Origin of the sequence: Microterricola pindariensis (assembly GCF_002936985.1) — a bacterium.
GTDB classification, from domain to species: domain Bacteria; phylum Actinomycetota; class Actinomycetes; order Actinomycetales; family Microbacteriaceae; genus Microterricola; species Microterricola pindariensis.
Window position 1 is genome coordinate 55680 of record NZ_MPZN01000004.1, and the last position, 56502, is coordinate 112181.

Genomic DNA, 56502 nt, shown 5'->3' on the forward strand with positions numbered 1-56502 from the left:
GACATCGTCGGCGACACCTCCGGCGCTGAGGGCAGCCTGAGCCGGATCGTGCGGATCCAGCCGCGCGTCACCCTGCTCCGCCGCAGCGCCGACGACACCGACGCCGTCGAGCGCGTCATCGTCGCCAACGCCGACCAGATGCTGATCGTGGTCGCCGCCGCGAACCCGGAGCCGCGCATCCGCCTGGTCGACCGCTACCTGGTCGCCGCCTACGACGCGGGCATCACGCCGATCCTCTGCGTCACCAAGACCGACCTCGCCGACCCGTCCGAGTTCCTCGCCAACTTCGCCGGCCTCGACTTCCAGGTGTTCACCAGCCGCACCGACGAGATGCCGCTGGAATCCATCTCTGCCTCCCTCGTCGGCCACGACACCGTCTTCGTCGGGCACTCCGGCGTGGGCAAGTCGACCCTCGTCAACGCCCTCGTGCCGGACGCGCAGCGCGCCGTCGGCGTGGTCAACACCGTCACCGGCCGCGGCCGGCACACCTCCTCCTCGACGGTGTCCCTGCGCCTGCAGACGGATGCCGGCCGCGGCTGGGTGATCGACACGCCGGGCGTGCGCTCCTTCGGCCTCGGCCACATCAACACCGAGAACATCCTCAAGGCCTTCACCGACCTGGCCACGATTGCCGAGGAGTGCCCGCGCGGCTGCACCCACCTGCCGGACGCGCCGGACTGCGCCATCATCGAGGCCGTCGAGGCGGGCAGGCTCGGCGACACCGGGGCGGCCCGGCTGGACTCGCTGCAACGCCTGCTCGGCACCTTCGCGCCCTCCAACCGCGCGGTCAGCACCGAGCGCTAGCCGCCGGCGTGCCCCGGCCAGGGGCGCGGGCACGCACGAGGCGCGCAGCCACAGCGGCTACGGTGGAAGCATGACCGAATCTGTGCGTCTCGAGCCCGGCCAGACCGCCCCCGACTTCACCCTGCAGGACCAGAGCGGCACCGCCGTCTCGCTCTCCTCCTACCGCGGCCAGAAGGTCGTGCTCTACTTCTACCCGGCGGCGATGACACCGGGGTGCACCACCCAGAGCTGCGACTTCCGCGACAACCTCGGCACGCTGGCATCCGCAGGCTATGCGGTGCTCGGCGTCTCCAAGGACGACGTCGCCAAGCTCGCCGCCTTCGCCGAGCGGGACGCGCTGACCTTCCCGCTGCTCAGCGACGCGGACCTGGCCGTGCACAAGGCCTACGGTGCCTGGGGCGAGAAGAACAGCTACGGCCGCATCATCACGGGCACGCTGCGCTCCACCTTCGTCATCGACGAGGAGGGCCGCATCACGCACACCTTCTACAACACCAAGGCCACCGGCCACGTGGCGATGCTACGCAAGCGCCTCGGCATCGCCGCCTGAGGCGCCCAGCTGGTTCCGGATGCCGGGAGCCAGCAGCAGCACGATCACCACGAGGGAGGGCGCCAGCAGCGCCCACCCGGCGGCGGGGTTCGCGTAGGTGCCCTGGAAGCAGCCGGCGGCGACGGCGATCTGCATGAGCTGCCAGCCGATGCCCGCGCCGCGGATCCAGGACTGACGACGCAGCGCACCGACCGCGATGGCGACCACGAAGGCGAATGCGACGACCGTGAGCGCCAGGATGACGAGCGCGCTGACCAGCGACGCCGGCTGCTCTGTGAGCAGTTCGAAGACCAGCCAGAGCACGGCGGCGGCGAGGAGTGCTGCCTCGGCGAACAGCAGGGTGCGCAGTAGCACCATTCCGCGGGAGGGGCGACGCCGGAACGGGGGGTATTCGCCCCCACCATCGGGGGTATACAGCTCGTTACTCACAGAGGAATCCCATACAAAACTATTGATTTGACCCGCTCACTATGGGAGCATATTTGAGGTCAAGTTGACGCTCACAGGGACGTGAGCTGATCATTTCAGATTCTACTTCCTGCAACCTGACTGTTACTCGCACGTGAGCCGGATGGCTCCGCAGAACATCCCCCGCAATAAAGGAGCACCCCCATGGATTGGCGCGATAAAGCTGCCTGCCTGACCGCCGACCCCGAGCTCTTCTTCCCCGTCGGGAACACGGGACCGGCCGTCGACCAGATCGAGAAGGCGAAGGCCGTCTGCGGTCGCTGCAACGTCACCGAGATCTGCCTGCAGTACGCACTGGAGACCGGGCAGGACTCCGGCGTCTGGGGTGGCCTCAGCGAAGACGAGCGCCGCGCGCTCAAGCGCCGCGCCGCCCGCGCGCGCCGCGCCTCCTAGCCCGAGACACTGAACCAGCAGAAGCGCCGCACGGATCCCGTGCGGCGCTTCTCTGTGTGTGTGTCCAGGCTGTGTGCCCGCGCTACTGGCGCTTGTCCAGCCAGCGCAGCGGGATCTCGATCGTCACCTCGGTGCCGCTGCCGAGCACGGTGTGCCAGTCGATTGTGCCGCCGAGCTCGCCCTGGATCAGGGTGCGCACGATCTGGGTGCCGAGGCCCGAGCCGACCTTGCCCTCCGGCAGGCCGGAGCCGGTGTCGCGCACGCGCACGGTGAGCGTCTCGTCATCCCGTTCGGCGATGATCTCCACCTCGCCCTCGCGGCCGGCCAGGCCGTGCTCGACCGCGTTGGTGACGAGCTCGGTCAGCGCCAGCGCCAGCGGGGTGGCGTACTCGCTCGGCAGCACGCCGAAGGTGCCGCTGGACTTGGGGTGCACGGTCGTGTTGTGCGCGGAGGCCACCTCGGCCACGAGCAGCAGCACCCGGTCGAACACGGCGTCGAAGTCGACGTTCTGGCTGAGTCCCTCTGACAGGGTGTCGTGCACGACGGCGATGGCCGCGACGCGGCGCATGGCCTGCGTCAGCGCCTCCCTGGCCTCCTCCGAGCGGCCGCGGCGGGCCTGGATGCGCAGCAGCGAGGCCACGGTCTGCAGGTTGTTCTTCACCCGGTGGTGGATCTCGCGGATCGTCGCGTCCTTCGTGATCAGCTCGCGCTCCTGGTGGCGCAGCTCAGTCACGTCGCGGCAGAGCACGATGGCCCCGACCCGCTCGCCGCGGTTGCGGATGGGGATCGCCCGGAGGCCGACCGTGACGCCGCGCGCCTCGATGTCGGTGCGCCACGGCGCCCGCCCGGTGACGACGAGCGGCAACGACTCGTCCACGACGAGCTTGCCCGGCAGCAGCTTGGTGGTGACCTCGGCCAGCGACTCCCCCTCGAGCTCGTCGGCGAAGCCCATCCGGTTGAACGCGGAGAGCGCGTTCGGGCTGGCGAAGGTGGTCACACCGTCCACGTCGAGGCGGATCAGGCCGTCGGAGGCGCGCGGGGCGCCGCGGCGCGGCCCGGTCGGGGCGCCGAGGTCGGGGAAGTCGCCGGAGGCGATCATCGCGAACAGCTCGCTGGCGCAGTCGTTGAAGGTGAGCTCCTGGCGGCCCGGCGTGCGCGCCTCGCTCAGGTTGGTGTGCCGGGTCAGCACGGCGACGGGCGCCTCTGCGACGGCCGAGCCGGATGCCGAGAGTCGGCGCATCACGGGGACGGCCTTGACGCGGGTGGGCGTCTCCTCGTACCAGTCCGGCGCGGTGTTGTCGACGATCCGGGCGGTCTCGAAGGCCTCCGTCACCTGTTTGCGCCACTCGGCCTTGATCTCCTGGCCGACGAAGTCGCGGTAGAACAGCGTCGCGGCGCTCGAGGGCCGGGCGTGCGCGACGGCGACGAAGCTGCCCGCCTCCGTTGGCACCCAGAGGACGATGTCGGCGAAGGCGAGGTCGGCGATGAGCTGACCGTCGGCGACGAGCATGTGCAGCCAGTCAACATCCAGCTGACTGCTGCGGCCCTGGGCAAGTACGAGATCACTAAGCGTCGACACGGATCCAGCGTACCTTTACCGGGCGGTGCCACAGCGCGGCCGGCGCATCCGGCGGCGCGGTAGCTGGCCGGATCCCGGCACCAACTCCTCCGTGACGAGGCGGCGGATGCCGGCCAGCACCGCCGAGCGCGGTGCGGCATCGCGCAGTGTCCGGCCCTCCAACACCGCCGTGTCCAGGGCGTTCAACTCGTGCGGCAGCAGCGTCGCCTGTTCGATGCCGCCGAAGCGCCGCAGCGTCTGGCGCACCTGGCCGTGCGGGTCCAGGCCGATGGCGCTGGCCCGCACCCGGTTGATGACGACACTGAGACTGGCCGTCGGCGCGTACTCCGGCAGTGCGGCGAAGCCGCGGAGGAACCGGGACATGCCGACCGGGTCGGCCAGCCCGACGGCCACGACGTGGTCGGCCGCCGCCAGCGCGGCGACGGCGGCCGCGTTCCGCCGCGGCGCGAACAGGTCGCTGGCGATCTCCTCGTCGCGTTCCAGGCAGAAGCCGATGTCGACCACCGTGTACTCCACCCAGTCCCGGCAAGCCTCGATCGTCGCCGCGACCTTCTCGGCGCCGAGCTCCGGCCAGCGCTCCGCCCGGCCGATGCCCGTCAGCACCCAGAGGGCGCCGGGCGGCGCGGGGTAGCGCTCCGCGACCCGCTCCAGCTCGGCCCGGTTCAAACCACCGCCACCGCCGAGCCGGCAGGCGGCGGCGAAGCCGGGCGACTCGTCCAGCAGGCCGAGCACGGGCGCCACGCTGCCGCCATAGCTGTCGGCATCCGCCAGCACGACGGAGCGGCCGAGGGCGGCGATCTCGGCCGCGATGTTGACGGCCACGGTGGTGCGCCCCGGCGCCCCGGCCGGGCCCCAGACGACGATGACGGTGCCGCCCCGTCCCGCGACGGGCTGTGCCGGCCGCGGCTCAGGCGGGCCGGGGTCGCCCGCGCCGAGCTGCGCCTCGATCTCTGTCCAGGGGGCGGCCGCCCCGAGCACCTCGTGCAGGCCGATCCGCGCGGCGTGGGCGCGCTCGGCGGCGTCGGAGGCGAGCGCGATCAGCCGGATTCCGCGGCGGTCACAGGCGGCGAGCAGCTCGGCCCCGAGGGTCTGCGCGGTGGCCGAGACGAGCACGACGTCGATGCCGCCGGTCGCGGAGGCGTCCAGGGCGGCGACCACCTCGCGTGCGGTGCCGAGCCGGGCCGCAATCCGGTGCCCGTGCTCGAGGATGTCGGCCAGCAGCCTGTCCTCCGTGCGGGCGTCGAGAGCCAGCGCGAGGGTGGCCACCGCTACTCCCCCGCCTGCGCCATGCTGGCCGGGACCAGCGAGAGCGCGTCCCCGTTGGCGACCGCCTGCAGCACGGCGGCGACCTTGGCGGTCGGCAATCGCAGCTCGACCGAGCGCCCCTGCCCGCCCAGGATTCCCCCGCCGTCGATCACGCGCACCACCTCGGCGGCGGAGAGGATGACGGCCGGCGGCCCGAAGCGGCCGTGCTCGAGCTGTTCCGCCGCCCAGAGGTCGACCGGCGCCCCGGGCGCGACCGCGGCGGCGATGTCGCCGGAGAGGGCGACCACGACCCCGGTCTGACCGGCCTCCGACTGCGGGCTGAGGGCGGAGGCGGGGATCAGCTCCCCTGCGGCCACGGCACGGGTGAGCACGAGGCCCTCCTCCGGCAGCTCGCCGACCGCGAGATAGCGCTCCCCGACCGCGCCCAGACGTACAGGGGCCGCCTCCAGCTGCGCGGCGGTGATCGTCGTGCCGGCCGGGAGCATGCCGCGGGCCGCGTAGACCTCGGCGGTGTCGTCGACGCCGGCCACGATGGCAGAGACGCCGACGATCGACCCGGCGACGAGCACGATGCCGACCGCGAAGCGCGGGTCGAACCAGAACGGCCGCTTGGACCCCCGCACGCTCTCACCCTCGACCTGCCCCATGAGCGCGCCCTCCGTCCGTGACGCCCGCGAGCGCTGCCGACCGCGATGCGGCTCCCATGATCGCAAATATCCGGGTCGCCCGAAAAAGTTATCCACAGCTTGGATCTGGCCGTTCCGCGCACCGCGCGCGCGGCGATAATCGAAGCATGCCCGCTGCCGCCCCCGACGACGCCCTCGGTCGCTTCGTGACCCTGGGCGACACCGCCGAGATCCTGAAGATCAGCGTCGACGAGGCGCTGGCGCTCGTCCGCTCCGGCGAGCTGCCGGCGATCCGGGTCGGCCGGGCGGCCGACACGAGCGGCGGGGCGAGCAGGTGGCGGGTGGAGCGCACGGTGTTGGAAGCGTACATCGAGGGCAAGTACGAGGAGACCCGGCGGATGGGGCTCTGGAACCAGGCCGAGTTCGCGAACATCCCCGAGCTCTCCGGCGGCACCATCGTGCGCGCCCCGCGCACGCCGCCAGCCGCCGATGCCACCGACGAGGACTGAGCCGACCGCCCAGCCGGCCGCCCGGCCGACCGCCCGGCCGACCGCTCAGCCGGCCACCCGCAACATCATGATCTGCTCGAAGGGGACGAGCCGGTAGCCGGTGACGAGTGACTCCCGCCGCGGAGTGCCCGGCTCGTGCAGCGCCAGGTCGCAGTGGTCCCTGCCGACCCTGTCGATGGTGCCGTGCAGCAGCCAGGGCGCGCCGGACGGCCGCGGCCCGCAGTCGAGCTCGACGTGGGCGCGCCGCCGGCAGAGGTCGCGCAGCACGAAGGCCAGGCCGATCCGCTCGGCCAGGCGGGCCGGCGCGGCGGGCTGCTCGGCCAGGCTCCGGTGGATGCCGTCGGGGTCGAGCAGCACGCCGCTGACGGCCGCGAGCGGGATCACGCACTGCGTGCCCTGCCCGCCGGCCCGGCCCAGCTCACCGGCGAGCCAATCCCGCCCGAACGTGAGCGCGCGCACCGTGACGAGGGCGCCGGAGCGCAGTTCGAGCCGGAGCAGCCCGCCGCCGGCATCCGGACCATCACCGCTCAGCGCCGCCAGGCGGGAGCGCATCGTCAGCCGGCCGAGCCGCAGCCGCTCCTCCTCGGCGCGCAGCTGCTCGTCCTCTGCCGTCAGCTCCTGCTCGAGCTGGCTCTCCATGTCGTCGAACAGGCTCTCCCAGCGCATGCGCACACGCTAGCTTGTTCCGGCCCGGCCGGTCGAAAGTTATCCACAGCGCGATCTGACTCTGGACAGGAGGGAAGCGCGGGTGCTTTCATGTCAGGAGCACACCCCCTGAACGGGGGTCACCCGCGGAGGCATAATGCCCAGTGAACTGCACCGACCGGCCCACGCCGCTGCTCCAGCCGATGACGCCTTCGCCAGACAGCGGACGGGGCGCGCGGCACTGCCGGACCCGGAGCCGCTCCTGGTCAACCTGACGAGGAGCGTGCTGGAGATCCTCGCCGGCGAGCGCGACCTGGAGCAGATCGCCCGCTGGGTCACCGACGAGGTGTACGCCTCGCTGACGACCCGGGTGACCATCGCGGCCAGGGCGCGCGCCGTGAAGAAGATCCCGGTGCAACGGCAGAGCCATCACATCGCCCGGGTGATCGTCAGCGAGCCGCGCGACGGGGCGGTGGAGGCCGTCGTCATCGTGCACAGCCGGGCCCGCAGCCGGGCCGTGGCGATCCGGCTCGAGGGCCTGGATCAACGCTGGCGGGCCAGCGCGATCAGCGTCCTGTGACGACAGCTGCTGTCGCGGCAGGCTCCGTCGCGGCGGCGGCCGGGCGCGCGGCCAGCACCTTCGGGCGCAGCGCGACGAAGTAGAGCACCAGGCCGACCAGCAGCGCGATGTGGCCGAGGCCCGCGATGCCGGCGACGGCCGCGCTGTGCTCCAGGCCGAGGACGGCGAGGATGCCCTGGGCGGTCATCGCGCCGGTCGTGACGAGGATGCCGGCGGAGTAGACCCAGAAGAACCAGCCGAACAGCGGGCTCTCCGCGACGGCGAAGAGCTTCTCCAACGCCAGCAGGATCAGGAAGACGGTCATGCCGAGCGCGAGCAGGTGGGTGTGCACGAGGGCGAGCTGGGTGTCGCCGGTGAAGTCGTTGCCCTTCGTGAACTCGCGGTAGAACAACCCGGACGCGACGCCGAGCAGCATCGAGGCGAACGCGGCGTAGAACAGTCTTCTCATCAGGCAACAGCTTTCTGGGTGGTGGGGATCCGCTCAGTCTCCCAGCGGCCAGCCGGCAGCACATCCATCCAAAGACGGAATGCCCCCGCACTCGATGAGTGCGGGGGCATTCCGGGTGTCTCGTGTGTTACTTCTTGCCCTGGGCGCGACGCTCGGCACGGTTGGCCGGGGCGGCACCGCCGGTGCTCTGACCGAAGGCGCCGCGGCCGGCCGGCGCCTCGGCTGCGGCCTCTGCGGCATCCGGCTCGGTCTGGCTCGCGGCCACCTGACGGCGGGCGCGGTCGGTCGCCGCCTGCTGGATCTGGCCGCGCTGGTTGCGCACCTCGACTCCGCCGGAGTCGCTCGGTGCCGTGTAGCTGAGCTTCTCGACCGGCGCCTCGGAGCGGGAGAGCCCCTTGGCGGCGACGCGCGGCCCCGCGATCTCGCCCTGACCCTGGGTCACCTCGACCTCGAGGTTGAACAGGAAGCCGACGGTCTCCTCGCGGATCTGGCCCATCATCTGCTGGAACATGGCGTAGCCCTCGCGCTGGTACTCGACCAGCGGGTCGCGCTGCGCCATGGCGCGCAGTCCGATGCCGTCCTTGAGGTAGTCCATCTCGTAGAGGTGCTCGCGCCAGCGGCGGTCGATCACCGAGAGCACGACGCGGCGCTCGAGCTCGCGCATCGCGGGGGCGCCGAGCGACTCCTCACGCTTCTTGTAGGCCAGCTTGGCGTCGGAGAGGATCTCGCGGCGCATGAACTCGGGGTTGATTCGCCCCTTGTTGCCCGCCTCCGCGACGACCTCGTCGATGGTGAGCCCCACCGGGTAGAGGGTCTTCAGCTCGGTCCACAGGGCGTCGAAGTCCCAGTCGTCGCCGGAGCCCTCGCTGGTGTGCTGCTCGAGCACGTCGTCGATCACGCTCTCCAGGAACGCCTGCGTGCGCTCGTGCAGGTCGTCGCCCTCGAGGATGTGGCGGCGGTCGCTGTAGATGGCCTCGCGCTGGCGGTTCAGCACGTCGTCGTACTTGAGCACGTTCTTGCGGATCTCGGCGTTGCGCGCTTCCACCTGCGACTGCGCGCTGCGGATGGCGCGGCTGACGACCTTCGACTCGATGGCCATGTCGTCCGGCACGCCGGTGCGCCCCATCAGGGCCTCGGCGGCGCCGGCGTTGAACAGGCGCATCAGGTCATCGGTCAGCGAGAGGTAGAAGCGGCTCTCGCCCGGGTCGCCCTGACGGCCGGAACGACCGCGCAGCTGGTTGTCGATGCGGCGCGACTCGTGCCGCTCCGTGCCGAGCACGTAGAGGCCGCCGGCCGCGACGACCTTGCTGGCCTCCTCCTCGACGGTGGACTTGACCTTCTCGAACACCTCGTCCCAGGCCAGCTCGTATTCCTCTGGCGTCTCGACGGGGCTGAGGCCCTGCGCGTTCAGCTCGGCGACGGCGAGGAACTCGGCGTTGCCGCCGAGCATCACGTCGGTTCCACGGCCGGCCATGTTGGTGGCGACGGTGACGGAGCCGAGGCGCCCGGCCTGGGCGACGATGGCTGCCTCGCGGGCGTGGTTCTTGGCGTTCAGCACCTCGTGGCGGACGCCCTTCTTGGCGAGCAGGCGCGAGAGGTACTCGCTCTTCTCGACGGATGTCGTGCCCACCAGCACCGGCTGGCCGGCCTTGTGGCGCACCACGATGTCCTCGACCACCTGGCCGAACTTGGCCTCCTCGTTCTTGTAGACGAGGTCGGGCTGGTCGATGCGCTGCATCGGCTTGTTGGTCGGGATCGAGACGACGCCGAGCTTGTAGGTCGACATGAACTCGGCGGCCTCGGTCTCGGCGGTACCGGTCATGCCGGAGAGCTTGGAGTAGAGGCGGAAGTAGTTCTGCAGCGTGACGGTGGCCAGGGTCTGGTTCTCGGCCTTGACCGCGACGCCCTCCTTGGCCTCGATGGCCTGGTGGATGCCCTCGTTGTAGCGGCGGCCCATCAGGATGCGGCCGGTGTGCTCGTCGACGATGAGCACCTCGCCGTTCATCACGACGTAGTCCTTGTCGCGCTTGAACAGGGCGTTGGCCTTGATCGCGTTGTTCAGGAAGGAGATCAGCGGGGTGTTGGCCGACTCGTACAGGTTGTCGATGCCGAGGTAGTCCTCGACCTTCTCGATGCCGGGCTCCAGCACGCCGACGGTGCGCTTCTTCTCGTCCACCTCGAAGTCGGTGCCGGGGACGAGGCGCTTGGCCAGCTGGGCGAACTCGGTGAACCAGCGGTTCGCCTCGCCGGATGCCGGGCCGGAGATGATCAGCGGGGTGCGGGCCTCGTCGATGAGGATCGAGTCGACCTCGTCGACAATGGCGAAGTAGTGGCCGCGCTGCACCATGTCGCTGGCCTGCCAGGCCATGTTGTCGCGCAGGTAGTCGAAGCCGAACTCGTTGTTCGTGCCGTAGGTGATGTCGGAGGCGTACTGCTCACGGCGCACCTCGGGCGTCTGGCCCGCGACGATGCAGCCGGTCGTCATGCCGAGGGCGCGGAACACGCGGCCCATCAGCTCGGACTGGTAGCTGGCCAGAAAGTCGTTGACGGTGATGATGTGCACGCCGCGGCTGGTGATGGCGTTGAGGTAGGCGGCGGTCGTCGCGACCAGGGTCTTTCCCTCACCGGTCTTCATCTCGGCGATGTTGCCGAGGTGCAGGGCAGCGCCGCCCATGAGCTGCACGTCGAAGTGGCGCAGGCCGAGGGTGCGGCGGCTGGCCTCGCGCACGGCGGCGAACGCCTCCGGCAGCAGGTCGTCCAGGGACTCGCCGTTCGAGTAGCGCTCGCGCAGCTCGACGGTCTCGTGCTTGAGCTCCTCGTCGCTCAAGTGCGTGAAGTCGTCTTCAAGCGCGTTGATCGCCTTGGCGTAGTTCTCGAGGCGCTTGAGAGTGCGCCCCTCACCGACGCGAAGGACTTTTTCCAGAATTGAGGCCACGGATTGTCTCCAGTTGTCTGAGGGCTCGGGTCGTGCCGCCACGTTGTCGGACAGCGGGCGCGTCAGCGCGCGGCCGACTCCACTCGGCAACGATAGCAATCGTATCGGGCAGAACGGTGTGAATGCGCCGCCCGGACGGCACCGGGCCCCGCACCAGCGACTGGTGTGGGGCCCGGGCGACCTGCGACGGCACTCAGGCGGAGACGGCCTCCAACTCGGCGTCTCCGAGCCCGATCACGCCGTAGTCCCAGCCCTTGCGTCGGTAGACGACGCTCGGGCGGTCGGTCTCGATGTCATGGAACAGGTAGAAGTCGTGCCCGACCAGTTCCATGTTGTAGAGGGCGTCGTCGATCGACATGGGGATGGAGGCGAACAGCTTGCGCCGGATGACGACGGGCGTGTAGTCCTGCTCGTCCCCCTCGCCGCCTGCCTCGCCCACAACGGGCACGGAGCCCGTTCGCACCTGCTCCAGAACCTCGGCGTCGGCCGGCTCGATGTGCACGGCCTCGAAACCTCCCGTGCTGGCCTCGCGCAGCGAGGTCGGCCGGTGGTTGCCACGATGCACCTTGCGCCGATCCTTGGCACGGCGGACCCGCTCCAACAATCGGCCGAGTGCGACATCGAACGCGGCGTACTTGTCTGAGCCCTCGGCCTCGGCGCGGACCAGTGGTCCCTTGCCGATCAGCGTGAGCTCCACCCGGTCACTGCGCACGGAGCCGTTGGTCTGGCTCTGGCGGCTTACCTTGATCTCGAGCACCTGTGCCTTTTCGGCCAGATTTGCGACCTTCTCGGCCTTCTCTGTTGCATAGTCCCGAAAACGATCGGTGATTCCCAGGTTGCGTCCGACGATGTTAATTTCCATGACGACCTCCCAGACAGGCGTGCCGCCCGGCGTCTACTGGGCGGACCTTTCTCGCCTTTAGGCCCACCGTAGTCGCTGCCCCAGTGAAAGTCATCGCCATTTCATCCGAAGGTGCCACGAGTCTCTGCCGGAGGGTTGCGCAGGCGGGTTTCGGCCAGCACCGCGACGCCGCAGACGGTGCCGCCCGCGGCCCGCAGGGCGCGCACGGCCTCGGCCGCGGTGGCCCCCGTGGTGAGGATGTCGTCCACCAGGAGCAGGCGGCGCCCGGCCAGGGAGTCCGTGCCCCGGCGCAGCCGCAGCGCCCCGTCCAGGTTGTCGCGGCGGGCGCCGCGGCCGAGGCCGACCTGGTCGCGGTGCGAGGCGGCGTGGGCGAGCAGCGGGGCACCGCGCAGCCCGGCCGCGGCGAGCAGGCTGCCGACCGGGTGGTAGCCGCGTCGGCGCAGCGCCGCGGCATCCGATGGCACGCAGACCAGCTCGATCGGGGCGCCCGCCGGTGCCTCGGCCACGGCGGCCGCGATGGCCGCGGCGAGCGGGACGGCCAGCGGCCGGGCGGCCTCGGTGCGCCCGGCGTCCTTGAAGGCGAGCAGGGCCCGCCGCGCGGGGCCGGCGTAGTCGAGGCCGCACCACACCCGCTGGCCGAGCCGCTCCGCGGGGTGCGCGACGGATGCCGCGAGGGAGGCGGCGCAGTCGGGGCAGAGCCCCCGCTCCGGGCGGCCGCAGCCGACGCACTCGCTCGGGGCGAAGACGGCGACGGCCTCGGCGAGCGCGGTGCGCAGCGCCGCGTTCAGTGCCGAGTTCAGTGCCGAGTGCGGAGTGGGCGGCAGGGGCGGCGGCAGCGAGGCCATGGCGCCATGCTGGCCCACCGCGGCGGCGCCCGCGCGGAGCCGGCCCGGCCTGTGCACGGACCCGCCGCGCGCGGGCGCTGTGCACAACAGGCCGCGCAGAACGGGCCTAGCGCCCGAGCGAGACCCCCAGCACCCCCACGCCGTCCAGGCGCGGCTGCCAGGTCAGCCCGCGGCGCTGCAACAGCACCCCGTCGGCGGTGAGCAGCCGCAACTCCCGCGTCGCGTTGCCGCCGCTCAGGGTGGTGGCGCCGGGTGAGCCCTCGATCTCGGAGCTCGGCCCGCCCAGCTGCTGGGTCGTGATCAGCGTCTCCTCGCCCTCGCCGCGGGTCAGCGTCGCCACCGTCAGCTCGTTCACCCAGGCCGTGCCGAGCGGGGTCTCGGCCGGGACGGCGAGCTCGAGCGGAATGCCCAGTTTGAGCGGGGCGTTGCGCCCCTCGCCGTCGCGGCGCTGCACGGCGGCCGCCACCAGCCGGGTCGCGTCGCCCGCCCGGTAGAGGGCGAGCAGGCGGGTGCCGTCGCGGGAGAGGGCGATGGAGGTGATCTGGGTGGCGTCGGGCCAGCTCGTGCCGACGGCGTGCTCCGAGCCGTCCGGCGCGAACGCCAGCAGCTCCCCCGGCGCATCGGCCGGCACCGACCAGACGTAGCCGAACACGTCGACGGCGGGGGCGATCAGCCCCGCCCGCTCGTCCAACAGTCGCGCATCGCTGCCTGCGCGCGCGACGTGCACGCCGTCTGCGCTCAGCACGGCCGCCGTGTCGCCGGACTGCTGCCGGACGCCGAGGTTCACGGCCGTGGGGTTCAGCGCCGTGATCTGGGCCGACTGCTCCAGCGGCGTGATGGTGTCCCCGGTGGTGGCCAGGTAGCCGATCTGGCCGTCGCGCAGGATGAGCGCCCGCGGGTCGACATGCGGGTCGGTGATCACGGCGCCGGGCACGTCGGGGATCTGCTGCTCGATCTGATCGACGGTGATGGCGACCCCGGAGACCGCCGAGACGTTGCGCAGGCTCTCGCGCAGCTGCACCCGCATCCGACTCAGCTGCACCGCCTCGGTCTGCAGCACGCCGGGCGAGAGGTCGACGATGGCATCGCGCGCGACGATGCGCACGGAGTCCGACGCCAGCGCAGTGCCCTCCGGGAACGCGGACTGCACGGCGTCGACCAGCCAGTCGCTCGGGCCGCTGAGCAGCGCCTTGACGATGACCGTCGGCGTCGACGTGCGGCGGGGGAACCAGCGCAGGTCGGGCACCAGGTAGCTGAACGTCGGGTCAAAGAAGTAGAGCGGGTAGCTGCCGAAGACGAGCGCGAAGGTGGGCTGGTCGACGAGGATCCCCTGCGGCGCGCTGCTGATGCGCCACTGCTCGCCGACCCGGCTGAACTCGTAGCCGAGCACCTGCGTGGTGGGCTCCTCGCGCTGCACGAAGTCCCCGGTCGCGCTCACGTCGGCGAGCGCCGACACGGTGAGGGCCATGGAATCCGTGCCCTGCTGCTGCGTGCTGCGCAGGGTGCCGCTGTCGATGAGGGCGCTGGAGTCCGGGTCCCACTCGGCGGAGAACTCGGGGGTGAGGTATTCCTTGGCCACCGCGTAGCGGTCGTGCGGGCTGGCCGCGGCCTCCACGAAGCCGAGCAGGATCTCCTCCTGGGTGGCGCCGGGCTGCGGGCTGCGGGCGAGGAAGTCGAACTCGGGGCTGACCTCGTTCTCCACTCCCCGCCCGGCGTGCACGCCGCCGGAGCTCGGGATGCCGGCGCAGCCGGCCAGGGTGAGGGCGAGCAGTGCGGCGACGGCGGCGAGCCTGGATCTGTTCCTCACGAGGATCCTCCCTGTTCCGGGCGGTTGCGGCCCGCGTCGTCCGGCGGCAGCGGCAGCGGGGACTCCCCCATCGGGCGCCCGTGCACGCGCGGCAGCGTCAGCCGGAACGCCGAGCCGGCGCCCGGGGCCGACCAGACGTCGATCGTTCCGCCGTGCAGCATCGCGTCCTCGAGCGAGATCGGCAGGCCGAGGCCGGTGCCGCCGATGGTGCGTTTGCGCGAGGGGTCCGCACGCCAGAAGCGGTCGAAGACGCGGGCGGCCTCACCCTCCTTCATGCCGACGCCGTAGTCGCGCACGGTGAGGGCGACCGCGCTGGCCGTGCTGTCCACGAACAGCACGATCGGCTTGCCCTCGCTGTGCTCGATGGCATTGCCGAGCAGGTTGCTCACGATGCGGCGAATGCGGCGCGGGTCGAGCTGGGCCGGCAGGTGCCCGCCGGGAGCGACCAGGCGCAGCTCGGTGCCGTTCTGCGCGGCCAGCTCGGCCATCGACTCCATCGTCTCCTCGACGATGTGCACGAGGCTGGTCGGCTCCAAGTCGAGGGCGACGGAGCCGGCGTCGTAGCGGCTGATCTCGAGCAGGTCGGCCAGCAGCAGCTCGAAGCGCTGCACCTGGGTGTGCAGCAGCTCCGCGGTGCGCTCCGTGGCCGGCGGGAAGCTCTCGCGCTGGTCGTAGAGCACGTCCCCGGCCAGTCGGATGGTGGTCAGCGGCGTGCGCAGCTCGTGCGAGACGTCGGAGACGAATCGCTGCTGCACCTCGCTGAGGTCGGCGAGCTTCTTGATCTGCGCCTGCAGGCTGTCGGCCATGCCGTTGAACGAGCGGGCCAGCGTCGCGATGACATCCTCGCCCTTCTCCGGGATGCGCACCTCGAGCTCGCCGGCTGCCAGGCGCTCACTGGTCTCCGCCGCGACCCGGATCGGTGTCACCACGAGGCGCACGACGACCCAGGTGACCGCGCCGATCAGGAGCAGCAGGGCGATCGCGGCGACGGCGGCCGTCTGCTGCACGAAGCCGAGCGTCTGCTCGGCGTCGGCCAGGCTGTATGCGATGTAGATCTCGTAGCGGCCGGCGGTGGGCAGCACCAGCTGCGAGCCGACGACGATGCCGGGCACCGTCGCCCCCTCCGGCGTCTGCAGGCTGACCGACTGCCAGAACTGCTCGTCGGCGTTGTCGCGGACGCGCTGCTGCAGTTCCGGGGTGATCACGCCGGTGCGCAGCGTCGACGGCACGAAGTCCAGCGGGGCGATCGGGCTCGGCTCCTGGCCGGGCACCCGGAAGCCGGCGACCAGCCGGCTGGACGAGCTCGCGCTCATGGCGTTGCGGGCGCTGTTCATCACGCCGAGCATGGCGGCGCGGTCGGTGGCGTCGGAGGCGTCGACGAGCTGCTGGGCGGTGGCGACGGCGCGCGAGGAGTCGCCGAGCACCTGGTCGAGCCGCGCCTGGAACAGGTTGTTGCTGACGCTCACGGAGAGGTAGAGCCCGGTGAGCAGGATCGCCACGCTGGAGAGCCCGAGCGAGATGAGCACGGTGCGGAACTGCAGCGACTCCCGCCAGGCCCTGACCGCCCGCTGCGGCCAGCTGCGCCAGGAGCGCCAGTCAACCATGGGTCAGTTGGCGGCGCCGGCCCGGTAGCCGACCCCGCGCACCGTCATGACGATGCGGGGGTTGTCCGGGTCGTGCTCGACCTTGGCGCGCAGTCGCTGCACGTGCACGTTCACCAGCCGGGTGTCTGCCTTGTAGTGGTAGCCCCAGACCTGCTCGAGCAGCATCTCGCGGGTGAACACCTGCTGCGGCTTGGAGGCGAGCGCGAGCAGGAGGTCGAACTCGAGCGGGGTGAGGTTGATGCGCTCCTCGCCGCGGCGCACCTCGTGCCCGGCGGCATCCACCACCAGGTCGCCGACCTGCAGCGTCTCGGATGCCGCGGCGCTCGGGCGCAGGCGCGTGCGGATGCGGGCCACCAGCTCCTTGGGGTTGAACGGCTTGACCATGTAGTCGTCGGCACCGGACTCCAGGCCCTTGACCACGTCGGTGGTGTCGGACTTGGCGGTGAGCATGATCACGGGGGTGCCGGACTCGGCGCGGATCAGCGTGCACACCTCGATGCCGTCGCGGCCGGGCAGCATCAGGTCGAGCAGCACCAGGTCGGGCTTGTTCTGCCGGAAGGCGTCCAGCGCGAGCGCGCCATCGGCGCAGAAGCTGGGCTCGAAGCCCTCGCTGCGCAAGACGATGCCAATCATCTCCGCCAGTGCGGTGTCGTCATCGACGACCAAAATCCGTGCGCTCATGCATCCATTCCCGCTGGGGCCGCGCACATATTCATGCAGCGGCATGCTTTGGGACAACAGTAGTGCAGTCCGGGCCTCCAAGGGCCGGGATGTGGCAGCATGGGCGGTATGACCGACGAGCAGAGCTGGCAGTCGCCCTCGGAGCAGGGCCAGCCCGGCCGCGCAGTGCCGGGGCAGCCGCCGTACGGGCAGGCGCCCCCAGGCCAGCCGCCGTACGGCCAGGCGCCCTACGGGCAGGCCCCGTACGGGCAGGCACCCTACGGGCAGGCCCCGTACGGCCAGGCACCCTACGGCCAGGCGCCCTACGGCCAGGCGCCAGGCTGGACCCCGCCGCCCAAGCCCGGGCTCATCCCGCTGCGCCCGCTCGGCTTCGGCACGCTGCTCGGCGCCCCGTTCCAGGTGCTCCGCCGCAACCCGAAGGCCACCTTCGGCAGCGCGCTGCTCGTGCAGGCCCTCTCGGTGCTCGTCTCCCTGCTCGTGCTCGGCCCCGTGACCTTCATCGCCATTGACCGGATGGAGCGGGCGAGCGCCGCGGAGTCGGATGCCGTCGCCGCCGGCGCCGTGACGGCGATCATCCTCGCCGCGCTCATCCCCGTGCTGCTGACCGTGCTGGCATCCGCGGTGCTGCAGGGCGTCATCGTGCTGGAGGTGGCCCGCGCGACGCTCGGCGAGAAGCTCACCCTGTTCGCCCTGTGGAAGACCGCGCTGCGCCGGATCTGGCCGCTGCTCGGCTGGGTGCTGCTGCTCGCCGCCGGGTACGTCGTCATCATCGCCGCCGCCGTCGGCATCGTGGTGCTGCTGGCCGTGCAGGGAGCGCCGCTGCTCGGCCTGACGATCGCCGTCGGCGTGCTGCTCGGGCTCGGCGTCGTGGTGCTGCTGGCCTGGCTGACCGTGAAGACCTCCCTCACCCCCTGCCTGATCATGCTCGAGCGGCTCGGCGTCGGCACCGCCGTCGCCCGCTCCTGGTCGCTGACCCGCGGCTACTTCTGGAAGACGCTCGGCGTGCAGTTCCTGGTCGGCTTCATCGTCAACTTGGCTTCCCAGATCGTGACGACCCCGGTCTCGCTGCTCTACGGCTTCGCGGCCACCGTCATCGACCCCAACAACGTGCTCGGCACGATCGGCCCGGCCGCCGCCTCCTACCTGCTGCTCATGCTCGTCACCCTCATCATCACCTCGATCGCCGTTGTCGCGCAGTCGGCGGCGGTGGCGCTGATCTACATCGACCTCCGCATGCGCAAGGAGGGGCTCGACCTCGAGCTGTTGCGCTTCGTCGAGGCCCGCGAGCTCGGCGAGCAGGGCGTCGCCGACCCGTACCTGGTTCCGCACGCCGCGCAGACCGCCGCATGATCGGAACCCACGCGCTGTCGGCGATCGCCGCGTCCATCCCCGTCGACCCGGACGCCCCCGAGGCACACCGGCTGCTGCTGGAGGAGCTGGCCAAGCCGGAGTACCGGGCCGCGGAGCCCAACTGGTTCGACCGGGCCTCGCAGGCGTTCTTTGACTGGTTGGGCAGCCTGTTCGCCGGCGCGGACGGCGCGGGCAGCGGCTGGCTGCCGCTGGTGGCGGTCATCCTCGTCGTGGCCGCCGTCGTCGTCGCCCTGCTGGTCTGGGGCGTCCCGCGGCTGAACCGGCGCTCCGCGCCGAGCGAGCTGTTCGGGCAGCGCGAGACCCGCAGCGCGGAGCAGATGCGCGCCGCCGCCCGCGCCGCCGCGGCCGGGCAGGACTGGCCGCTCGCCATCGCCGAGCAGTTCCGCGCACTGGCCGCCGACCTGGCCGAGCGCACCATCGTCACACTGAGCCCGGGCACCACCGCCACCGACTTCGCCGCGGCAGCCGGCCGCGCGCTGCCGGAAGAGGGCCGCGCGCTGGCCGATGCAGCCCGCGCCTTCGACGAGGTCCGTTATCTGGGCCACCCGGGCAGCGAGGCCGACTACCGCGCCGTGCAGGCCCTGGACGAGCGCGTCCGGGCGTCCAGGCCCGCCCTGCCGGAGCCGGCGGTGCTCGCGTGATCGACACCGCAGCCCGGCCCGCAGCGGCCCCGGCGCTCGACCCTGCACGAGACCCCGCACTCGACCCCGCCCTCGCCCCGGCCGTCACTCCGACGTTGCGCGCCAGCGGCCGGAAGGCGGCGTTCTGGCTGGCCGCCGCGGCCGGAGCCCTCGTCGTCGCCGTGATCGCACTCCTGCTGAACGGCGCAGCCATCGCCGGCGGTCCGGCCCTCGGCCGCGCCAACCCCGCACCCGTCGGCGCGAAGGCGGTGGCCGAGGTGCTCGCAGCACAGGGCGTCGACGTCGTCACCGCCGACAGCCTGGACGCCGCCCTCGCGGCGACGGCCGCCGCGGCGGGACGCGCCACGCTGCTCGTCTACGACGAGAACGCCCTCCTCGACTCTGAGCAGATCGCCCGCCTGCAGGATGCCGCCGCCCACACCGTCGTCGTCGACCCCGGCTTCGCCCTGCTGCAGGGCCTCGCCCCCGAAATCGGCTTCGGCGGCGTCAGCGCCGCCGACCAGGCCATCGAGGCCGGCGCCTCCTGCTCGAGCGCGGCGGGCGAGCGGGCGGGCAGCGTGGCCGCCCTGCCCGGGGCCGGCCTGAAGACGCTGCGGATTCCCGCCGACGCCGCCGGCTACGCCGGCTGCTTCACCGACGGTGCCGGGGCCTCCGTGCTGGTGCAGGGCGGCGGTCAGGACGCTCGGTTGAGCTTCCTCGCCGACCCAGCGATCCTCGCCAACGAGTCGATCACGGCCGCCGGAAATGCGGCGCTCGCGCTCGGCCTGCTCGGTGAGGCGCCGACCCTGGTCTGGTATCTCCCGACCCTCGCCGACGTCGCCGCCGGAGCCCCGCCGAGCATGGCCGAGCTCAGCCCCGGCTGGGTGACCCCGGTGATGGTCTTGCTCGTGCTCACCGGCGTCGCAGCCGCCGTCGCCTACGGCCGGCGCTTCGGCCCGCTCGTGCTGGAGCGCCTGCCCGTCACCGTCCGCGCCAGCGAGACGATGGAGGGCCGGTCCCGGCTCTACGCCCGCAGCTCCGCCCGGCTCCGCGCCGTCGACGCGCTGCGCCTGGCCGCGATCGGGCGCATCGCCGGCCGGCTCGGCCTGGCCCGCACCGCCTCCCTCGACGAGGTGGTGGCGGCCGCCTCCGCCGCGACGGGCCTCCCACTCCACGCCGTGCGCTCCGTGCTCGTGGACGAGCAGCCCCAGAACGACTCGGCGATGCTGGCGCTCTCTGACCGGCTCGCCGGGCTCGAGGGTGCCGTCATCCGCGGCACGACACCGCCGACTTCGACCCCTCCGACAGAGAGAATGGACCCATGACAGACATCGCTGCCGACACCCTGAACGCGCCGACGCGCGCCGCAGAGCTCCGCCAGTCACTCGCCCAGGTGCGCGCGGAGGTGGGCAAGGCCGTCGTCGGCCAGGATGCCGCCGTCACCGGTCTCATCATCGCCCTGCTCGCCCGCGGCCACGTGCTGCTGGAGGGCGTCCCCGGCGTGGCCAAGACGCTGCTCGTGCGCAGCCTGAGCGCGGCGCTGGACCTGCAGACCCGGCGCGTGCAGTTCACCCCCGACCTGATGCCCGGCGACGTCACCGGCTCGATCGTCTACGACGTCAAGGCCGGCGACTTCGAGTTCCGCGCCGGGCCCGTGTTCACCAACATCCTGCTCGCCGACGAGATCAACCGCACCCCGCCGAAGACGCAGTCGGCGCTGCTGGAGGCCATGGAGGAGCGCCAGGTCTCGGTCGACGGGATCTCCCGGCCGCTGCCGGAGCCGTTCATCGTGGCGGCCACGCAGAACCCCGTCGAGTACGAGGGCACCTACTCGCTGCCGGAGGCGCAGCTGGACCGCTTCCTGCTCAAGCTCGTGCTGGACCTGCCGGAACGCGACACCGAGATCGAGGTGTTGCGCCGGCACGCGGCCGGCTTCGACCCGCGCGATCTGGCCGGCGCCGGGGTGCGCCCGGTGCTGGACGCGGGGCGGCTGGCCGAGGCCCAGGCGTCCGCGGCATCCGTCGGCGTCAGCGCCGACGTGCTCGCCTACGTCGTGGACCTCGCCCGCGCCACCCGCACCAGCCCCTCGGTCAAGCTCGGGGTCAGCCCGCGCGGCACGACGGCGCTGCTCGCCTCCGCGAAGGCGTGGGCCTGGCTGAGCGGCTACGACTCGATCACCCCCGACCACGTGCAGGCGATGCTGCTGCCGGTCTGGCGGCACCGGGTGCAGCTGCGGCCGGAGGCCGAGTTGGAGGGAGTGTCCGTCGACGCGATCCTGCGCTCCATCGTCTCCCAGGTGCAGGTGCCGATCTAACGATGGCCATCACCCCGCGCTTCGTTCTGCTCCTCGCCCTCGGCGTGGTGCCCATCGTGGCGCTCGGCGGCGACTCACTGGCGGATGCAGCGACCGTGCTCGGCGTGTGGCTGGCGTTCGTGCTGGTGCTGGCGGCGCTCGACCTGGTGCTGGCTGCCTCGCCGCGGCTGCTCTCCGCCGAGCGGGTCGTGCCGGCCCGGCTGCGGCTCGGCGAGAGCGCGGAGGTGCAGCTGTTCCTCGGCAACCGGGGCACCCGGGCGCTCCGCGGCGTCGTGCGCGACGCCTGGCAGCCCTCGGCCGGGGCCGACACGAACCGGCAGAGGATCACTCTGCCGGCCGGCGAGCGCCGCCGCGTCAGCACCCGGCTCACGCCGACGCGGCGCGGGGAGCGCCGGGTGGAGCAGATCACGATCCGCTCGCTCGGCCCGCTCGGCCTGGCCGCGCGCCAGGCGACGCTCGAGGCGCCCGGCCGGCTGCGCGTGCTGCCGCCGTTCCACTCCCGCAAGCACCTGCCGTCGCGGCTGGCCCGGCTGCGCGAGCTGGACGGCCGCACCGCGGTCATGCTGCGCGGCCAGGGCACCGAGTTCGACAGCCTGCGCGAGTACGTGCGCGGCGACGACGTGCGCTCCATCGATTGGCGGGCGACGGCCCGGCGCAGCAGCCCGAGCCTGGCGCCCTCGCTCATGGTGCGCACCTGGCGGCCGGAGCGCGACCGCAGGGTGGTCATCGTCATCGACAGCGGCCGCACCTCCGCCGCCCGCATCGCCGACGAGCCGCGCCTGGACACGGCCTTCGAGAGCGCGCTGCTGCTGGCCGCCCTCGCCAGCCACGCCGGCGACCGGGTCGACCTGCTGGCCTACGACCGGCTGGTGCGCGGCCGCGTGCAGGGGGCGTCCGGCCCGGAGCTGCTCAGCCGGATGGTCGACGCGATGGCGGGAATCGAGCCGGAGCTGATCGAGATGGACTGGACGGCGGTGCCGTCGCTGGTGCGCGGGGTGACCAGCAGGCACGCCCTCGTGGTGCTGCTCACGTCGATCGAGGCGCCCGGGGCGGCGAGCGGCCTGCTCGCCGTGCTGCCGGAGCTCAGCAAGCGGCACACGGTGGTGGTGGCGTCCGTCACCGACCCCGCCCTGCAGCAGGCGGCATCCGCCCGCGGCAGCCGGAACGAGATCTACTGGGCGGCGGCGGCCGAGCAGGCGCTGCTCGACGTCGAGCGGGTCTCCGCGGCAATCCGGCAGAGCGGCGCAGAGGTCGTCACGGCCGCGCCCGCCGCGCTGCCGCCGGCCCTCGCCGACCGCTACATTGCGTTGAAGGCGGCCGGCCGGCTGTAGCCGCCAGAGCGCTCCGGTTAGTGGGCGGCGATCGTGCGCGCGCCGGCCGCGTGCTCGTCGAGGTCGCCGGTCTCGCCCGCCCGGTACGCCCGGCCACCGACGTAGAGCATGTAGAACAGGAACGCGCCGAGGGCGAGGGCGCCGATGCCGATCTTCACCGGCCACGGCCAGGGGGCCGGGGTGACGAAGCCCTCGATGATGCCGGAGACGAACAGCGCGATGGCCAGGCCGATCACGACGGTGAACATGGCGCGGCCCTCCGCGGCGAGCGCCTGCCCGCGGCTGCGGGCGCCCGGGGCGATCCAGGCCCAGAAGATGCGCATGCCGGCGGCCGCGGCGACAAAGACGCTGGTCAGCTCGAGCAGGCCGTGCGGGGCGATGTAGAGCAGCATTGTGTCGCCCTCCCCGTGCGCGAACATGACGGCCGCCGTCACGCCAAGGTTCTGCGCGTTGCCGAAGATCACGGCGGGCACGTACACGCCGAGCACGCCGAAGGCGATGCACTGCGCCGCGATCCAGGCGTTGTTGGTCCAGACCTGGCCGGCGAAGGAAGCGGCCGGGTTGACCGAGTAGTAGTCGACGAAGTCCTCGTCGGCGAGCTGCTGCAGCTGCTCGGCCGAGCCGAAGTTCGCCAGCACCCGGGGGTCGCCGAGGGCCCAGAGCGCGTACAGCGTCGCGATGACGGCGGTCGCGAGCGCGAAGACGAGGGTGAGCCAGCGCAGCCGGTAGAGGGCGGCAGGCAGTTGCACGAGGAAGAAGCGCGGCAGCTGGGAGAGCAGGTTGTCGCCGGTGCCCGTGAAGCGGAGCCGGGCCCGGGACAGGCTCACCGAGAGGGCGTCGCCCTGCACCGTCGACCCGGCCGTCGTCTTCAGCTGCGAGAGCTGCGCGGCGCCGGCCTGGTAGAGCTCGACGAGCTCGTCCGCCTCCGCCCCACTCAGCCTGCGCTTCCTCGCGAGGGCGTCAAGGCGCTCCCAGCGCTCGCGGTGGGCTGCGGAGTAGGCGTCGAGATCCATCTGATTGAATACTAACCATGGCCATGCCCAGCGAACCGCACGCCGCGATATTCCGCGCCGCGGACGCGCCTGGTTCCGATCCCCGGCACGAGCCAGGCTCGGTGTTCACCGGTGAAGCCGTCGCCCTCGATGTGCGCCCGGCCAGCGTGCTGCTGCGCGCCGGTGGCGCCATGATCGACGCCATCGTCTACCTTGGCGCCCTCGCCGGGTTGGCCTGGCTCGTCGCGGCCGCCGTCGGCGATGGCCTGGACCAGTCGCTCTCCGCCGCGCTCACCATCATCGGCCTCGTCACCGCGCTCGTGATCGCGCCGACGGTCGTCGAGACGGCCAGCGGCGGGCGCTCCCTCGGCAAGCTCGCCATCGGCGCCCGCGTCGTGCGCGACGACGGCGGCGCGATCGCGCTGCGGCACGCCTTCATCCGCGCCCTCACCGGTGTGCTCGAGATCTACATGACGCTCGGCGGCCTCGCCGTCATCGTCGGCATGCTGAACCCGGACGGCAAGCGCCTCGGCGACCTGCTGGCCGGCACGCACGCGCAGATGGAGCGGGTGCCCGGCTACAGCGCCCCCACCTACGGCGTGCCGGTGCCACTGCAGGCGTGGGCGCAGGTCGCCGACGTCGCGACGCTGCCCGATCGGCTGCAGCGGCGCATCGCGCAGTTCCTGACGCAGGCCCCCCAGCTCTCGCCCGCGGCCAGGGCGCGTCTGGCCGGGCAGCTGGCCCAGGAGGCGGCCCGCTACGTCTCGCCGCTGCCGCAGGTGGAGCCGGAGCTGTTCTTGGCCGGGGTGGCCGCCATCCGCCGGCAGCGCGACGCCGCGGCCCTGGAGCTCACCGCCGCCCGGTTGGAGCGTCTCTCCCCCGTGCTGCACGGCCGCCCGCACGGCTTCCCCGAGCGCTGAGCCCCTGAGGCCGCCGCCGCAAGCGGCGCCTTCCGCGCCACTTTGTCGGGCTCCGCGCCAGCTGAGCGGGCGCGGATCCCGACGAAGTGGCGCGGAGCGCAGGGCGGGCAGCGGCGGATGCCGGGCGGCGGATGCCGGCCCGGCTAGTAGCGGTAGTGGTCGACCTTGTACGGGCCGTCGACGGGGACGCCGATGTAGGCGGCCTGCTCCGGGGAGAGCGTGGTCAGCCGCACGCCGAGGGCGTCCAGGTGCAGCCGGGCGACCTTCTCGTCGAGGTGCTTCGGCAGCACGTAGACGCCGATCGGGTAGCGCTCCGGGTAGCACCACAGCTCGATCTGGGCGAGCACCTGGTTGGTGAAGGAGTTGCTCATCACGAAGGAGGGGTGCCCGGTCGCGTTGCCGAGGTTCATCAGCCGGCCCTCGCTGAGCACGAGCACGCTGCGGCCGGTGGGCAGGCGCCACTCGTGCACCTGCGGCTTGATCTGCACCCGCTCGGCGCCCGGCAGCGACTCCAGCGCGGCCATGTCGATCTCGTTGTCGAAGTGGCCGACGTTGGAGACGATGGCCAGATGCTTCATCGCCAGGATGTGGTCGAGGGTGATCACGTTGAAGTTGCCGGTGCAGGTGACGAAGATGTCCACATCGCCGACGACGTCCTCGAGCTGCGCGACCTGGTAGCCGTCCATCGCCGCCTGCAGCGCGCAGATCGGGTCGACCTCGCTGACGATGACGCGGGCGCCCTGGCCGCGCAGCGCCTCCGCCGCGCCCTTGCCGACGTCGCCGTAGCCGACGACGAAGGCGACCTTGCCGCCCATCAGCACGTCGGTGGCGCGGTTCAGGCCATCCGGCAGCGAGTGCCGGATGCCGTACTTGTTGTCGAACTTCGACTTGGTGACCGAGTCGTTGACGTTGATGGCGGGGAACAGCAGGCCGCCGCCCGCCGCGAGCTCGTAGAGGCGGTGCACGCCCGTCGTGGTCTCCTCCGTCACGCCCTTGATCTCCGCGGCAATGCGGGTCCAGCGGTCGGTGGAGAGGTCGAGCGAGCGGCGCAGGGTGTCCAGCACCACGCGGTACTCGGCGCTGTCGGCGTCCGTCGTCGCCGGCACGGCCCCGGCCAGCTCGAACTCGCGGCCGCGGTGCACGAGCAGGGTGGCGTCGCCGCCGTCGTCCAGGATCATGTTCGGGCCGGACCAGCCCTCGCCGGCCGCGGCGGCCTCCGCGCTCCAGTCGAAGATGCGCTCGGTGCACCACCAGTAGTCCTCGAGTGTCTCGCCCTTCCATGCGAACACGGGGATGCCGGCCGGCTCGTCGACGGTGCCGCTGGGGCCGACGGCGATCGCGGCCGCGGCCTCGTCCTGGGTGGAGAAGATGTTGCAGCTGGCCCAGCGCACCTGTGCGCCGAGGGCGGTGAGGGTCTCGATCAGCACGGCCGTCTGCACGGTCATGTGCAGGCTGCCGGCGATGCGGGCGCCGGCCAGCGGCTGGGAGGCGCCGAATTCCGCGCGCAGCGCCATCAGCCCGGGCATCTCGTTCTCGGCGAGGCGCAGCTGGTGTCGGCCGGCCTCCGCGAGGGCGAGATCGGCGACCTTGAACGGCAGGGCTGTGGAGGAGGCGGCAGTCATGGCGTTATTCTCGCAGCATGCCAGCGCCCTCGTCACGCGCTGCGTGCCGGCCGGGCTTGCTGGCGAGGCTCATATGGCGCACAACCTGCCAGCCCACGGGGGCAGAGAGCCTGTCGGCGTGCCTCCCGCACAAGTCGTAACAATGCGGCTCCGGCGTCACGCTGAGGGGGCCGAGCACCGCCATCGAGTCTGCGTAGTCGTAGGTGAGTGTCGCGACGGCGCTCTCGGAGCACGCGATCTTGGAGCAGGGCCTGTTCATGTCGACTCCAGCGTATCGCCAGCACGCCCCGATTCCGGGTGAGGATGACGGTATGGCCGCCTAGGATTGGGGATATGCCCCGCTCCCCCCGTTCTCCCTCCGGCCGCGCCGCGTCCCGCGCGAGCGCGGGATCGCCGCGCCGCGGCATCCGGGACCGGCACGGCCGGGGCCTGCGCTCCTCAGTGGCCGGGCCGTACCTGCCGATGCTGGGCGGGCGCATCGAGACGTTCGAGGAGACCATCCTCTCCACCGCGGAGTATCTGCGCGGCGTCTGGCCGGCCGAGCTGGCGCACGTGCGCTTCGAGGTCGCCGCCGCGCCGGAGCAGGCGTTGCACGGCGACCACGTCGACCGCTGGCACGTCGATGCGGAGCGCGCGCGCATCGTGTTCTTCCGGGTGCCGATCCAGCGCATGAGCAAGCTGCACCACGACGATGACCTGCACCGCCGGATGATGGTGGAGAGCTGCGTGTTCCGCGCCGTCGGCGACCTGCTCGGCAAGGACCCCTGGGACCTGGCCCCCGACCGCTTCCGCCACTTCTAGGCGACGCCGCGGCCGGCCGGCTGCTGCTGCTGCTGCTGCTGCTAGCGGACGTACACGCCGATCGGCTGGGCCAACGGCCCGAGCGGGTTGACGGAGTAGGAGGCCAGCTCGGCGCTGCCCTGGTAGCTGATGCTCGCGTGCGCGCCGCCCAGGCCGTCGCCGACGAGCGTGTAGCTGGCGCCGGCCGTGACCGGCCGGGTGAGCGTGCTGCCGGCCGGCAGGGTGAGCAGGGCGGGAGCGCCGTCCTGCGGGTACAGCGTCAGCGACTGCTCCGTGCCGCTCGCGTTCGCCAGGTGCAGGGTTGGGGCCGGGCCGTCGGCGACGGAGAAGGCGCTCTGCTCGCCGAGCGGGCCGGAGGCCTGGAACCAGGCGAAGTCCTCGCTCGTCGCCGACTTCTCGGTGCTGCGGGCGGCCGCGACGATCGGCTCCTGCGAGTTCAACCGCAGCGTGTAGCTGCCGGCGGCGAGCTCGTCGAGCGGGATCTCGGACGCGACCCCCGGTTCCAGGGTCACGCGGGTGGAGCTTCCGTTGCCGCCGTCGTCGGCGGTGACGCTCAGCTCGACCTCGGTCGCGACGTCGCCCAGGTTGAGCACGCGCACCGCGGCCGCATCCTCGTGGAAACCGCTGTCGTTGCTGTGCGTGTCATCGATCAGGGTGGCGGGCACGATGAAGCCGGGGATGACCTGCTCGACGTCCGGGGCCGTGGTGGTGCCGACCAGGTCGATGCCGCCGGGTGCGAGGCCGCGGATGACGCTCTGCTGCAGGGAGGCGACGACCTGGCCGCCGCGCGTCGCCACGTGGATGACCGGGGAGTTCAGGTTGGGGGCGAGCCCGGCCAGGGAGACGACCCGCTGCGATCCGGGCTGCACCAGGATGCCGCTGGCGCCGGGCGCGTCAACGATGCCGCTCTCGCCGTACACGGTCAGCTCGACCGTGGCGACGACCTCGGTGGGGTTGCTGAGCAGCAGCAGGCTGGTCTGCCCGATCGCGGTCGAGCCGGCGACGAGCCAGCCGTCCGATGCGGCCTCCGCGCAGCTGGTCGCGGCGAAGCCGGTGAGGGTCTCGGTCGCCGCACCCTGGGACTGGGCCCCGGCCAGCAGCGGCTCCTCGAGCGCGTCGCCCTGGGCGGGGACGCTGAGGGCGAGCGGCGTTCCGGCCACGTCGCGGGCGGCGTTGTCCGGCACGTCCATCGGGGAGACGGTGACGTCGTCGGCCGAGAGCGCGCCCGCGCTGCCGGCGGCGTAGACGGCGGATGCCACGCCGATCGATGAGGCGGTGGATGCCGCGCTGGCGTCGGCGGCCAGGGCCAGCAGCGGGCCGGCGCAGACGCGCTGCTGCTGCGTGGCGACGGGGGTGACCGTGCTCTGCACCGGCTCGGCGTGGTGGCTGGGCAGCGGGAGCAGGGTTGCGGCCGCGACCGTGGCGCCGAACGCGGCGATGCCGACGAGCCCGGTCATGACGCGGGCGCCGGCCAGCGCCCATCGACGGCTAGCGCTCATCGTCCTGCTCGCTCTCTCTTGCGACTGCGGGTGCTGCGGCGGGTGTGGCGCGGCCGCGCGGGGCGTCGCGCCCGGCGCCGGTCGGGATGGAGAGCAGCAGGACGAAGCCGAACACGGCCAGCTGACTCCAGAGCACGACCTGGCCGAACCATCCGCCGGCGTCCGGTGGGATGGCGCCGCCATCCGCTGCCGCCCCCGCGTCGCCCTGGTAACGCCAGAGGGCGCCGAAGTCGGTCTGCCCGACGGGCACCAGCACGGCGTTGCCGTCGAGCGAGCTCGCCGCCCGCCGCGCGGTGTCGCGCGCGGCGGCAGAGTCGGCGCCCGGTTCCAACAGCACGAAGTGGATGCCGAGGGCGTCCATGCCCGGGCGGGCGTCGAAGCCGCTGCGCGAGCTCAGGTTGCCGGCCAGCTCGGCCAGGTCCTGCTCCTCGGCGCTCAGCGTCGTGTCCGTCGCGAACAGGGTGGACTGGTCGTCGAGCCGGGTGCCCGCTCCGCGCTGCAGCTGGGCCAGCACGGCCCCGTTCGGCTGGGGCACCAGCACGAGGGTGCCGGCGCGCGGGTCGGCCTGCGCCTCGGCGGTGACGAAGGCGGGCAGGATCCGCTGGTCGCCGCTGTGCACGGCGGCCGGCTGCGGCGCGGCGGCGCCGAGCGCGAGCGAGCCGGCCAGCGGCAGCACCAGTGCGAACAGCGCGACGCCGGCGACGAGCGCGGGGGCCGCGGCGGCCCGGCCGAGCGCGTTCAGGCCGATGACCGCTGCGCCGATGAGCCCGGCCCAGTAGAGGCTGAGGCCGCCGCCCGGCCAGATCGGCACGCTCTGCTCGCCGAGCATCGAGACGCTGATCTGCAGTGCTGCGACGGCGGTGGCATAGCCGAGCAGCGCGGTGAGCAGGCCGAGCAGCGCCAGCCGCGAACCGCGCAGGAACAGCGCGAGGACGGCGAGGACGACGAGCGGCGCGAGCAGGATCGGGGCGAGCAGTGCCGCGCTCGCCTCCGGCAGCCCGAGCATTGCGACCAGCGCGCCCCAGCCGCCGAAGCCGCCGTTCGGGAATCCGAGCAGCAGCTGCCAGCTCGAGGCGCCCGCCCCGGCCAGCGGCACGCCGGGGTCTGCCAGCAGCCCCCACCAGTTGCCGGCGACGGCTTGCTGGAGCAGCAGGGGGGCGACGAGCACGACGGCGGGGATCGGGATGCCGATGAAGCGCATGATGCTGCGGCCGCTGAAGGCGACGGCGATCGCCCAGAGCACGAGCAGCGCCGGGGCGAGCGAGGGCACACAGGCGACGATCGCGGCGAACAGCAGGGCGGATGCCGCCGACGCCGACCAGGACCGCCCGGCCGCGGCGGCCGCGAAGAACAGCCACGGCAGCAGGATGTGGGCGATCATCGGCGCGGGGCGGCCGTCGGCGATCGCGCTGATGAAGGTCGGGGCGAGCATCCACAGCACGGCCGCGAGGGCGCGCAGCGAGCCGCGCCCGCTCAGCCGGGCGGCGGCGAGCCAGGCGCCGAGGGCGGCCAGCGGGAGCGCGGCGAAGTACAGGCAGAGCAGGAGCGCGGACGGCGACCAGAAGGTGAGCGAGCCGAGCACGGCCAGCACGGCGGCGAACGGGTCGGCGGCGCCGACGAAGCCGGTGCCGATGTCGCGCCAGCCGTAGCCGATGTTCTGCCAGAGCGCGGCCGGGCTGTTGACCGGCAGCAGCCCGCCGCCGACCAGCGCGGAGGCGCCGAGCAGCGGGGCGAGCAGCGCGACACCGGCCACGCCGGCCCCGATCAGGGTCCAGCCGCCGCCGGTGCTGAGGAAGGCGAGCTCGCTGCGGGAGCCGCGGGCGAGGGTGCGGTGCTGCTCGCGCAGCAGGGCCTTGCGCCGGCGCACCTCGGCGCCCGGCATCCGGAGCGAGGCGATCGCCCCCCAGCCGAGCGTGCGGGTGCGTCGCAGCCGACGACGCGCGGCAGGCACCCGGCGGCCGGAGAATGCGGCGCCGAACGCGGCGCCGAACTCGGCGCCGATGGAGCCGGGCTCCTTGCGCATCAGCCGGAGGAAGGCACGGAGGAAGGCCAGCGGCACCAGTGAGAGCCAGTGCGGCAGCAGTGCGGCAGCGGGTGCGTAGACCAGGCGTCGGTGCAGCTGGGCCTGGCGGCGCAGGCGCACGCGCTTGCGGACGGCGCTGCCCTCCTGCGAGCTGTCGGCCCCGGTGATGCCGTCGCCGGCGACGGCCACCCGGGCGGCCGGCACGAGAGAGACGCGGTGGCCGGACAGCCGGGTGCGCACGCAGAAGTCGAGCGCGTTGTCGACGACGGGCAGCGCCGGGTCGAAGCCGCCCAGCCGCTGCCAGACGTGGTGGCGCACCAGCATGCCTGCGGAGGCCACGGCGAGCACGTCGCTCAAGTCGTCGTGCTGGGCCTGGTCGAGTTCCGCGCCGACGACGGTCACGGTGCGGCCGTAGCGGGTCATCGTCTCGCCGAACTCGCGGATGTAGTCGGCCCGCTCCCAGTCCATCAGCTTCGGGCCGGCGACCGCCACGGACGGGGCGACCTCGAGGGCGTTGACCAGGGCGGCCAGGGCGCCGGGCTCCGGCGCGGTGTCCTGCCCGAGCAGCCAGAGCAGCTCGTCGTCGGCACTCGGCTCGGGGATCAGCTGCACGGCCAGCGCGACGGCGTCACCGAAGCTGAGCTCGGCCTCCGCGGCGATGAGCTGGGTGGGCGCGGCGGCCGCGAGCAGCTGCGCGGTGGCATCCGTCCCGCCGCAGTCGACCATGATGACGGTGTCTGGGCGCCGGGTCTGCGCCGCGAGCGCCGCCAGTGTGCGGTCCAGATGCTGTGCGCCGTTGCGCGCGATGAGGATGGCGGTTACTCGGGGAGACATATCGGAACCAGCCTAGGTTGCGCGCGTCCGATCATCAGGAGGCGCGGCAGGCGCGCCGCAAACTGGGCGCCCGAAACTAGCTCGCGCGTTTGCGGAGCTTGCGGCGCTCGCGCTCGGAGAGCCCGCCCCAAATGCCGAAGCGCTCGTCATTGGCCAGCGCGTACTCCAGGCACTCCGTGCGCACCTCGCAGGAGCCGCAGATCTTCTTGGCGTCCCGGGTGGAGCCGCCCTTCTCCGGGAAGAAGGCCTCCGGATCGGTCTGCGCGCAGAGGGAATCCGTCTGCCACGCCAACGGGTTGCCGTCGTCGCTGTTCGTTCTGACCCCGGGAACACCCAACTTGACGGGATCGACGAACCAATCCTCGGGTACCCCCGGACGATACTCGATTACCGACATACCGTCTCCCACCCTTCTTGTCCACGCACCTGCACGGCGCGTCCGAATCTAATTACACCGGTGTGATTAGGGTGGCGTCAAGTCTTGGAGCATAAACCCTCAACTCAATATCGAGGGTTCGGCGCGCCGAATGTTCCCGGCCGCGCTCACGCGGCGGCGCGGCGTGCCTCCCACGCACTCCGCACCATGTCGTCCAGGGTGTGCCGCATCTGCCAGTCGAGGTCGCGGCGGGCCCGCTCCCCCGAGGCCACGATCCGGTCGGGGTCGCCGGCGCGGCGCGGGCCGATCTCCGGGGCGAACGGGATGCCGGTCACCTCGGCCATCGCGCTCATGATCTCGCCGACGGAGACGCCCTCGCCGCTGCCCAGGTTGTAGACGGGCTCGATCTCCCGCCCCGCCTGCAGGCGCTCCGCCGCCGCAACGTGCGAGATCGCCAGGTCGGCGACGTGGATGTAGTCGCGCACGCAGGTGCCGTCGGCCGTCGCGTAGTCAGTGCCGTTGATCCGCGGGGTGCGGCCGTCCAGCAGCGCCTCGAACACGAGCGGGAACAGGTTGTGCGGGCTGGTGTCGTAGAGGCCGTCGTGGCCGGAGCCGACCACGTTGAAGTAGCGCAGCGAGGTGTGGGCGAGGCCGGTCGCGATGCCCTCGTCGCGCAACAGCCATTCGCCGATGAGCTTGCTCTCCCCGTACGGGGACTCGGGGGCCTTCGGCGTGTCCTCGGTGACGAGATCGGTGTTCGGTGTGCCGTAGACGGCGGCGCTGGAGGAGAACACGATGCGGTTGACGCCGGCATCCTGCATCGCCTGCAACAGCACGGCCGTCGCGGTCACGTTCTGCTCGTAGGTGTGCAGCGGCCGCTGCACGGAGACGCCGGCGTACTTGAAGCCGGCCACGTGCACGACGCCGTCGATGGGGTTCTCGGCGAACAGGCGGCCGAGCAGCTCGGCGTCCAGGATGCTGCCCTGATAGAAGGGCACCTCGGCCGGCACGAACTCGGCGTGACCGCTGGAGAGGTCATCGACGATGACGACGTCGATGTTGTCGGCGAGAAAAGCCCGCACGACGTGCGATCCGATGTATCCCGCGCCGCCCGTTACCAACCACGCCATTGTTTCCCCATCTCGAGTGCGTTCCGCGGAGCCAGCCGCAGGCCAGCCTCCACTGTATTGCAGCGGCGATAGCCGTCGCGTCGCACCGAGATGACTGCTCCGACGATGGCCCAGATTCCGAGGACCGTGAGGAAAAGGAGAATGATCATGGCAGGAAGTCTCGCCCTTGTGCTTTCCTGCCACGAGTGGCAGAATCGCCAGTATTCGTCGAGTTCCTGCCATCTGGCAGCCGTCCCCCGCGGAGGTTCCCATGCTCAACAAGGTCGCGTGCGTCGCCCTGCCGGGCATGGCCCCGTTCGAGTTCGGCGTGGTCTGCGAGGTGTTCGGCATCGACCGGTCGGATGCCGGCGGCCCGAGCTTCGACTTCACGATCGTGGCGGCCGAGCCCGGCCCGATCCGCACGAAGCTGGGCTTCGACATCGTCGTGCACAACGACTTGACCGCGGCGGCCGACGCCGACCTGGTCGTGATCCCCGCCTACTACGGCGCCGACATCTGCGGTGACGATGTGCCGGCCGCGCACCCGGAGATCCTGCGCCTGCTGCGCGACGCGGAGGCTCGTGGAGCATGGGTGCTGAGCGTCTGCAGCGGGGCGTTCCTGCTCGGCGAGGCCGGGCTGCTCGACGGCCGGCGCAGCACGACGCACTGGATGTACACCGACACACTCGCCCAGCGCTTCCCGGCCACGACCGTCGACGCCGATGTGCTCTTCGTCGAGGACCGCCATGTCGTCACGGGCGCCGGCACCGCGGCCGGCATCGATGCGGCACTGCACATCGTGCGCCGCGAGCTCGGCGCGTCCATGGCGAACAACATCGCCAGGCGCATGGTCGTTCCGCCCCAGCGCGACGGCGGCCAGTCCCAGTTCATCCAGCTGCCGGCCGCCACCCCCGACGACTCGATGGCCGGCGTGACCACGTGGATGCTGGCCAACCTGGATCGCGAGCAGAGCGTCGACCAGCTCGCCCGGATCGCGCTCATGTCGCCGCGCACCTTCGCCAGGCGGTTCCGGGCCGAGCTCGGCACCACGCCGACGGCCTGGCTGAACCGGCAGCGGCTGCTGCGCGCCCAGCAGCTGCTCGAGGAGAGCGAGCTCAGCTTGGAGGTCATCGCCGGCGACACCGGCTTCGGCACGGCATCCGTGATGCGGCACCACTTCGTCAAGGTGCTGCAGACCACGCCGACGGCGTACCGGCACACCTTCGGCCCGCGCACCGGGCAGCGGGAGCTCACCCCGCTCCGTTAGCCGCCGGCCCTATCCGACGGTGGCGATGAACAGCGTGCCGGCGCCGCCGACGCGGAGGTCGCCCTCGTCCGGCGTGATGAAGCACGACTCGCCGCGCTCCAGCGTGGCCCCGCCGTGCGCGCCCGTGAGCTGCAGCCGCCCCGCCGTGCAGAGCGCGATCGCCGGGCCGGCGAGCGCGACCGGGGTCGGCTCCTGCCCCTCCGAGCGCTCGATGCTGTGCAGCACGAAGTCGGCGACGTCCGGCCGGTAGACCAGCGCGCCGGGGTGCGGGTTCTCCGGCACCATCAGCGGGACGGGGACCGGCTCGAAGCTCAGCACGTCGAGCAGCTCGTCCACATCGATGTGCTTCGGGGTGAGGCCGCCGCGCAACACGTTGTCGCTGGCGGCCATCAGCTCGATGCCGAGGCCGTCCAGGTAGGCGTGAATGTTGCCGGCCGGCAGGTAGAGCGCCTCACCGGGGCGCAGGGTGACCCGGTTCAGCAGCAGGGTGAGCACGATTCCGGGATCGCCAGGGTAGGCGTCGGCCACGCCGCGCACGGTGGCGAACTCGCGGGCGAACTCGCCGCCGGCCAGGGTGTCGGATGCCGCGAGCGCCAGCACGCGCTCGACCAGCCGGGCCACCTCGCCCGCCTCGACGGCGTCCGCGCCCAGCAGCCACTGCACCGTGCTCCGCAGCCCGTCCGGGCCGGACAGCCGGGCCTCGAGCCCCTGCAGCGGCGCCGGGTCCGGCGCCGCGCTCTCGGCGTCCGCCGCACGCAGCGCCGCGAGGATGGCCCGCACCTCGGCGGGCGCGCGGAATCCGCAGAGCGCCTCGAACCGCTCGCTCAGCGCCACGATCAGCTCCGGCTTGTGGAAGGCGTCCTTGTAGTTGCGCTCCGGAGCGTCGAGCCGGATGCCGGCGGCGTTCTCGCGGGCGAAGCCGGCCAGCGCCTGCGCCGGAGAGGGGTGGGCCTGCAGCGAGAGCGGCGCCGCGGCGGCCAGCACCTTCAGCAGGAACGGCAGGCGCGGCCCGTGCTCGGCGATGGCGTCCGCCCCCAGCACGGCGTCCGGGTCGGCCGCCACCCAGTCGGCGAGCGTCGCTGCGGGGGCGTCCTCGCCGAGCAGCGTGCTCGGCGAGCCCGGGTGCGCACCCAGCCAGAGCTCGGCCTCCGGGAGCCCGCTCGGGCGCCGGCCGAGCAGCCCGGCGATGGCCGAGGTCGAGCCCCAGGCGTAATCGCGCGGCGAACTGGTGATTGCTACAAACATTGTGGATCCCGTCTGGCTGGCTTCAGCCCAAACTACCAAGCGGCTCCCCCTCGGCTGAACCGGGGCCTAGGCTGAGCGCCACGTCACCGTCGCCCCACCGCAGGGGCCCCAGCATGCAACGGAGCACCGCATGACCTTCGAGCCCCTCGTTTCCGACTTCTACAACTACGAGTCGCTCCTCACCGAGCAGGAGCAGGCCGCCCTCCTGGCGCTCCGCGGCTACCTCGAGGCCGAGGTCCGCCCCATCATCGGCGGCTACTGGGACCGCGCGGAGTTTCCCCTGCAGGTCGTGCCGAAGCTGGCGGAGCTCGGCGTGCTCGGCTACGCCTGGGACGAGACCCGCGCGTTCCCGAACTCCGCCATGTTCCGCGGCTTCGTCGCCTACGAGCTCTCCCGCATCGACGCCTCCGTCTCGACCTTCGTCGGCGTGCAGAACGGCCTCACCTGCGGATCGATCGCGGTGTGCGGGTCCGCAGAGCAGCGGGCGGAGTGGCTGCCCCGGCTGGCATCCGGCGAGGTCATCGGCAGCTTCGGCCTGACCGAGCCGCAGAGCGGCTCCGACAGTGCCCAGGGCCTCCGGACGACGGCCACCCGCGACGGCGACAACTGGGTGCTGAACGGAACCAAGCGTTGGATCGGCAACGCCACGTTCGCCGACGTGACGATCATCTGGGCGCGGGATGCCGCAGACAACAGCGTGTTGGGCTTCATCGTCCCGACCTCCACCCCCGGCTTCTCGACGGAGAAGATCGAGGGCAAGATCAGCCTGCGCGCCGTGCAGAACGCCGACATCACGCTGGAGAACGTCGTCGTGCCGGAGTCGCTCCGGCTGGCGAACGCACACTCGTTCAAGGACACCGCGAAGGTGCTCCGGCTGACCCGCGCCGAGGTCGCCTGGTCGGCGGTCGGCGTCGCGGCCGGCGCCTACGAGGCGGCCGTCGCCTACTCGAAGGAGCGCGTGCAGTTCGGCAGGCCGATCGGCTCGCACCAGCTCGTGCAGGACCTGCTGGCCAAGAGCCTCGGCAACATCACCGCGTCGCTCGGCATGGTGGTGCGGGCCTCGGAGATGCAGGACCGCGACGAGCTGCGCGACGAGCACTCGGCCCTGGCCAAGGCGTTCTGCACGTCCCGGATGCGCGAGACCGTCGCCTGGTGCCGGGAGCTGTTCGGTGGCAACGGCATCGTTCTCGACTACGAGGTGGCGCGGTTCTTCGCCGATGCCGAGGCGCTGTACTCCTACGAGGGCACCCGCGAGATGAACGCGCTGATCGTCGGCCGCGCCATCACCGGCCACGCGGCGTTCGCCTGAACGCCGCCCTGCACCGCTCCCCCGCCCGAGTTCGATAGCCTTGTGCCATGATGCAGCCGGTCCGTAGCCGTTTCGCCGTGCACACGCTGGCCACGCTGCTGCTGTTCTCGGCGCTCGCCGGCCAGTTCTGGCGCAACCTGCTCGGCTGGTGGGGCTGGGGGGCGCTCGTGCTGCTGCTGGTCGCCGCCAGCGTCGTCGCGCTGGTGCGGCTCAAGCCGGAGTGGCTCGGCCGCGGCTCCTTCTGGCGGCGCACCCCGAGCAGCCTCTGGCTCTTCCTCGGCTTCGCGGTGCTCTCCCTGGCCTGGTCGTTCTACCCGGGCGCCACCGCGGTCGGGCTCGCCGCACAGCTGGCCGCGACCGTCCCGGCGCTCCTGCTCGGGCTGTGCCTGAGCTGGCCCGAGTTCCTGCGCGCGCTCGGGGCGGCGCTGCGCTGGCTGCTCGGCCTGTCGCTCCTGTTCGAGTTCATCGTCGCCGCCTGGGTCGGCGGCCCGGTGCTGCCGTTCTTCACCGACTACGAGGGCAAGGTCCCCGCGGCGTTCTACTGGTCGCGCGGCCTGCTCTTTGACGGCGGGCCGATCGAGGGCATCGTCGCCAACCGCAACCTGCTGGCCGCGGCCGCCCTGCTGGCGGTCATCGTCTTCGCCGCGCAGCTGGCGGCGAGGACGGTGCGCCGCGGCCCCGGCATCGCCTGGCTGGTCATCGCCGCGCTGACGCTCGCACTCACCCGCTCGGCCACCGTGCTCGTCGCGCTCGTCGTCGTCGCGGCCGCCCTCGGCTTCGCCCTCTGGGCGCGCCGGGCCGGCCCGGACGGCCGCCGGCCCGTCTACCTGAGCGCCGCCGGCGCGGTCGTCGTCGTCGGGGCGCTCTGCACCACCTTCTGGGGCCAGCTGCTGGCCGTGTTCGGCAAGAGCGACGACCTGACCGGCCGCTTCGACATCTGGGGTTCCGTCAGCGCCCTCGCCGCCCAGCGCCCCGTCGCCGGCTGGGGCTGGGTGAGCTACTGGGCGCCGTGGGTGGAGCCGTTCGACGACCTCGCGGTGCGCAAGGGCGTCACCTACCTGCAGGCGCACAGCGCCTGGCTCGACGTCTGGCTGCAGCTGGGCGTGATCGGCGTCGTGCTGTTCGCCGCCCTCGTGTTCGGCACGCTCTGGCGCAGCTGGTTCCTCGCCGTTGACCGGCCCAGGGACGGCGCCGCCCTGGAGCGGCCGTACACGGCATCCGCCCTGGTCCCGTTCTTGCTGATGGTCGCGCTGCTCGTGCAGAGCGTCGCCGAGAGCCGCATCCTCGTCGAGGGCGGCTGGATGCTGCTGGTCGCCCTCGCCCTGATCACCAAGCGCAACCTGCGCCGCGTCGAGACGATGCCCTAGGGCATGGAAGCCATCCGACGCTCAGTGCTGCCGCCCGCGGCGGCCCACCTGCTGGGCTCCGCCCGCTTCGCCTCCGCGCTCACCCTGTGCATCCTGGGCGCCGCGTTCAGCACGCACCTGCTGCGCGCCACGATGGGCTGGGCCGGGCTGCTGGCGATCCTCATCGCCCTGGTCGCCCTGGCCACGCTCTCGCTTCTCTCCCGCCGCGAGAGCATCGACTGGTACGGCCTGCCGCCGATCACGATCCTGATGTTCCTCGGCTGGGTGATCCTCTCGGTGTTCTGGAGCACCACGACGATCGTCAGCGGAACCCGCGTGCTCTACCTGCTGCTGTTCACGGCGCTGGCCGTCTACCTGACCCTGGTGCGCGACACGATCCAGCTCGTGCGCGCCCTCGGCGACGTGCTCCGCATGCTGCTCGGCCTCTCGCTCGCCCTGGAGGTGCTCTCCGGGCTGCTGCTGGACCTGCCGATCGCCTTCCTCGACATCCAGGGCAACATCGCGGCGCTCGGGCCGCTGCAGGGCGTCTTCGGCAGCCGCAACCAGCTCGGCCTCGTCGCCCTGATCGCCCTCATCACCTTCGCCGTCGAGTTCGTGACCCGGTCCGTTCCGCGGATGCAGGCGATGTTCTCCATCGCGCTGGCCACACTGCTGATCCTTCTCTCCGGCTCGCCCGTGACGTTCGGCGCCTTCGTCATCGTCGGCCTCGCCGCGCTGGCGCTGGCCGGGATCCGCCGGGTGCCCGCCGCCAGCCGCATGTACTGGCAGCTGGGCCTGCTGGCGGCCGTCGCCGTCGCAGGAGGGGTGCTCTGGCTGCTGCGCTCCGGCATCCTGAACCTGCTCAACGCCGGCAGCGAGTTCGAGGTGCGCACCGCCCTGTGGCGCGAGATCCAGCGCTACTCTCAGCTGAACTCGCTGCAGGGCTGGGGCTGGGTCGGCGCCTGGCAGCCGAGCGAACCGCCCTACCTCTGGCTCAACCTGGCCACCCGTGGCACGCAGAACTCGGCGCTCAGCGCCTTCTTCGACGTGTACTTCCAGCTCGGCCTGGTCGGGCTGATCACGTTCATCGCGCTGCTCGGCTTCGCGGTGGTGCGCTCCTGGCTGCTGGCCAGCGAGAAGCGCAGCTCGGTCTACGTCTGGCCGGCGCTGATCGTGCTGGCGCTGGCGGTCACCTCCCTCGCCGAGAGCACGGTGCTCGGCGAGTACGGCTGGATGCTGCTCATCGTCTGCGCCATCAAGGCCTCGCAGGCGATGAGCTGGCGCGACGCCCTGCGCCGGCACGAGCCATCCTCAATTCCTGAAGAATAGTCACACTATTCCCCACCGATGCGTTACGTTCATCGCATGAGCGCAGTCGCAGGGGGGACGACCGGTCAACCGGATGCCGCTCGGCGCCGCGCCTGGCGGATAGCGCTCCTGGTCTGCGCCGTCGTGCTGCTGCTCCTGCTCGCGGCCGGCGGCTGGCTGACGCAGCGCGTGCTGACCGCGAAATCGGCGCTGGAGGATGCAGAGGGGGTCGTCAGCGAGGTCGCTGCGCAGCTGGCCAGCGGGGATGCCAGCACGCTCCCCGAGGCGTCCGAGGCGCTGGGCAGGCTGAGCGCGACCGCCCTCGAGCAGAGCGCAGATCCGGTCTGGCGCGTTGCGGAGTCGGTGCCGGGGCTTGGCCCCAACCTCGCCGCCGTGCGCGCCGTCGCCGAGTCTGTCGACCAGATCGCCCGCGAAGCCGTCGCACCGCTCAGCGAGCTGTCGGGCACGCTCACGCTCGACACCCTTCGACCGTCCGCGGGGCGAATAGACATCGCCAGCATCACCGCGCTGTCCCAGCGCGCGATCCCCGCGGCCCAGGCGTTCCGCCAGGCGGCGGCCCGCATCGCAACCGTCGACTTCACGCACACCGTCCCCCCGCTGGCCGCGGCAGGGCAGCGGCTCAACGAACAGTTCGCGCAGGCCCTCCCCGCCGTCGACAGCGTGGAGACGGCCCTCACCCTCGCCCCCGACATGCTGGGGGCCGCAGGGCCGCGGAGCTACCTCTTGGTCTTCCAGAACCTGGCGGAGACGACGGCACTCGGGGGCACCGCGGCGGCCCTCGCAGAGATCACCGTTGACAACGGGCTCATCTCGCTCGGGCGGCAGGCGTCGAGCCGCGATTTCGGGAAGGACTTGAACGCCCCGGCCCTGCCGGTGGACGCCGGCGTCGCGGAGATCTTCAACCCCTACATGTACGCGACCCTCAACCTGGCCACCAGCCGACCCGACTTCCCCACCGCAGCCGAGATCGCCTCCGCGTTCTGGCAGCGCGACTTCGGTGTGACGCCGGACGGCGTGATCTCGGCCGACCCCGTCGCGCTTGCACACATCCTGCAGGCAACGGGTCCGGTCGCGCTGGAGACGGGACACGAACTCAGTGCGGAGAACGCGGTGTCGCTGCTGCTGAACCAGATCTACATCGAGACGGCCGGTCCGGGTGGGCAGGAAGCCAGCGACGCCTTCTTCGCCCTGGCGGCACGCGCGGTCTTCGACGCCGTGAGCGCGGGCGACGCGGATGCGCGCGACCTCGCCGAGGCGGTCGGGCACGGCATCGAGGAGAACCGCATCATGATGTGGAGCGCCCACCCGGCCGAGCAGGCCGTGCTCGCCGCCACACCGCTGGCCGGCATCCTCCCCACGGACAATGCGGCGGCCAGCGTGACCGGCGTGTACTTCCGAGACATGTCGGTCTCCAAGATCGACTACTACCTGCGCACGGCGGCGACGCTCACGTCCAGCGCGTGCGGCGCAGAGCCCCCGCACTTCACCGCGCAGGTCGAGCTGCACTCCACGCTCACCCAGGAACAAGCCGACGCGCTGCCCGAGTTCGTTTCCGGCGGGGTCTGGCAGGGCAAGCAGTTCAAGACACAGGTCTTCGTCTACGGCCCGCCCGGCACGACGTTGAGCGGCGCGGAGATTGAGGCGGGCGGCGACGAGGAGACCTTCGTCGGCCACTCCGGCGCCGACCTCGGCCGCCCCGTCGCCACCTATTGGGTGATGCTGAGCCCCGGCGAGACGGTCACGCTCAGTGCGCGCTTCGACGCCGATGCCCCCGTGGCCGGCGGCGCGAGCGCGAGCGGCACGGCGAGCGCGGCCGCAGCGGTCGGCACATTCGGCCCCGCCGCGCTGCGCACGACGCCGATGCTGAACCAGACCACGACGACCGTCATCCAGTCCGGGTGCGGGGGCCGCTGAGCCACGGGGCCGCTGGGCCGCTGCCGCCCGGGCCGGCTACGGCCGGCGCTGCGCGCGCAGCCCGTGCCGGATGGCGAGCAGGTGCCAGATGATGCCGACGATCGGGCCGAGCGAGAGCGCGAGCGGCGCGCGGAACTCGATCGGGATCGGCACGAACAGCACGGCGAGCGCGACGGCGGATGCCGCGACCCAGCCGGCCGCGTACGCGCGGTGCCGGCCGAGCGCCAGCAGCGCGGGGCCCGTCACGCAGAGGATGCCGATGAAGCCGGAGGAGACCACGAGCGGCACCAGCGCCGCGGTCGGCAGCGTGAACGACTCGTTGATGAAGGTCTGGAACGCCCAGAGCCCCCACAGCCAGGTCGCGGCGCCGAGCAGCGCCATCACCGCGGCCACCGCGCCCATGGCCTTGAGCAGGAACGCCCAGAGCGCCGCCCTGTCGTTGGTGAAGCGGGTCACCAGGTAGCTCTGCAGCGCCATCAACGGAACCAGGATCGGCGCCCGGGTGAGCATGATGGCGAACATGAGGTCCGCCAGGACGTCCTTGTCGCTGCCCTGTCCGTAGAAGGCGAGCACGAGCGGGAAGCCGTTGATGAGGATCGCCGTCGCCGACGCGGCGATGACGGTGTGCACCGAGTTGACGGCCAGGGTGCGGTAGCGCAGCGGCGAGTGGCCGAGCCGGCGCAGCACGCCGGGCGCGAAGCAGAACACGGTGCCGATGGCCAGCGGGAACGGCAGCACGACGGCCCACGCCAGCAGGTTGAGGTCGTCGCTCACACTGAGCACGAGGGAGACGGCGGCCAGGCGCAGGATGCCATCGAGGAAGATCACGGCGGCCAGCAGCCGCCAGCGCTGCGACCCGGCGAGGGCCCCACTCATGGTGGCGACGACGGCGTTCGCGGCCGAGCCGAGCGCCACCTGCAGGGCGAGCCCGGTGTTCTCCTGGCCGAGCGAGTCCGGCGCCCAGAGCACGCTGGAGACGAGCACGATCGCGCCGACGATCAGGCCGGCCCCCGCACCGAAGATCCAGAGCGAGCTCTGTCGGCGGCTCGGCCTGTCCGCGTCGCGCAGCGCCTCCGCCGTCGCCCGCGTCGACTCCTGTTGCAGCCCGAACAGCACGCCGACCACCAGGAACAGTGCCGACCAGAAGGCCGCGAAGACCACGTAGCCGGCGCCCGCGAGCGCCTGATAGGCGAAGAAGGTCACCAGGTATCCGGCCACCCCACTGACCAGGGTCGCAGCCAGCATCCACTTCACGCCGGAGGGCGCGGGAGCGCGCACGGCCTCCCTCTCGGTCACCAAGATCAGCGTGTCCCTTCGATTGCTAGGCTGGAGGCAATTATGTCATCACCCGCATCGGCCCCCCTGCCAGTCCCGAGCATCGACATCATGATGCCGTTCTACGGCAGCTTCGAGCTGCTCCGCGCCGCCGTCTTGAGCGTGCAGGCGCAGACCGACCCCGCGTGGCGCCTCGTGATCATCGACGATCGCTACCCCGACCCGGAGCCGATGCGGTGGGCGCGCGCCCTGGACGACCCGCGCATCACCGTGCTGGAGAACCCGGTGAACCTGGGCGTGAGCGGCAACTTCGCGCGCAGCGTCGAGCTGGCGACGGCCGACTTCACCGCCATCATGGGGTGCGACGATGTGCTGCTGCCCGGCTACGTCGCCCGCATGCGGGAGCTCGCGCAGCGTTTCCCGGATGCCGCCTACGTGCAGCCGGGGGTGGAGGTGATCGACGCCGACGGCACCGTCTGCCTGCCGCTCGCCGACCGGGTGAAGGGCTATTACCGACCGAGCAGCCCCGGGCCGCTCGCCCTCCGCGGCGAGACGCTGGCCACCAGCCTGCTGCGCGGGAACTGGACCTACTTCCCCTCGATCCTCTGGCGCACCTCCGTGCTGAAGAGCCACGGATTCCGGGCAGACCTCGACGTCGTGCTGGACCTGGCGCTGCAGATGGAGATCGTGGCGGAGGGCGGGACCCTCATCCTGGACACGGTGCCGAGCTTCCGCTACCGCAGGCACCAGGCCAGCGTCTCCTCGTGGAAGGCGAGCGACGGCAGTCGCTTCCTCGAGGAGCAGTCCTACTTCCTCGAGACGGCCGCCGCCATGCGCGCGCTGGGTTGGCGCCGGGCTGCCGGTGCCGCCACCCGGCACGTGTCCAGCCGCCTGAACGCCATCACCCGGCTGCCCTCCGCCCTCGCGGCACGCGATGGCCGCGGCATCCGCAGCCTGCTCGGCCATGCGTTCAGCCTCCGCGGCAGTGCGGCCTGAGCGCTCGCCCAGTTGCCGATTGCTAGGATCGAAGCCATGTCTGAACGCCTGAAACGCACGCTCATCGTCATGCCGGCGTTCAACGAGGAAGAGGTCGTCGGAGACGTCGTCCGGGAGGTCCTGCGGACTCTCCCCGGCGTGCACTGCCTCGTCGTCAACGATGGGTCCAGTGACTCGACGACCGCCGTCGCCCGTGCGGCCGGCGCCACCGTCGCCGAGCTCCCCTACAATCTGGGCGTTGGCGGCGCGATGCGGCTCGGATTCCGCTACGCCATCGAGCAGGGCTTCGACAATGTGGTGCAGCTCGACTCCGACGGCCAGCACGACCCGCGCAGCGTTCCCGCGCTGCTGGACGCCCTCGACCGCGCCGACCTCGTGATCGGGGCCCGGTTCGCCGGCGAGGGCGACTACGAGGTCCGCGGCCCGCGCAAGTGGGCGATGCGCTTCCTCGCCGCCACGCTCAGCCGCACCGCGGGCACCACGCTCACCGACACCACGTCCGGCTTCAAGGCGATGGGGCCGCGCACCGTCAGCCTGTTCGCCCAGCACTACCCCGCCGAATACCTCGGCGACACGATCGAAGCCCTGGTCATCGCGGCGAGGGCGGGCTGCACCGTCACGCAGATCCCCGTCTCCATGCGCCCCCGGGCGGGCGGCAAGCCGTCCCACAATCCGTTCAAGGCGGCCGCCTACCTCGGCCGCGCCTTCCTGGCCCTCGGCTTCGCCCTGATCCGTCCACCCGCTAGTTTGCGACAAGAGGCTGCATCCGTATGAGCGTCACCAGCTATGTCTTCGGCGTTGCAGCCGCACTGCTCACCCTGTTCGTCGTGATCGAGATGCTTCGGCGTCGGCAGCTGCGCGAGCGGCACGCCATCTGGTGGCTGATCGCCGGGTTCCTCGCGCTCCTGATCGGCTTGTTCCCGGTGATCCTCGAGTGGGCGGCGTCGGTCGTCGGCATCGACACACCGACGAACCTCGTCTTCTTCATCAGCATCGCGATCCTGGTGCTGGTGTGCATCCAGCACAGCGCGGAACTGACCACCCTGGAGTCCAAGACCCGGGCGCTGGCCGAGGACGCCGCGTTGCACGACCTGCGGCTGCGCAAGCTCGAGGCCCTCGCCGGTGTCGGCACGGAGCGCGGCGACTCCTAGCCGATGGCGGATGCCGCGTCGCCGAGTCGAACGCTGATGTCGGCCGCGGGGCAGGCCAGCGCGAGCTCGATGTCCAGGCCGGCGTCTGCCGACTCGATCGTGACGGGTCCAGACCACGCCTCCGCCGCCTCGCACAGCATCCCCACATCGCTCGGGTCGAGCGAATAGGAGAACGCGCGGATCGGGTCCTGGCTGGCGTCGGCCTGGAGCTGGAGCAGCCAGGCATTCACGAAGGCGTCGTCGCCGGGGGTCCCGAGCCGGGACACCATCGTCTTGGTGCCGTCGTCCGCGATGCGGAAGAGCCGGTCTGCGCGCGCGGTGTCGCCCCCTCTGGCCTCTGCCGCGGCCACCTTGACGAGCGGCAGCGCGCTGCCGAGCCCGGCAGGAATCGGCACCGCACGCAGGCCGAGCCCCACAACCACCAGGGCGGCGAGGACGATGACGAGTCCGAGCGGGCCTCTGGCCTCTGCATGGCCGAGCCAGCCCAGAATGCTGGCAGCCAGCAGGACGGTGAGGAGGATGCAGAGCAGCCAGGACAGCTTGACCGGGTAGTAGCCCCAGGGCGCGACGATGCCGAATCGTTGGGCCATCAGGTAGCCGACCCCGATGGCGCCCATCATCAGGACGACGACGACACCGGCCAGCTCGTGGCGTCGGCCGAGGCCGACGGCCGCCAGCGCCGACAGGGTGAGGAGCAGGGCGGCCGCCGTGAGCACCGACGTCGCGGTGATGCCGGGAACGGCGCCGTCGGCCGCGAGCGCCCCGCCGTCGCGGGCGAGGTCGGGCAGGGTGACGACGAGCAGGTAGGCGGGGAGCTGGAGGGCTCCCGCCCACCAGGCGACCGCCACCCGGCCGCGCAGCGCGAGGAAGAAGCGCCAACGCGGCAACACGGCTGCCGCCGCGAGCCCGAGCGGCAGTACCGCCAGCGGCGCCCACGCCGCCAGCAGGAGGATGGTGGTGATGAGCAGCAGTGCGCTCGCGAGCACGGGCTGGGACGGCACCTCCTGCCAGAGCAACCACACGACGAGCAGCAGCGTGACGGCAAGCATCGCGTTCAGGAAGCCGAACTCCAGCATCGCACCGGTGGCATACCAGCTGAGCGGGATCGCCGAGCCGAGCAGCCCCGCCCCGAAGCGCAGCGCCGGCCGCGACGGCGGGACGGCCCGGGCAACGACGAGTCCGGCGAGCGCGGCGGCGAGCAGCGTCAACAGCATCCACAGCTCCGTCTGCCGGGCGACGTCATGGCGCAGCAGCTCTGCGGCCGTGTCCCGGCCCGGTGCGAGCCAGCTGGCCACCAGCGCATTCATCAGCGGGGACGGGTTCGGGTGGCCGGACGTCGAGAGGCCCCCGTCGGCGAGCACGAATCGTGCGGCAACCGTATTCCAGATCATGTCGTTGCGCATCGCCCAGGCATACCCTGGCTGGCCGAACAGCTGGGCGCCGAAGAGCAGCAGGCCGCTGAGCGCTGGAAGCGTCAGTGCCGCCGCCGCCGTCAGCCAGTGCGCGCGGGTGGCTCGGGCGAGCAGCGTCGTGGGGGTCCGTGCGAGCACGATGAGCAGAGCCGTGCCGACAAGCGCCAGCGAGACCACGCCCGCTGCGCCGTAGTCCCAGCCGACGAGGGGCAGCGAGCGGCTGAGCACGGTGTGGCCCGCGAGAAGCAGCACGATCGTCGCCGCTGCGCTCAGCGTCCAGGAGTGGCGGCGGGCCAGCACGCAGGTGCCGAGCACCATGACGGCGACGACGAGCGGCGCCGGGCTGCCACCGAAGACGCACAGCAGGAGGCCGAGCACGATCGACAGCGTCGCCGCTGCGAACGCCGCGCGTCGAACGCGCGTCCCCGGGATCGGCGCAGCGGTTACCGGGTCAGTCGTGGTTGTCACCGCCCGATCCTATCTGGCGGCGTCCGAGGGAACGCTGCATTGCTCTGTACAGTGGTGGCAGGGCGGTTGCCGCCACCACTTCCGACGACCATGTTGAGGCTCCGCCATGTCCTTCCCCCGCGCACGCACCCTCTTCTGGGTGAGCTGGCTGCTGGCCAGCCTCCTCGGCATCGCCTGGGCGATCGCCACCCCTGTCGCCGCATCGCCGGACGAGCCGGCACACATGGTGAAGGCGGCGTCCGTGGTGCGCGGCCAGTTCGTTGGCGAGCCGTCCTCGCTCGGCCACATCGTGCAGGTGCCCAACTATGTGGCCGTGACGCACGCCGAGACCTGCTTCGCGTTCAAGCCGGGGGTGACGGCCGACTGCGTCGATGCGCTGGCCGGAGACGGTGGCGCGATCGTGGACTCGACGACGACGGCCGGGCTCTACAACCCGGTGTACTACCTCCTGGTCGGCTGGCCGTCGCTGATCTTCGGCACCGAGTTCGGCCTGTACGCGATGCGGGCGATGAGCGCCGTGCTGTTCTCGCTCTTCATCGCCCTGACCGTGGTCACGGTCTCCGGGTGGCGCCGGCCGGCGCTGCCCCTGGCCGCCCTCGCCGTCGCCACAGCGCCGATGCTGCTGTTCCTCGGCGGGTCGGTGAACCCGAATGCCGTCGAGACCAGCGCGACGCTGGCCGCCTTCGCCGCCATGCTCGGCGTCGTGCTGCACCCGTCCCGGTCGCTCCTCGCGCAACGCAGCATGATCGTGCTGGCCGGCAGCGTGGTCGCGGCCAACACCCGGGGGCTCTCCATGCTCTGGGTCTTCCTCGCCATCGCGCTGCCGCTCGTCCTGGCCTCGTGGGCTGAGATCCGCGAGCTGCTCCGCCAGCGCCCAGTGCAGTGGGCCATCGGCGGCACCGCCGTCGGGGTTGCCTTCGCCCTGGTCTGGCTGCTGGGCAGCAACTCTCTGACGGCCGCCGTCGAGCTGGAGGACAACTTCCAGACGTTCCCCGGGGTCGGCACGCACCCGATCGCGGGGTTCCTGATGACCCTGCGCGACACCTTCGGCTACGCCCAGGGCATGATCGGCAACTTCGGCTGGCTGGACACCCCCGCCCCGCTCGGCGTCTACTTCATCTGGTCCGTGCTCTGCGGCGCCATCCTGCTGGCCGGCTTCGCCATGCTCCGCGGCCGCCGCGCCGTTTTCGCCGCCGCACTGGCCGCCTGCTTCTTCCTGCTGCCGCCGGTCATCCAGGGTGCGTACATCACCGGTGGCGGCATCATCTGGCAGGGCCGCTACAACCTGCCGCTCTTCGCGATGGCGGTGCTGGGCATCGTCGCGGTGATCGGCGCGGGCATCCGGGCGGAGGGCGCCGCCGCGCGCAGCGTGCTGCTCCGGCTCGGCCTCATCGTCTGGCTGCTCTGGGCGGTCGCCCAGTTCGCCAGCTTCGCGGATGCCATGCGCCGCTACGCGGTGGGTGCGGGCGGCGCCTGGAAGCAGCTGCTCACCGCCCCGGACTGGGCCCCGCCCGGCGGCACGCTGCCCTGGCTCGCGGTCTTCGCCGTCCTGGTCTGCGCGACGGCGTGGCTCGGCTGGAGCGCGGGGCGCCGCCTGGATGCCGCCGCCCTGCCTGCCGCGCCGGGCACGCCGAAGGACGCGCAGAGCGCCGCACCGCACATCACGAGGCCGCCGAGCGACCCGGACGCCGCCGCCGAGCTCACGCCGGCTGGAACAGGTCTCTGAGCACGTCGGTCATGCCCTGGCTGGCGTAGCGCCGGTAGTCGCCGGTGCGCAGCAGCCCGAGCACGCCGGGGAGCCGGCGCCAGCGGGCGGGCGGCAGCTCGGCCCGCGCGCGCTCGAAGGCCGCCTTCTGAGCGGCCGCCTGTTGCACGGCGGCCTGCCGGGGCGCGTCCAAGCCGGCATCCGCCAGCCTGTCGGCGAGGATCGCCGCCCGCTCCGCCAGCTGCCTGTTGCGCTCGCCCCGCGGCTGCAGCACCCGCCGCACCTTGTTTGCGAGCGTCGGCGGCTTGACCCCGATCTGATTGTTGCCGTGCTGGCGGTAGTCGACGACCGGCTGTTCGAGCAGGGCGATCTGCCCGCGCACGGCGGCCATCATCGCGAGCCATTCATCGTGCACCCATTCGCGCGGGAACGGCAGCGCCAGCGGCAGCAGATCCCGGCGGAACACCACCGTGGCGCCGGTGACGAGGTTGCGCCGCAGCAGCGTCCCGAACGGGTCATCGGCCAGAGCGCTGCGCGTGTCGGCCGTCACCTCGAGGGTCTGCAGCAGCGTCGCGCCGAGCGGGCGCCCGGTGGCGTCGACGAGGCGGGCGTCGGCCGAGAGCAGCAGCAGCTCCGGGCGGGCGTCGAACTCCTGCACCTGCAGCGCCAGCCGGCCGGGCAGCCAGCGGTCGTCCTGGTCGCTCAGCGCGATCAGCTCGTGTCGGCAGGCCGACACGGCGCGCTCGAAGTTCTTGGTGACACCGTGGCCACCCGGCCCGTCCAGCAGGCGCAGCTCGATCGGCGAGCCGCCCTCCAACAGCGCCTGCCCGAAGGCACGCACCCGCGTCAGCGTGTCGTCGCTGGAGCCGTCATCCGCCACGACGATCTCGGCGACGAGATCGCCCTGCGCGGCGATGCTCGCCAGCTGCTCATCGATGAAGGCCGCCCCGTTGTACGTGCACAGGGCGACGGAGACGCGAGCGGCCTGCATCACTTGAAGCGTCGACCGAGGCGGCTCTTGACCTTCTTCACCACGACCTGCGGCCCGCCGGTGCGCATGTAGTGCACGAACAGGCTGACATCGTGCCGGAGGCCATGCTTGCGCGTGCGCGGCGCGATGCGGCGCTCCGAGGCGCCGGATGACGCGCGCACGGCACCGCTGGCAACGAGGTCGGCAGCATGGCTCGGTGCGGCCACGAAGTCGACCAGCGGCGCGAGCACGCTCTGCCATTCGTACTGCTTGCGCACGCTGCTGATGTTGCGGCGCGTGCTGGCGGCGAACTCGTCGTCGAAGAGCACCTTCTCCAGCGCGTCGGCCAGGGCGACCTCGTCGGTCGGCGGCACGACGACTCCGAGCTTCTCCGCAGCGATCAGCTCGGCGAAGTGGTCGCCCTCCGTCACCACCATCGGCAGCGAAGCCCAGAGGTAGTCGAGGATGCGGGTGCGGAACGAGAACGTCGTCTCGACGTGGTCGTAGTGCGTGCTGACGCCGGCATCCGCCTCGCCCAGGTAGTTGTGCCGCTCGGCGTAGTCCACCCAGGAGTCGTTGAAGAACACGGCAGAGTCCAGCACGCCGAGCTCCTTGGCCAGCGCGCGCGACTCCGCGACGATGCCCATCTCTGGCACGCCGGGGTGCGGGTGCTTGGTGCCCTGGAAGAAGAGGCGCACATTGTCGTGCGTCTCGCTCAGGCGGGCGACGGCGCGGATCAGCGTCTTTGGGTCGAACCAGTTGTACAGACCGCCGCTCCAGAGCAGCAACTTGTCGTCGGCGCCGATGCCGGGCAGCACGCCCTTCAGCACGGGCTTGGTCTGCGCAGGGAACTCGGGGTTCAGGCCGAACGGCACGACGCTGATCAGCTTGGTCAGGTCGGGGTCGTCGGCGTAGTTGGCCGGGTTGATCCGGCCGAGGGCCGCCAGCTGGCCGAGGTAGAAGTGGCGCTGACGCTCGGAGGCGCAGAGGAAGAAGTCACCGCGGAGCAGCTGCTCGTTGAGCACCTCCGTGGCGTCGCCGACCTGCTTCTCCCACTGCACGGCACCCTGCTCGCGACCCTGCTCGAGCTGCTCGAGGTGCATCGGGTCGTAGATATCGGCGACGATGATCTTGTCGCTCTTGCGGAGCGACTCGAACAGCGCCATGGCCAGTCCCTGGAAGACGATGACGTCGGACTCGCGCTCGAGCTTCTTCATCGCCCGGTCGTCGCCGGGCCGCACGTGTGCAATTGCGAACGGTGCGGACAGGTCTTCGGCCCCGGCGAGCGTGACGAGGGTGACCAGGTTGTCCTTGGAGAGCGCCTCGGCCATGTTCCAGGCGCGGATCGCCGGTCCGGCCATCTTGGCGCCGAGCGGGTCGCCGGTGATGATGAGTACCCGGTTGACCTGGGGCGGCTGGGTCACGGCGAAGGCGTTGACCAGGTTGTCGTAGCCCTCGAGGTAGTGGTCGTTCTGGAAGGAGGGCGCGTCGGTGTCGCCGAACAGCGTCCACAGCCGGTTGTCGCTGACGACACGGGACGCCTGGATCTCGGCCCGCGAGCGCTGCAGCGACGGCAGCTGCTCGACGAACTGGTCGATGGCGAACACCCCGGCGATGGTCTGCTTGGAGACCTCCATGGTGGGGCCGTCGTCGGCGCCCTTGCGCAGGTCGAAGGCGGTGGAGTCCAGCTCGCCGCGGGCGACGGCCCGGCGGATGACGAGCGCCAGCGTGGCGGGCAGGGCCTCGGCCAGCGCCTCGTCGCCGAGGTTCTTGTACTGCGTGAACAGCGCGTTTCTCTCGAGCAAGTAGCTCTCCTTGAAGGAGCCGAATGCCGACATCGAGGCGTGGTGCTTGTGGTAGGCCAGCGAGGCGGGCTCGTAGACGAAGCGGTAGCCGGCGAGGTTCAGTCGCCAGCCGAGGTCGACGTCCTCGAAGAACATGAAGTAGCGCTCGTCGAATCCGCCGAGCGCGTCGTAGACGTCGCGGCGCACGAACATGGCGGAGCCGGTGCCGAAGAGCACGTCATGCACACGGTCGGGCTGGTTCGGCACGGGCTGGGCCGTGAGGGGCTTGTAGCCCTGGCCGAACCACGTCATCGCCGACCCGATGTAGTCGACAAGCTTGCCGTCCCAGTCGAGCACGCGGCTGGCGACGGCCCCGACCGACGGGCTCTCGGCGAAGCGGTCGACCGCGGCGCGCACCCAGCCGGCGTCCGGCTTGGCATCGTTGTTCAGGAGGGCGATGTACTCGCCGGTCGACGCCTTCACGCCGAGGTTGCAGCCACCAGCGAATCCGAGGTTGGACTTGGACTCGACGAGCTTCACATGCGGGGCCCCGGCGCGGATCCGGGCGGCACTGTCGTCGCCGGAGGCGTTTTCGACGACGACGATCTCGAGGCGATCGGCTGGCCAATCCAGCAACCCGAGGTGTTTGATGGCTTCGAGTGTGTCGTCGGTGCCACGGAAATTGACGAGAACGACGGACACGAGTCCCGGTTGACGCGGAGGCATGCAGGCCTTTCGATAGGAAACGGCAAGCTCGATACTAACAAGCGCGCGCTGCGAGAGCGCTCAACAGCCTCCCCGAAGGCTCACATGGTACTGTCCCATCTTGCGTCAACGACCGACCATCAGCCGGTCCGGTCACGTGACGCGGCCGCCCCACCGGAGGATTTCCCATGCCGCTCGAGACCGACACGCCCCAGAAGACGGCGGCACTGAACAAGGTGCTGGTGATCACGCCCGACTCCCTCGGCGTCCAGATGGCGGGGCCCGCGATCCGAGCGTTCGAGATGGCCAAGGCACTCTCGACCGTCGCCGATGTGCGCCTCGTCTCGACGCTGCAGTCCGAGCTCCAGCACCCAGACTTTCCGGTCTTCTTCGCGTCGTCCGACGAGCTCCGCGCGCACGCGGACTGGAGCGACGTCATCGTGTTCCAGGGCCATGTCCTGGCCAGCTTCCCGTGGCTCAGCGATGAGCGGTACATCCTCGTCGCGGACATCTACGACCCCATGCACCTGGAGGTCTTGGAGCAGGTCAAAGCACTTCCGGAGGCCGACAGGCTGCACGTCTCGCTGCAGACCGCCGAGGTTCTCAACGCGCAGATCGAGCGCTCGGACTACATGCTCTGCGCCTCGGAGAAGCAGCGCGACTTCTGGCTCGGCCAGCTGGCGGCCCTCTGCCGCATCAACCCGTACACCTACGATCAGGATGCCAGCCTGCGCTCGCTCCTCGGGGTCGCGCCGTTCGGCATTGAGGACACCGCCCCGGTCCAGGTGCGGCACGGCATCAAGGGCACTGTCCCCGGCATCTCCGAGAGCGACACCGTCATCATCTGGGGCGGCGGGATCTACAACTGGTTTGACCCGATCACCCTGATCCACGCGGTGCACGCGCTCTCCAAGACGCACCCAGACCTGCGCCTGTTCTTCCTCGGTGTGAAGCACCCGAACCCCAACGTGCCGGAGATGGAGGTCTCGCTGCGGACCAGGGAGCTGGCCGAGTCGCTCGGGCTTCTCGACCGGGTCGTCTTCTTCAACGATGGCTGGGTGCCCTACGACGAGCGCGCGAACTACCTGCTCGATGCGGACCTCGGCGTCAGCACCCACTTCGACCACCTGGAGACGGCTTTCAGCTTCCGTACCAGGATCCTCGACTACCTCTGGGCCTCACTGCCGATCGTCAGCACCGACGGCGACACCTTCGCCAGCATCATCCGCGACAACGACCTCGGCCGCGTCGTGCCGCCCGAGGACATCGAGGCGCTGCGGGGCGCGCTGGAGGAACTGCTCTACGACGACGAGCGCAGGGCCGTCGTGCGCGAGAACGTGCAGCGCTACGCGCAGCGCCTGCGCTGGTCGACGGTTCTCGAACCGCTGATCGCCTTCTGCCTGAACCCGCGACGCGCCCCGGACATCGTCGCCGGCGTGGTTTCCCCGCGGCAGCGGGAGCGGAAGGATCTCGCCACACGAATCGCCGGTCTCGAGGCGAGCTCGTCGTGGCGGGTCACCCGGCCGATCCGTTGGGCATCCAACCGCCTCAGCCGCCTCAGCCGCGGCTGACCCGAGCGGCTAGCTCGGAACGGTGAGCATCGCCGCGTAGCTCACGACGCCGAGCGCCCCGAGCACGGCGACCGGAGCGCGCCGCCCGGTCTGCTGCACGAACACCGCCGCGGCGATCAGGAACAGCGGGAACAGCGAGAGCCCGTAGCGCTCGGGCAGCGAGAAGTAGTACCCGGTGGAGATGCGCACGGCGGTCGCGAGCAGCGGGCCGATCAGAAGTGCCATGAGCAGGGTTCCGTAGGCGAATGACGCCTTCAGGGTGCCGGGCTTGGCCGTCACCACGAGGCCGAGCACACCCGCCACGGCGATCCACACGGCCAGGTTGGTGACGATCATCGCCCCGGTCGAGGTGGCGTCGACACCTGCCCCGGAGCCCGGCAGGTACTTGAACATGAGGTTGAGCAGCGCGTGCAGGCTGTAGTCGTTCGCCGTGCCCTGGTCGGGCGATGGGCCGAGCGAGATCAGCGCGCGCACCACGGTCCAGGCGCCCTGGGCGAGCACGGCGGCCACCACCGCGAGCGCCGCGAAGCGGGTGTGCTTGTGCAGGATGGTGCCGCGCAGACGCGTCCAGAACGGGCCGGCGGATGCCGCGAAGGCCGCGAACACGAGCGTGAGAGCGACCGCGCCGATCACGGCCACGTTTTGGAATTTGAGCAGCGTGATGAGCGGTGCTGCCAGCACCAGCCACCAGCCCGATCCGGCACCCTGCAGATATCGGACAGTCAGCAACGCCAGGAGCGCCCCGGCGAACATGGTGGGCGCGTCGGTGCTGATGTAGGTGTTGAACCAGTAGGCCGGCATCGAGCCGACCAGGAGCAGGGTGATCCCGGTGCCGGCCCAGGGGCCGATCTTGAGCCGGCGCAATGCGTAGAAGAGGCAGAGCCCGGCTGCGGCCAGCCAGAAGACGCCCGCGAAGCGGCCGGCCTGGGTCAGCGAGTCGGTGATGCCCAACCAGAGCAGCGGCTGGGCCACGACCCGGGTGACGCCGAAGTAGAGCGGCGTGTAGATGTCGGCGGAGGTGATGCCGCCCATCGGGAACCGCGCGTCGTCGTCGGCGATCGCGGGCGAGCAGCGGTCGTCCGGGGCCGGCGCGAGGATCCGCAGGCCGCGGCATCCGAGCTCCTGCCTGGCATAGTGGCCGACCTCTTCGCCCTGCCGCACGACGCCCTGGTCGAGCACCTTGGCGTAGTAGTCGATGTAGACGTACTCGTCGATCGGCGAGATCGCGTTGTGCTGAGGAACGTGCACGATGCCGACGAGGAGACTGGCCAGGATGATCAACACCGGCGGCAGCCAGCGGGTGAAACGGGCGGCGGCGCCAGACCGGAGCGGGGGTGTCGGTGGGCTCTGGTGCGAGGCGGTGTCGATATCCATGTCCGTGCCAGTGTCTCACGGGCACGATCACCCCCAGAAGTGCCACACCCGAACAAGGCACAGCGGATGGCGCGCCTTTGCGCCTCGCAGCAAGGTACCGTACGGTCGTGTGGACATGTCCAGGAGAGGAGCCTCAATGGGGAGACTGCTTCGCGCCGCAAAGCGGCGTGTTCGAAGCGCACTCGGCGGCGTTACTTCGCTGGAGCCGAGAATGACCCGTTGGGATCACCGCGAGCGGACTGCGGCGCTCGCCCGCTCTCCCCTGTTCGACATGGAGTATTACGAGGCGCAGTCCAACGAGTCGTTCCACACGAAGAAGGATGCCGCCGAGCACTTCCTCCGGCACGGTGCGGCCGCCGGTTTCTCCCCCACTCCGCTCTACAACGAGGAATGGTACGGATTCCACACCGGCCTCCTGCACGAAGCCCCGCGCTTCTGCCACATGTTCTTCCACAACGAGCCGCTCAACACCACCTCGCCCCTCTTCGATGCCAGGGTCTACGTGCAGAAGCCGCTTCGGCGCGGTGGGGCGCGGCTGATCACGCTGCGCGATGCCCTGGAGCAGTTCGCCGCGCATGCGACCCCTGACACACTGCTGCCCGTGCACGAGTTCTGCGCCGGCGCGCCGACGTGGGGCGAGGCCAGGGCGGAGGCGCTGAAGACGAGCGCCCGCTATTGGCGTCGCGCCGAGCTCAACCGCGAGCGGTTCAGCACCGAATGGCACAGTGGGCCACTCCCGGAGTTGCCGCCCCGCGCGGCCGGCTCTGCGCTGGTCTCCGTCGTCATGCCCGTGCGCGACCGCGCCACCGTCATCTCGGCGGCGATCGAGTCCGTGCTCGCCCAGAGCTACCCCGATTGGGAGCTCATCGTCGTCGACGACGGGTCCCGTGACAACACACCGGACATCGTGCAGCGATACTCCGAGCGCGATCCGCGGGTACACCTCGTGCGCGGGCCGGCGGCCGGGGTCTGCGCGGCCCGCAACAGCGGGATCGCTGCAGCCGAAGGGCGCTACATCGCCTTCCTCGACTCCGACAACGTCTGGGTCCCCGAGCTCCTCGAGCACAGCGTCGCCGCCCTGGAGACGGGCAACGCCGTGGCGGTCTATGCCGCCGTCGAGATGAAGAAGGAGTCCGGCGAGAACCGCTTTCTCGCGATTCACGGTTCCCGCGACGACCTCCTCTACGGCGGCAATTTCGTGGACCTGAACACCCTGGTCGTGCGCAGCGAGGCGATCGCCGAGATCGGCGGGTTCGACGAGTCCCTGCGCCGCTGGGTCGACTACGACCTCGCAATCCGCTTGTTCGCGCTGGGACCCGTCGAACTGCTTCCATTCGTCGGCGTGATCTACAGCGAGAGCACCGGGACCGGTCGCATCAGCACCGTGGAGGCGCCCGGCTGGGAGCAGGTCGTGCTGAGCAAGTATCTGCTGGACTGGGACAAGATCGAGGCCGCAGTTCCGGCACGGGTGCCCGGCCGCGTCTCGATCGTCATCCCGAGCTATGCGGACTGGCGCCACACCTTGCCCGCGGTGCGCAGCGTTCTCGCGAACTCGGGAGACGTCGACATCGAGATCGTCGTCGTCGACAACGGATCCCCGCGTTCACCGTCCGAGATCTTGGCGGCCGGACTGCTCGGAGCCAATCAGGTGCGTTTGCTGCCGCTGGAGCGCAACACCAACTTTGCGCTGGGGTCCAACCTTGGCTTCGCCCTGGGAACCGGCGAGTACACGCTCTTCCTCAACTGCGATACAGAGGTCGGCGAGAATTGGCTCGCCCCGCTGCTCAGCGCGCTGAACGAGGCGGGGGCTGAAGGACGACCCGTCACCGCGGTGCAGCCGCTGGTGCTGAACGACGACGGCTCGGTGCAGAGCGCCGGGCTCCGTTTCGAACGGGGCGAACCGATCCCCCACGATCTCCTGACGGTCCCGAGCGAGGTCACCGAGATCGATGGCGTCTCCGGCGTTGCGATGCTGCTGCGCTCCGTCGATTTCGCCGCCGTGCACGGCTTCGACCCGATCTTCAGCAATGGGTACGACGACGCCGACTTCTCGCTTCGCCTCGCTGCTGCCGGCCACGCCGACTTCCGCGTGGTGCCGAACGCCCGAGTGCGCCATTTCCAGCTCTTCAGCCCCGGCCGCTTCGCCGCGGACGCGAACAACAGGCGCCTGCTCGCCGCTCGCTGGCCGGAACTGTTCCAGCCGAGCGGGCACGCGGCATCCCGCGCACGGTAACGCATCTGGCTGGGCAGGGCTCGCAATTTGGCTC

48 protein-coding genes (1 of these 48 cut by a window edge) are annotated in these 56502 nt (G+C 71.5%); 23 read left to right on the top strand and 25 right to left on the bottom strand.

Annotated features, from left to right (window positions below):
- A protein-coding gene (gene rsgA, locus GY24_RS02245) for a ribosome small subunit-dependent GTPase A (protein WP_104474178.1) crosses the window boundary here: on the top strand, nt 1–804 show its 3' portion. The gene continues 267 nt to the left of window position 1, outside the view; 804 of the gene's 1071 nt are visible here — the last part of the coding sequence; the start codon falls outside the window, past its left edge; it ends in the stop codon at nt 802–804.
- A gap of 70 nt (nt 805–874) precedes the next feature.
- Nucleotides 875–1354: a thioredoxin-dependent thiol peroxidase gene (bcp, locus tag GY24_RS02250; protein WP_104474179.1), complete on the top strand. Its 480-nt coding sequence runs from the start codon at nt 875–877 to the stop codon at nt 1352–1354.
- Here bcp and GY24_RS02255 read toward each other — a convergent pair.
- Nucleotides 1325–1783 carry a hypothetical protein gene (locus GY24_RS02255; RefSeq protein ID WP_145958839.1) on the bottom strand — a complete coding sequence of 153 codons (459 nt, stop codon included), beginning with the start codon at nt 1781–1783 and terminating at the stop codon, nt 1325–1327. The two genes, bcp and GY24_RS02255, sit on opposite strands and share 30 nt — an antisense overlap.
- Before the next feature lie 183 nt (nt 1784–1966).
- Here GY24_RS02255 and GY24_RS02260 point away from each other — a divergent pair, with 183 nt between their 5' ends.
- Nucleotides 1967–2215 (top strand): WhiB family transcriptional regulator, encoded by a 249-nt coding sequence (locus tag GY24_RS02260; protein WP_067226211.1) that lies wholly within the window; start codon nt 1967–1969, stop codon nt 2213–2215.
- A gap of 82 nt (nt 2216–2297) precedes the next feature.
- Here GY24_RS02260 and GY24_RS02265 read toward each other — a convergent pair whose 3' ends face one another.
- From GY24_RS02265 to GY24_RS02275, 3 genes are read right to left on the bottom strand one after another with little or no spacing between them, the layout of a single operon-like run.
- Nucleotides 2298–3794: a sensor histidine kinase gene (locus GY24_RS02265; RefSeq protein WP_104474181.1), complete on the bottom strand. Its 1497-nt coding sequence runs from the start codon at nt 3792–3794 to the stop codon at nt 2298–2300.
- A gap of 15 nt (nt 3795–3809) precedes the next feature.
- On the bottom strand, nt 3810–5060 hold the full coding sequence (locus GY24_RS02270) for an AAA family ATPase (protein ID WP_104474182.1): 1251 nt from the start codon (nt 5058–5060) through the stop codon (nt 3810–3812).
- A 2-nt stretch (nt 5061–5062) separates the two neighbouring features.
- Complete coding sequence (locus GY24_RS02275; RefSeq protein WP_104474183.1) at nt 5063–5707, bottom strand: SAF domain-containing protein; 645 nt, start codon at nt 5705–5707, stop codon at nt 5063–5065.
- A gap of 146 nt (nt 5708–5853) precedes the next feature.
- On the opposite strand from GY24_RS02275, the gene GY24_RS02280 reads away from it, so the two are divergent.
- Nucleotides 5854–6195, top strand: coding sequence for a helix-turn-helix domain-containing protein (locus GY24_RS02280; protein WP_104474184.1), 342 nt, complete (start codon nt 5854–5856; stop codon nt 6193–6195).
- Nucleotides 6196–6240: 45 nt separating this feature from the next.
- Here the strand turns inward: GY24_RS02280 and GY24_RS02285 are convergent, their stop codons facing one another.
- Nucleotides 6241–6861: a hypothetical protein gene (locus GY24_RS02285; RefSeq protein ID WP_104474232.1), complete on the bottom strand. Its 621-nt coding sequence runs from the start codon at nt 6859–6861 to the stop codon at nt 6241–6243.
- Nucleotides 6862–6997: 136 nt separating this feature from the next.
- On the opposite strand from GY24_RS02285, the gene GY24_RS02290 reads away from it, so the two are divergent.
- Nucleotides 6998–7420: an Rv3235 family protein gene (locus GY24_RS02290; RefSeq protein ID WP_133161087.1), complete on the top strand. Its 423-nt coding sequence runs from the start codon at nt 6998–7000 to the stop codon at nt 7418–7420.
- On the opposite strand, the gene GY24_RS02295 is transcribed toward GY24_RS02290, so the two are convergent.
- The 7 genes from GY24_RS02295 to mtrA all read right to left on the bottom strand — a co-directional run bounded on the left by GY24_RS02295 (nt 7407) and on the right by mtrA (nt 16602).
- The gene (locus GY24_RS02295) at nt 7407–7868 is read right to left on the bottom strand and encodes a DUF2871 domain-containing protein (RefSeq protein ID WP_104474186.1); all 462 of its coding nucleotides are present in this window, start codon (nt 7866–7868) and stop codon (nt 7407–7409) included. The genes GY24_RS02290 and GY24_RS02295 overlap by 14 nt on opposite strands.
- A 127-nt stretch (nt 7869–7995) precedes the next feature.
- Nucleotides 7996–10803, bottom strand: a complete 2808-nt coding sequence (secA, locus tag GY24_RS02300) for a preprotein translocase subunit SecA (RefSeq protein ID WP_104474187.1) — start codon at nt 10801–10803, stop codon at nt 7996–7998.
- Nucleotides 10804–10996: 193 nt separating this feature from the next.
- A complete protein-coding gene (hpf, locus tag GY24_RS02305; protein WP_104474188.1) occupies nt 10997–11665 on the bottom strand; it encodes a ribosome hibernation-promoting factor, HPF/YfiA family in 669 nt (222 codons plus the stop codon).
- Nucleotides 11666–11766: 101 nt separating this feature from the next.
- On the bottom strand, nt 11767–12510 hold the full coding sequence (locus tag GY24_RS02310) for a ComF family protein (protein ID WP_104474189.1): 744 nt from the start codon (nt 12508–12510) through the stop codon (nt 11767–11769).
- Between the two features lie 106 nt (nt 12511–12616).
- Nucleotides 12617–14317 carry an LpqB family beta-propeller domain-containing protein gene (locus GY24_RS02315; RefSeq protein ID WP_104474190.1) on the bottom strand — a complete coding sequence of 567 codons (1701 nt, stop codon included), beginning with the start codon at nt 14315–14317 and terminating at the stop codon, nt 12617–12619.
- Complete coding sequence (mtrB, locus tag GY24_RS02320) at nt 14314–15921, bottom strand: MtrAB system histidine kinase MtrB (protein WP_104474191.1); 1608 nt, start codon at nt 15919–15921, stop codon at nt 14314–14316. The genes GY24_RS02315 and mtrB overlap by 4 nt, the downstream gene beginning before the upstream one ends.
- 3 nt (nt 15922–15924) lie before the next feature.
- Entirely contained in the window at nt 15925–16602 is a 678-nt protein-coding gene (mtrA, locus tag GY24_RS02325; protein WP_083363252.1) for an MtrAB system response regulator MtrA, read from the bottom strand.
- 108 nt (nt 16603–16710) lie between these two features.
- Between mtrA and GY24_RS02330 the strand changes: the two genes are divergently transcribed.
- Genes GY24_RS02330 through GY24_RS02350 form a run of 5 tightly spaced genes read left to right on the top strand, consistent with a single transcriptional unit; the run spans nt 16711 to nt 22238 of the window.
- The gene (locus GY24_RS02330) at nt 16711–17952 is read left to right on the top strand and encodes a hypothetical protein (protein ID WP_104474192.1); all 1242 of its coding nucleotides are present in this window, start codon (nt 16711–16713) and stop codon (nt 17950–17952) included.
- A complete protein-coding gene (locus GY24_RS02335; RefSeq protein WP_104474193.1) occupies nt 17949–18614 on the top strand; it encodes a DUF4129 domain-containing protein in 666 nt (221 codons plus the stop codon). The genes GY24_RS02330 and GY24_RS02335 overlap by 4 nt, the downstream gene beginning before the upstream one ends.
- A complete protein-coding gene (locus GY24_RS02340) occupies nt 18611–19918 on the top strand; it encodes a DUF4350 domain-containing protein (RefSeq protein ID WP_233279151.1) in 1308 nt (435 codons plus the stop codon). Before GY24_RS02335 ends, GY24_RS02340 begins: the two co-directional genes overlap by 4 nt.
- On the top strand, nt 19915–20907 hold the full coding sequence (locus GY24_RS02345) for an AAA family ATPase (protein ID WP_104474194.1): 993 nt from the start codon (nt 19915–19917) through the stop codon (nt 20905–20907). The genes GY24_RS02340 and GY24_RS02345 overlap by 4 nt, the downstream gene beginning before the upstream one ends.
- Before the next feature lie 2 nt (nt 20908–20909).
- Nucleotides 20910–22238, top strand: a complete 1329-nt coding sequence (locus GY24_RS02350) for a DUF58 domain-containing protein (RefSeq protein WP_104474195.1) — start codon at nt 20910–20912, stop codon at nt 22236–22238.
- A gap of 17 nt (nt 22239–22255) precedes the next feature.
- Here the strand turns inward: GY24_RS02350 and GY24_RS02355 are convergent, their stop codons facing one another.
- Complete coding sequence (locus tag GY24_RS02355) at nt 22256–23251, bottom strand: stage II sporulation protein M (RefSeq protein ID WP_104474196.1); 996 nt, start codon at nt 23249–23251, stop codon at nt 22256–22258.
- A gap of 17 nt (nt 23252–23268) precedes the next feature.
- On the opposite strand from GY24_RS02355, the gene GY24_RS02360 reads away from it, so the two are divergent.
- The gene (locus GY24_RS02360) at nt 23269–24150 is read left to right on the top strand and encodes an RDD family protein (RefSeq protein ID WP_233279152.1); all 882 of its coding nucleotides are present in this window, start codon (nt 23269–23271) and stop codon (nt 24148–24150) included.
- 143 nt (nt 24151–24293) lie between these two features.
- Here the strand turns inward: GY24_RS02360 and ahcY are convergent, their stop codons facing one another.
- Together ahcY and GY24_RS02370 are read right to left on the bottom strand one after the other, a co-directional pair.
- Nucleotides 24294–25772: an adenosylhomocysteinase gene (gene ahcY, locus GY24_RS02365; RefSeq protein WP_104474197.1), complete on the bottom strand. Its 1479-nt coding sequence runs from the start codon at nt 25770–25772 to the stop codon at nt 24294–24296.
- 4 nt (nt 25773–25776) lie between these two features.
- The gene (locus GY24_RS02370; protein WP_104474198.1) at nt 25777–26031 is read right to left on the bottom strand and encodes a DUF3499 family protein; all 255 of its coding nucleotides are present in this window, start codon (nt 26029–26031) and stop codon (nt 25777–25779) included.
- A 74-nt stretch (nt 26032–26105) separates the two neighbouring features.
- Between GY24_RS02370 and GY24_RS02375 the strand changes: the two genes are divergently transcribed.
- Nucleotides 26106–26573: a metallopeptidase family protein gene (locus GY24_RS02375; RefSeq protein ID WP_083363243.1), complete on the top strand. Its 468-nt coding sequence runs from the start codon at nt 26106–26108 to the stop codon at nt 26571–26573.
- A gap of 41 nt (nt 26574–26614) precedes the next feature.
- Here GY24_RS02375 and GY24_RS17580 read toward each other — a convergent pair whose 3' ends face one another.
- From GY24_RS17580 to galE, 4 genes are all read right to left on the bottom strand, one after another.
- On the bottom strand, nt 26615–28072 hold the full coding sequence (locus GY24_RS17580; RefSeq protein ID WP_161498663.1) for a DUF5719 family protein: 1458 nt from the start codon (nt 28070–28072) through the stop codon (nt 26615–26617).
- Nucleotides 28062–30929 carry a glycosyltransferase gene (locus tag GY24_RS02385; RefSeq protein WP_104474199.1) on the bottom strand — a complete coding sequence of 956 codons (2868 nt, stop codon included), beginning with the start codon at nt 30927–30929 and terminating at the stop codon, nt 28062–28064. The genes GY24_RS17580 and GY24_RS02385 overlap by 11 nt, the downstream gene beginning before the upstream one ends.
- 76 nt (nt 30930–31005) lie before the next feature.
- Complete coding sequence (locus GY24_RS02390) at nt 31006–31326, bottom strand: WhiB family transcriptional regulator (protein ID WP_083363240.1); 321 nt, start codon at nt 31324–31326, stop codon at nt 31006–31008.
- Nucleotides 31327–31472: 146 nt separating this feature from the next.
- Entirely contained in the window at nt 31473–32435 is a 963-nt protein-coding gene (galE, locus tag GY24_RS02395) for a UDP-glucose 4-epimerase GalE (protein WP_104474200.1), read from the bottom strand.
- Between the two features lie 250 nt (nt 32436–32685).
- Here galE and GY24_RS02400 point away from each other — a divergent pair, with 250 nt between their 5' ends.
- Nucleotides 32686–33681: a GlxA family transcriptional regulator gene (locus tag GY24_RS02400; RefSeq protein ID WP_104474201.1), complete on the top strand. Its 996-nt coding sequence runs from the start codon at nt 32686–32688 to the stop codon at nt 33679–33681.
- Between the two features lie 9 nt (nt 33682–33690).
- On the opposite strand, the gene manA is transcribed toward GY24_RS02400, so the two are convergent.
- Nucleotides 33691–34926: a mannose-6-phosphate isomerase, class I gene (manA, locus tag GY24_RS02405; RefSeq protein WP_104474202.1), complete on the bottom strand. Its 1236-nt coding sequence runs from the start codon at nt 34924–34926 to the stop codon at nt 33691–33693.
- Between the two features lie 130 nt (nt 34927–35056).
- On the opposite strand from manA, the gene GY24_RS02410 reads away from it, so the two are divergent.
- The 4 genes from GY24_RS02410 to GY24_RS02425 are packed head-to-tail and all read left to right on the top strand — an operon-like array spanning nt 35057 to nt 40824.
- Nucleotides 35057–36235, top strand: a complete 1179-nt coding sequence (locus tag GY24_RS02410; RefSeq protein WP_104474203.1) for an acyl-CoA dehydrogenase family protein — start codon at nt 35057–35059, stop codon at nt 36233–36235.
- 47 nt (nt 36236–36282) lie between these two features.
- On the top strand, nt 36283–37602 hold the full coding sequence (locus GY24_RS02415; RefSeq protein ID WP_104474204.1) for an O-antigen ligase family protein: 1320 nt from the start codon (nt 36283–36285) through the stop codon (nt 37600–37602).
- A 3-nt stretch (nt 37603–37605) separates the two neighbouring features.
- On the top strand, nt 37606–38910 hold the full coding sequence (locus GY24_RS02420; RefSeq protein ID WP_104474205.1) for an ABC transporter ATP-binding protein: 1305 nt from the start codon (nt 37606–37608) through the stop codon (nt 38908–38910).
- Between the two features lie 36 nt (nt 38911–38946).
- Nucleotides 38947–40824 (top strand): DUF4012 domain-containing protein, encoded by a 1878-nt coding sequence (locus GY24_RS02425; protein WP_161498664.1) that lies wholly within the window; start codon nt 38947–38949, stop codon nt 40822–40824.
- 36 nt (nt 40825–40860) lie between these two features.
- Here the strand turns inward: GY24_RS02425 and GY24_RS02430 are convergent, their stop codons facing one another.
- Nucleotides 40861–42120, bottom strand: coding sequence for a polysaccharide biosynthesis protein (locus tag GY24_RS02430; protein WP_233279153.1), 1260 nt, complete (start codon nt 42118–42120; stop codon nt 40861–40863).
- Nucleotides 42121–42162: 42 nt separating this feature from the next.
- Between GY24_RS02430 and GY24_RS02435 the strand changes: the two genes are divergently transcribed.
- From GY24_RS02435 to GY24_RS02445, 3 genes are read left to right on the top strand one after another with little or no spacing between them, the layout of a single operon-like run.
- Complete coding sequence (locus tag GY24_RS02435) at nt 42163–43095, top strand: glycosyltransferase family 2 protein (protein ID WP_202972900.1); 933 nt, start codon at nt 42163–42165, stop codon at nt 43093–43095.
- Between the two features lie 36 nt (nt 43096–43131).
- Entirely contained in the window at nt 43132–43869 is a 738-nt protein-coding gene (locus GY24_RS02440; protein ID WP_104474207.1) for a glycosyltransferase family 2 protein, read from the top strand.
- Nucleotides 43866–44246 (top strand): DUF2304 domain-containing protein, encoded by a 381-nt coding sequence (locus tag GY24_RS02445; protein ID WP_104474208.1) that lies wholly within the window; start codon nt 43866–43868, stop codon nt 44244–44246. Before GY24_RS02440 ends, GY24_RS02445 begins: the two co-directional genes overlap by 4 nt.
- Here the strand turns inward: GY24_RS02445 and GY24_RS02450 are convergent.
- A complete protein-coding gene (locus tag GY24_RS02450) occupies nt 44243–46126 on the bottom strand; it encodes a hypothetical protein (RefSeq protein ID WP_133161088.1) in 1884 nt (627 codons plus the stop codon). The two genes, GY24_RS02445 and GY24_RS02450, sit on opposite strands and share 4 nt — an antisense overlap.
- A 106-nt stretch (nt 46127–46232) precedes the next feature.
- On the opposite strand from GY24_RS02450, the gene GY24_RS02455 reads away from it, so the two are divergent.
- Nucleotides 46233–47852: a DUF2142 domain-containing protein gene (locus tag GY24_RS02455; RefSeq protein ID WP_104474210.1), complete on the top strand. Its 1620-nt coding sequence runs from the start codon at nt 46233–46235 to the stop codon at nt 47850–47852.
- Here the strand turns inward: GY24_RS02455 and GY24_RS02460 are convergent.
- A complete protein-coding gene (locus GY24_RS02460; protein WP_104474211.1) occupies nt 47827–48822 on the bottom strand; it encodes a glycosyltransferase family 2 protein in 996 nt (331 codons plus the stop codon). The two genes, GY24_RS02455 and GY24_RS02460, sit on opposite strands and share 26 nt — an antisense overlap.
- Nucleotides 48822–51287 (bottom strand): glycosyltransferase, encoded by a 2466-nt coding sequence (locus GY24_RS02465; protein ID WP_233279154.1) that lies wholly within the window; start codon nt 51285–51287, stop codon nt 48822–48824. The genes GY24_RS02460 and GY24_RS02465 overlap by 1 nt, the downstream gene beginning before the upstream one ends.
- A gap of 191 nt (nt 51288–51478) precedes the next feature.
- Between GY24_RS02465 and GY24_RS02470 the strand changes: the two genes are divergently transcribed.
- Nucleotides 51479–52861 carry a glycosyltransferase family 4 protein gene (locus GY24_RS02470; protein WP_104474213.1) on the top strand — a complete coding sequence of 461 codons (1383 nt, stop codon included), beginning with the start codon at nt 51479–51481 and terminating at the stop codon, nt 52859–52861.
- A gap of 9 nt (nt 52862–52870) precedes the next feature.
- Here the strand turns inward: GY24_RS02470 and GY24_RS02475 are convergent, their stop codons facing one another.
- Entirely contained in the window at nt 52871–54235 is a 1365-nt protein-coding gene (locus GY24_RS02475) for a hypothetical protein (RefSeq protein WP_161498665.1), read from the bottom strand.
- Nucleotides 54236–54446: 211 nt separating this feature from the next.
- Here GY24_RS02475 and GY24_RS02480 point away from each other — a divergent pair, with 211 nt between their 5' ends.
- Complete coding sequence (locus GY24_RS02480; protein WP_161498666.1) at nt 54447–56468, top strand: glycosyltransferase family 2 protein; 2022 nt, start codon at nt 54447–54449, stop codon at nt 56466–56468.
- The last annotated feature ends 34 nt before the right edge of the window (nt 56469–56502 follow it).

Bases quoted from the DNA above. Each gene is read 5' to 3' on its own strand.
- bcp (WP_104474179.1), top strand. From the start codon at position 875: ATGACCGAATCTGTGCGTCTCGAGCCCGGCCAGACCGCCCCCGACTTC.
- GY24_RS02260 (WP_067226211.1), top strand. From the start codon at position 1,967: ATGGATTGGCGCGATAAAGCTGCCTGCCTGACCGCCGACCCCGAGCTC.
- GY24_RS02275 (WP_104474183.1), bottom strand. From the start codon at position 5,707: ATGGGGCAGGTCGAGGGTGAGAGCGTGCGGGGGTCCAAGCGGCCGTTC.
- GY24_RS02280 (WP_104474184.1), top strand. From the start codon at position 5,854: ATGCCCGCTGCCGCCCCCGACGACGCCCTCGGTCGCTTCGTGACCCTG.
- GY24_RS02285 (WP_104474232.1), bottom strand. From the start codon at position 6,861: ATGCGCTGGGAGAGCCTGTTCGACGACATGGAGAGCCAGCTCGAGCAG.
- GY24_RS02290 (WP_133161087.1), top strand. From the start codon at position 6,998: ATGCCCAGTGAACTGCACCGACCGGCCCACGCCGCTGCTCCAGCCGAT.
- GY24_RS02295 (WP_104474186.1), bottom strand. From the start codon at position 7,868: ATGAGAAGACTGTTCTACGCCGCGTTCGCCTCGATGCTGCTCGGCGTC.
- hpf (WP_104474188.1), bottom strand. From the start codon at position 11,665: ATGGAAATTAACATCGTCGGACGCAACCTGGGAATCACCGATCGTTTT.
- GY24_RS02310 (WP_104474189.1), bottom strand. From the start codon at position 12,510: ATGGCCTCGCTGCCGCCGCCCCTGCCGCCCACTCCGCACTCGGCACTG.
- mtrB (WP_104474191.1), bottom strand. From the start codon at position 15,921: ATGGTTGACTGGCGCTCCTGGCGCAGCTGGCCGCAGCGGGCGGTCAGG.
- mtrA (WP_083363252.1), bottom strand. From the start codon at position 16,602: ATGAGCGCACGGATTTTGGTCGTCGATGACGACACCGCACTGGCGGAG.
- GY24_RS02330 (WP_104474192.1), top strand. From the start codon at position 16,711: ATGACCGACGAGCAGAGCTGGCAGTCGCCCTCGGAGCAGGGCCAGCCC.
- GY24_RS02335 (WP_104474193.1), top strand. From the start codon at position 17,949: ATGATCGGAACCCACGCGCTGTCGGCGATCGCCGCGTCCATCCCCGTC.
- GY24_RS02345 (WP_104474194.1), top strand. From the start codon at position 19,915: ATGACAGACATCGCTGCCGACACCCTGAACGCGCCGACGCGCGCCGCA.
- GY24_RS02350 (WP_104474195.1), top strand. From the start codon at position 20,910: ATGGCCATCACCCCGCGCTTCGTTCTGCTCCTCGCCCTCGGCGTGGTG.
- GY24_RS02355 (WP_104474196.1), bottom strand. From the start codon at position 23,251: ATGGATCTCGACGCCTACTCCGCAGCCCACCGCGAGCGCTGGGAGCGC.
- GY24_RS02360 (WP_233279152.1), top strand. From the start codon at position 23,269: ATGGCCATGCCCAGCGAACCGCACGCCGCGATATTCCGCGCCGCGGAC.
- ahcY (WP_104474197.1), bottom strand. From the start codon at position 25,772: ATGACTGCCGCCTCCTCCACAGCCCTGCCGTTCAAGGTCGCCGATCTC.
- GY24_RS02370 (WP_104474198.1), bottom strand. From the start codon at position 26,031: ATGAACAGGCCCTGCTCCAAGATCGCGTGCTCCGAGAGCGCCGTCGCG.
- GY24_RS02375 (WP_083363243.1), top strand. From the start codon at position 26,106: ATGCCCCGCTCCCCCCGTTCTCCCTCCGGCCGCGCCGCGTCCCGCGCG.
- GY24_RS17580 (WP_161498663.1), bottom strand. From the start codon at position 28,072: ATGAGCGCTAGCCGTCGATGGGCGCTGGCCGGCGCCCGCGTCATGACC.
- GY24_RS02385 (WP_104474199.1), bottom strand. From the start codon at position 30,929: ATGTCTCCCCGAGTAACCGCCATCCTCATCGCGCGCAACGGCGCACAG.
- GY24_RS02390 (WP_083363240.1), bottom strand. From the start codon at position 31,326: ATGTCGGTAATCGAGTATCGTCCGGGGGTACCCGAGGATTGGTTCGTC.
- galE (WP_104474200.1), bottom strand. From the start codon at position 32,435: ATGGCGTGGTTGGTAACGGGCGGCGCGGGATACATCGGATCGCACGTC.
- GY24_RS02400 (WP_104474201.1), top strand. From the start codon at position 32,686: ATGCTCAACAAGGTCGCGTGCGTCGCCCTGCCGGGCATGGCCCCGTTC.
- manA (WP_104474202.1), bottom strand. From the start codon at position 34,926: ATGTTTGTAGCAATCACCAGTTCGCCGCGCGATTACGCCTGGGGCTCG.
- GY24_RS02410 (WP_104474203.1), top strand. From the start codon at position 35,057: ATGACCTTCGAGCCCCTCGTTTCCGACTTCTACAACTACGAGTCGCTC.
- GY24_RS02415 (WP_104474204.1), top strand. From the start codon at position 36,283: ATGATGCAGCCGGTCCGTAGCCGTTTCGCCGTGCACACGCTGGCCACG.
- GY24_RS02420 (WP_104474205.1), top strand. From the start codon at position 37,606: ATGGAAGCCATCCGACGCTCAGTGCTGCCGCCCGCGGCGGCCCACCTG.
- GY24_RS02425 (WP_161498664.1), top strand. From the start codon at position 38,947: ATGAGCGCAGTCGCAGGGGGGACGACCGGTCAACCGGATGCCGCTCGG.
- GY24_RS02435 (WP_202972900.1), top strand. From the start codon at position 42,163: ATGTCATCACCCGCATCGGCCCCCCTGCCAGTCCCGAGCATCGACATC.
- GY24_RS02440 (WP_104474207.1), top strand. From the start codon at position 43,132: ATGTCTGAACGCCTGAAACGCACGCTCATCGTCATGCCGGCGTTCAAC.
- GY24_RS02445 (WP_104474208.1), top strand. From the start codon at position 43,866: ATGAGCGTCACCAGCTATGTCTTCGGCGTTGCAGCCGCACTGCTCACC.
- GY24_RS02455 (WP_104474210.1), top strand. From the start codon at position 46,233: ATGTCCTTCCCCCGCGCACGCACCCTCTTCTGGGTGAGCTGGCTGCTG.
- GY24_RS02460 (WP_104474211.1), bottom strand. From the start codon at position 48,822: ATGCAGGCCGCTCGCGTCTCCGTCGCCCTGTGCACGTACAACGGGGCG.
- GY24_RS02470 (WP_104474213.1), top strand. From the start codon at position 51,479: ATGCCGCTCGAGACCGACACGCCCCAGAAGACGGCGGCACTGAACAAG.
- GY24_RS02475 (WP_161498665.1), bottom strand. From the start codon at position 54,235: ATGGATATCGACACCGCCTCGCACCAGAGCCCACCGACACCCCCGCTC.
- GY24_RS02480 (WP_161498666.1), top strand. From the start codon at position 54,447: ATGACCCGTTGGGATCACCGCGAGCGGACTGCGGCGCTCGCCCGCTCT.